The organism is Vibrio sp. 661, assembly GCF_033339315.1.
Taxonomy (GTDB): Bacteria; Pseudomonadota; Gammaproteobacteria; order Enterobacterales; family Vibrionaceae; genus Vibrio; species Vibrio alginolyticus.
On the sequence record NZ_JAWOUJ010000007.1, the window covers coordinates 1 to 57,671 of the forward strand.

General features: G+C 44.6%; 51 protein-coding genes and 1 other annotated feature (1 of these 52 running past the window's edge). Of the genes, 20 read left to right on the forward strand and 31 right to left on the reverse strand.

The window, feature by feature from the left end:
- Positions 1 to 565: 565 nt before the first annotated feature.
- The 3 genes from clpB to rluD form a co-directional block, all read right to left on the reverse strand.
- Positions 566 to 3,139 (reverse strand): ATP-dependent chaperone ClpB, encoded by a 2,574-nt coding sequence (gene clpB / locus R7P69_RS13855; RefSeq protein ID WP_005381873.1) that lies wholly within the window; start codon positions 3,137 to 3,139, stop codon positions 566 to 568.
- 144 nt (positions 3,140 to 3,283) lie between these two features.
- Positions 3,284 to 4,012 carry a peptidoglycan editing factor PgeF gene (gene pgeF / locus R7P69_RS13860; protein ID WP_005381874.1) on the reverse strand — a complete coding sequence of 243 codons (729 nt, stop codon included), beginning with the start codon at positions 4,010 to 4,012 and terminating at the stop codon, positions 3,284 to 3,286.
- A gap of 1 nt (position 4,013) precedes the next feature.
- Entirely contained in the window at positions 4,014 to 4,991 is a 978-nt protein-coding gene (rluD, locus tag R7P69_RS13865; RefSeq protein ID WP_005381875.1) for a 23S rRNA pseudouridine(1911/1915/1917) synthase RluD, read from the reverse strand.
- A 136-nt stretch (positions 4,992 to 5,127) separates the two neighbouring features.
- Between rluD and bamD the strand changes: the two genes are divergently transcribed.
- The 5 genes from bamD (at position 5,128) to yjjX (ending at position 10,117) form a co-directional block, all read left to right on the forward strand.
- Positions 5,128 to 5,856: an outer membrane protein assembly factor BamD gene (gene bamD, locus R7P69_RS13870; RefSeq protein WP_005381876.1), complete on the forward strand. Its 729-nt coding sequence runs from the start codon at positions 5,128 to 5,130 to the stop codon at positions 5,854 to 5,856.
- Positions 5,857 to 6,004: 148 nt separating this feature from the next.
- The gene (locus R7P69_RS13875) at positions 6,005 to 7,486 is read left to right on the forward strand and encodes a lytic transglycosylase F (protein ID WP_309474327.1); all 1,482 of its coding nucleotides are present in this window, start codon (positions 6,005 to 6,007) and stop codon (positions 7,484 to 7,486) included.
- A 325-nt stretch (positions 7,487 to 7,811) separates the two neighbouring features.
- Positions 7,812 to 8,138 carry a ribosome hibernation-promoting factor, HPF/YfiA family gene (gene hpf / locus R7P69_RS13880; protein WP_005381889.1) on the forward strand — a complete coding sequence of 109 codons (327 nt, stop codon included), beginning with the start codon at positions 7,812 to 7,814 and terminating at the stop codon, positions 8,136 to 8,138.
- A gap of 108 nt (positions 8,139 to 8,246) precedes the next feature.
- Positions 8,247 to 8,368 (forward strand) — a sequence feature (Phe leader region).
- Between the two features lie 12 nt (positions 8,369 to 8,380).
- Positions 8,381 to 9,559: a prephenate dehydratase gene (gene pheA / locus R7P69_RS13885; RefSeq protein ID WP_017636154.1), complete on the forward strand. Its 1,179-nt coding sequence runs from the start codon at positions 8,381 to 8,383 to the stop codon at positions 9,557 to 9,559.
- A 24-nt stretch (positions 9,560 to 9,583) separates the two neighbouring features.
- Positions 9,584 to 10,117, forward strand: a complete 534-nt coding sequence (yjjX, locus tag R7P69_RS13890; protein ID WP_025768441.1) for an inosine/xanthosine triphosphatase — start codon at positions 9,584 to 9,586, stop codon at positions 10,115 to 10,117.
- Between the two features lie 110 nt (positions 10,118 to 10,227).
- Here yjjX and trpR read toward each other — a convergent pair whose 3' ends face one another.
- Positions 10,228 to 10,536, reverse strand: coding sequence for a trp operon repressor (gene trpR, locus R7P69_RS13895; RefSeq protein WP_005381892.1), 309 nt, complete (start codon positions 10,534 to 10,536; stop codon positions 10,228 to 10,230).
- Positions 10,537 to 10,549: 13 nt separating this feature from the next.
- On the reverse strand, positions 10,550 to 12,496 hold the full coding sequence (sltY, locus tag R7P69_RS13900) for a murein transglycosylase (protein ID WP_044129577.1): 1,947 nt from the start codon (positions 12,494 to 12,496) through the stop codon (positions 10,550 to 10,552).
- Positions 12,497 to 12,860: 364 nt separating this feature from the next.
- Here sltY and ettA point away from each other — a divergent pair, with 364 nt between their 5' ends.
- From ettA to R7P69_RS13915, 3 genes are all read left to right on the forward strand, one after another.
- Positions 12,861 to 14,528 carry an energy-dependent translational throttle protein EttA gene (ettA, locus tag R7P69_RS13905; RefSeq protein ID WP_005381894.1) on the forward strand — a complete coding sequence of 556 codons (1,668 nt, stop codon included), beginning with the start codon at positions 12,861 to 12,863 and terminating at the stop codon, positions 14,526 to 14,528.
- Positions 14,529 to 14,758: 230 nt separating this feature from the next.
- On the forward strand, positions 14,759 to 15,118 hold the full coding sequence (locus R7P69_RS13910) for a PilZ domain-containing protein (RefSeq protein WP_065274196.1): 360 nt from the start codon (positions 14,759 to 14,761) through the stop codon (positions 15,116 to 15,118).
- Positions 15,119 to 15,157: 39 nt separating this feature from the next.
- Complete coding sequence (locus R7P69_RS13915; RefSeq protein ID WP_005381900.1) at positions 15,158 to 16,159, forward strand: M23 family metallopeptidase; 1,002 nt, start codon at positions 15,158 to 15,160, stop codon at positions 16,157 to 16,159.
- A gap of 77 nt (positions 16,160 to 16,236) precedes the next feature.
- Here R7P69_RS13915 and tyrA read toward each other — a convergent pair whose 3' ends face one another.
- From tyrA to nagZ, 3 genes are all read right to left on the reverse strand, one after another.
- Entirely contained in the window at positions 16,237 to 17,364 is a 1,128-nt protein-coding gene (gene tyrA, locus R7P69_RS13920; RefSeq protein ID WP_005385935.1) for a bifunctional chorismate mutase/prephenate dehydrogenase, read from the reverse strand.
- A gap of 21 nt (positions 17,365 to 17,385) precedes the next feature.
- Positions 17,386 to 18,462 carry a 3-deoxy-7-phosphoheptulonate synthase gene (locus tag R7P69_RS13925; protein ID WP_005381904.1) on the reverse strand — a complete coding sequence of 359 codons (1,077 nt, stop codon included), beginning with the start codon at positions 18,460 to 18,462 and terminating at the stop codon, positions 17,386 to 17,388.
- Between the two features lie 207 nt (positions 18,463 to 18,669).
- Positions 18,670 to 19,653, reverse strand: a complete 984-nt coding sequence (nagZ, locus tag R7P69_RS13930) for a beta-N-acetylhexosaminidase (RefSeq protein ID WP_005381905.1) — start codon at positions 19,651 to 19,653, stop codon at positions 18,670 to 18,672.
- Positions 19,654 to 19,752: 99 nt separating this feature from the next.
- Between nagZ and R7P69_RS13935 the strand changes: the two genes are divergently transcribed.
- Positions 19,753 to 20,865, forward strand: coding sequence for an anhydro-N-acetylmuramic acid kinase (locus tag R7P69_RS13935; protein ID WP_104975870.1), 1,113 nt, complete (start codon positions 19,753 to 19,755; stop codon positions 20,863 to 20,865).
- Between the two features lie 36 nt (positions 20,866 to 20,901).
- Positions 20,902 to 21,831, forward strand: a complete 930-nt coding sequence (gene murQ, locus R7P69_RS13940) for an N-acetylmuramic acid 6-phosphate etherase (RefSeq protein WP_238952213.1) — start codon at positions 20,902 to 20,904, stop codon at positions 21,829 to 21,831.
- 51 nt (positions 21,832 to 21,882) lie between these two features.
- Here the strand turns inward: murQ and R7P69_RS13945 are convergent, their stop codons facing one another.
- Together R7P69_RS13945 and R7P69_RS13950 are read right to left on the reverse strand one after the other, a co-directional pair.
- Positions 21,883 to 22,155, reverse strand: coding sequence for a hypothetical protein (locus R7P69_RS13945; protein WP_005381911.1), 273 nt, complete (start codon positions 22,153 to 22,155; stop codon positions 21,883 to 21,885).
- Positions 22,156 to 22,270: 115 nt separating this feature from the next.
- Positions 22,271 to 22,612: a DUF2799 domain-containing protein gene (locus R7P69_RS13950; protein ID WP_064368998.1), complete on the reverse strand. Its 342-nt coding sequence runs from the start codon at positions 22,610 to 22,612 to the stop codon at positions 22,271 to 22,273.
- 280 nt (positions 22,613 to 22,892) lie between these two features.
- Here R7P69_RS13950 and R7P69_RS13955 point away from each other — a divergent pair, with 280 nt between their 5' ends.
- The 4 genes from R7P69_RS13955 (at position 22,893) to R7P69_RS13970 (ending at position 27,541) form a co-directional block, all read left to right on the forward strand.
- Positions 22,893 to 24,377, forward strand: coding sequence for a carbon starvation protein A (locus tag R7P69_RS13955; protein ID WP_005381914.1), 1,485 nt, complete (start codon positions 22,893 to 22,895; stop codon positions 24,375 to 24,377).
- Between the two features lie 188 nt (positions 24,378 to 24,565).
- Positions 24,566 to 26,236: a sensor histidine kinase gene (locus tag R7P69_RS13960; RefSeq protein ID WP_005381915.1), complete on the forward strand. Its 1,671-nt coding sequence runs from the start codon at positions 24,566 to 24,568 to the stop codon at positions 26,234 to 26,236.
- Positions 26,237 to 26,267: 31 nt separating this feature from the next.
- Positions 26,268 to 26,996: a two-component system response regulator BtsR gene (btsR, locus tag R7P69_RS13965; RefSeq protein WP_005381917.1), complete on the forward strand. Its 729-nt coding sequence runs from the start codon at positions 26,268 to 26,270 to the stop codon at positions 26,994 to 26,996.
- Between the two features lie 74 nt (positions 26,997 to 27,070).
- On the forward strand, positions 27,071 to 27,541 hold the full coding sequence (locus tag R7P69_RS13970) for a low molecular weight phosphatase family protein (RefSeq protein WP_250155473.1): 471 nt from the start codon (positions 27,071 to 27,073) through the stop codon (positions 27,539 to 27,541).
- A 47-nt stretch (positions 27,542 to 27,588) separates the two neighbouring features.
- Here R7P69_RS13970 and ispH read toward each other — a convergent pair whose 3' ends face one another.
- The 6 genes from ispH to murJ all read right to left on the reverse strand — a co-directional run bounded on the left by ispH (position 27,589) and on the right by murJ (position 35,194).
- Entirely contained in the window at positions 27,589 to 28,554 is a 966-nt protein-coding gene (gene ispH, locus R7P69_RS13975) for a 4-hydroxy-3-methylbut-2-enyl diphosphate reductase (protein WP_017636164.1), read from the reverse strand.
- A 23-nt stretch (positions 28,555 to 28,577) separates the two neighbouring features.
- Positions 28,578 to 29,009, reverse strand: a complete 432-nt coding sequence (fkpB, locus tag R7P69_RS13980) for an FKBP-type peptidyl-prolyl cis-trans isomerase (RefSeq protein WP_005381922.1) — start codon at positions 29,007 to 29,009, stop codon at positions 28,578 to 28,580.
- A 144-nt stretch (positions 29,010 to 29,153) separates the two neighbouring features.
- The gene (lspA, locus tag R7P69_RS13985; RefSeq protein ID WP_005385948.1) at positions 29,154 to 29,660 is read right to left on the reverse strand and encodes a signal peptidase II; all 507 of its coding nucleotides are present in this window, start codon (positions 29,658 to 29,660) and stop codon (positions 29,154 to 29,156) included.
- Between the two features lie 73 nt (positions 29,661 to 29,733).
- Positions 29,734 to 32,562 (reverse strand): isoleucine--tRNA ligase, encoded by a 2,829-nt coding sequence (gene ileS, locus R7P69_RS13990; RefSeq protein ID WP_154204833.1) that lies wholly within the window; start codon positions 32,560 to 32,562, stop codon positions 29,734 to 29,736.
- A 64-nt stretch (positions 32,563 to 32,626) separates the two neighbouring features.
- Positions 32,627 to 33,562 carry a bifunctional riboflavin kinase/FAD synthetase gene (gene ribF / locus R7P69_RS13995; protein WP_005381933.1) on the reverse strand — a complete coding sequence of 312 codons (936 nt, stop codon included), beginning with the start codon at positions 33,560 to 33,562 and terminating at the stop codon, positions 32,627 to 32,629.
- A 69-nt stretch (positions 33,563 to 33,631) separates the two neighbouring features.
- The gene (gene murJ, locus R7P69_RS14000; RefSeq protein WP_005385957.1) at positions 33,632 to 35,194 is read right to left on the reverse strand and encodes a murein biosynthesis integral membrane protein MurJ; all 1,563 of its coding nucleotides are present in this window, start codon (positions 35,192 to 35,194) and stop codon (positions 33,632 to 33,634) included.
- 305 nt (positions 35,195 to 35,499) lie between these two features.
- Here murJ and rpsT point away from each other — a divergent pair, with 305 nt between their 5' ends.
- Positions 35,500 to 35,760, forward strand: a complete 261-nt coding sequence (gene rpsT / locus R7P69_RS14005) for a 30S ribosomal protein S20 (RefSeq protein WP_005381938.1) — start codon at positions 35,500 to 35,502, stop codon at positions 35,758 to 35,760.
- 304 nt (positions 35,761 to 36,064) lie between these two features.
- Here rpsT and R7P69_RS14010 read toward each other — a convergent pair whose 3' ends face one another.
- Both R7P69_RS14010 and nhaR read right to left on the reverse strand, forming a co-directional pair.
- Positions 36,065 to 36,373, reverse strand: a complete 309-nt coding sequence (locus R7P69_RS14010; protein WP_005381940.1) for an ArsR/SmtB family transcription factor — start codon at positions 36,371 to 36,373, stop codon at positions 36,065 to 36,067.
- Between the two features lie 288 nt (positions 36,374 to 36,661).
- Positions 36,662 to 37,552 (reverse strand): transcriptional activator NhaR, encoded by an 891-nt coding sequence (nhaR, locus tag R7P69_RS14015; RefSeq protein WP_005381942.1) that lies wholly within the window; start codon positions 37,550 to 37,552, stop codon positions 36,662 to 36,664.
- A 386-nt stretch (positions 37,553 to 37,938) separates the two neighbouring features.
- Here nhaR and R7P69_RS14020 point away from each other — a divergent pair, with 386 nt between their 5' ends.
- Positions 37,939 to 39,084 (forward strand): Na/Pi symporter, encoded by a 1,146-nt coding sequence (locus R7P69_RS14020; RefSeq protein WP_025768431.1) that lies wholly within the window; start codon positions 37,939 to 37,941, stop codon positions 39,082 to 39,084.
- Between the two features lie 147 nt (positions 39,085 to 39,231).
- Positions 39,232 to 40,374, forward strand: coding sequence for a flavohemoglobin expression-modulating QEGLA motif protein (locus R7P69_RS14025; RefSeq protein ID WP_025768430.1), 1,143 nt, complete (start codon positions 39,232 to 39,234; stop codon positions 40,372 to 40,374).
- A 70-nt stretch (positions 40,375 to 40,444) separates the two neighbouring features.
- Here R7P69_RS14025 and R7P69_RS14030 read toward each other — a convergent pair whose 3' ends face one another.
- The 5 genes from R7P69_RS14030 to rppH form a co-directional block, all read right to left on the reverse strand.
- Positions 40,445 to 41,296, reverse strand: a complete 852-nt coding sequence (locus R7P69_RS14030) for a thymidylate synthase (protein WP_005381947.1) — start codon at positions 41,294 to 41,296, stop codon at positions 40,445 to 40,447.
- 9 nt (positions 41,297 to 41,305) lie between these two features.
- The gene (lgt, locus tag R7P69_RS14035) at positions 41,306 to 42,127 is read right to left on the reverse strand and encodes a prolipoprotein diacylglyceryl transferase (protein ID WP_005381948.1); all 822 of its coding nucleotides are present in this window, start codon (positions 42,125 to 42,127) and stop codon (positions 41,306 to 41,308) included.
- An 87-nt stretch (positions 42,128 to 42,214) separates the two neighbouring features.
- Positions 42,215 to 43,006, reverse strand: a complete 792-nt coding sequence (locus R7P69_RS14040) for a sulfite exporter TauE/SafE family protein (protein ID WP_005381949.1) — start codon at positions 43,004 to 43,006, stop codon at positions 42,215 to 42,217.
- A 6-nt stretch (positions 43,007 to 43,012) separates the two neighbouring features.
- Positions 43,013 to 45,259 (reverse strand): phosphoenolpyruvate--protein phosphotransferase, encoded by a 2,247-nt coding sequence (gene ptsP, locus R7P69_RS14045; protein ID WP_104975865.1) that lies wholly within the window; start codon positions 45,257 to 45,259, stop codon positions 43,013 to 43,015.
- 2 nt (positions 45,260 to 45,261) lie between these two features.
- Positions 45,262 to 45,783 (reverse strand): RNA pyrophosphohydrolase, encoded by a 522-nt coding sequence (gene rppH / locus R7P69_RS14050; RefSeq protein WP_005381953.1) that lies wholly within the window; start codon positions 45,781 to 45,783, stop codon positions 45,262 to 45,264.
- 619 nt (positions 45,784 to 46,402) lie between these two features.
- Here rppH and mutH point away from each other — a divergent pair.
- Positions 46,403 to 47,083, forward strand: coding sequence for a DNA mismatch repair endonuclease MutH (gene mutH, locus R7P69_RS14055; protein WP_017821501.1), 681 nt, complete (start codon positions 46,403 to 46,405; stop codon positions 47,081 to 47,083).
- Between the two features lie 15 nt (positions 47,084 to 47,098).
- On the opposite strand, the gene R7P69_RS14060 is transcribed toward mutH, so the two are convergent.
- Entirely contained in the window at positions 47,099 to 47,410 is a 312-nt protein-coding gene (locus R7P69_RS14060) for a DUF6482 family protein (protein WP_005381772.1), read from the reverse strand.
- 154 nt (positions 47,411 to 47,564) lie between these two features.
- Between R7P69_RS14060 and R7P69_RS14065 the strand changes: the two genes are divergently transcribed.
- Complete coding sequence (locus R7P69_RS14065; RefSeq protein WP_213871852.1) at positions 47,565 to 48,599, forward strand: NADP(H)-dependent aldo-keto reductase; 1,035 nt, start codon at positions 47,565 to 47,567, stop codon at positions 48,597 to 48,599.
- A gap of 131 nt (positions 48,600 to 48,730) precedes the next feature.
- Here the strand turns inward: R7P69_RS14065 and R7P69_RS14070 are convergent, their stop codons facing one another.
- From R7P69_RS14070 to xerD, 7 genes are all read right to left on the reverse strand, one after another.
- A complete protein-coding gene (locus R7P69_RS14070) occupies positions 48,731 to 48,982 on the reverse strand; it encodes a DUF1127 domain-containing protein (RefSeq protein WP_238952211.1) in 252 nt (83 codons plus the stop codon).
- 528 nt (positions 48,983 to 49,510) lie between these two features.
- A complete protein-coding gene (vpsR, locus tag R7P69_RS14075; protein ID WP_017635067.1) occupies positions 49,511 to 50,845 on the reverse strand; it encodes a cyclic-di-GMP-binding transcriptional regulator VpsR in 1,335 nt (444 codons plus the stop codon).
- Between the two features lie 242 nt (positions 50,846 to 51,087).
- The gene (lysS, locus tag R7P69_RS14080) at positions 51,088 to 52,605 is read right to left on the reverse strand and encodes a lysine--tRNA ligase (protein ID WP_005382861.1); all 1,518 of its coding nucleotides are present in this window, start codon (positions 52,603 to 52,605) and stop codon (positions 51,088 to 51,090) included.
- A 34-nt stretch (positions 52,606 to 52,639) separates the two neighbouring features.
- Positions 52,640 to 53,738 (reverse strand): peptide chain release factor 2 gene (gene prfB / locus R7P69_RS14085; RefSeq protein WP_100068604.1). Its coding sequence is split into 2 segments (ribosomal slippage): positions 52,640 to 53,662 and positions 53,664 to 53,738, totalling 1,098 coding nucleotides; the frame shifts between segments, so codons are not numbered across the junction.
- Between the two features lie 173 nt (positions 53,739 to 53,911).
- Positions 53,912 to 55,651 carry a single-stranded-DNA-specific exonuclease RecJ gene (gene recJ / locus R7P69_RS14090; protein ID WP_017821504.1) on the reverse strand — a complete coding sequence of 580 codons (1,740 nt, stop codon included), beginning with the start codon at positions 55,649 to 55,651 and terminating at the stop codon, positions 53,912 to 53,914.
- Between the two features lie 43 nt (positions 55,652 to 55,694).
- Entirely contained in the window at positions 55,695 to 56,483 is a 789-nt protein-coding gene (dsbC, locus tag R7P69_RS14095; protein WP_005381786.1) for a bifunctional protein-disulfide isomerase/oxidoreductase DsbC, read from the reverse strand.
- A gap of 59 nt (positions 56,484 to 56,542) precedes the next feature.
- On the reverse strand, positions 56,543 to 57,460 hold the full coding sequence (xerD, locus tag R7P69_RS14100; RefSeq protein ID WP_005381788.1) for a site-specific tyrosine recombinase XerD: 918 nt from the start codon (positions 57,458 to 57,460) through the stop codon (positions 56,543 to 56,545).
- 157 nt (positions 57,461 to 57,617) lie between these two features.
- Here xerD and fldB point away from each other — a divergent pair, with 157 nt between their 5' ends.
- On the forward strand, positions 57,618 to 57,671 hold the start of the coding sequence (fldB, locus tag R7P69_RS14105) for a flavodoxin FldB (protein ID WP_005381790.1). The gene runs 465 nt beyond the window's last position; the window shows 54 of its 519 coding nt (coding positions 1-54); its start codon is at positions 57,618 to 57,620; its stop codon lies off the right edge, out of view.

Sequence of the window (57,671 nt, forward strand, 5' to 3'; positions counted from 1 at the left end):
GCCGCCAGCGTTCAATCTGAGCCATGATCAAACTCTTCAATTTAAGATTTTGTTCGGCTCAATGAATACTGAACATTCCTTTCGCTAATAAATAGCAGAAGTAATGTTTGAATTGACTGTGCTGAATCTTTCGATTCAATGGTCACTTCGTATCATTGAAACCTAATTTGAAGCCTAAGCTTCTAATTGGATTATCATCAACGAGTGCCCACACAGATTGATAGGTCTATATTTTTAAAGAGCACACTTCGAAGTTCTCTTCAAAGTGGACGGCTATTTTAGCTAGATAACTTATCGTGTCAAACACTTTTTTAAGTTATTTATCTGCGAGTTAATTTTAACTCACTAACCGTAGTTGTTTAGGTTCCGCTTCACTTGCTTTCCCGTGACAACGGAGGCGCATTATAGGGAGTTCATTAAAGAACACAAGTGCATTTTTTAAAAAAACTCACCTTTTTAGTTTATTCGTATAGAAAACAGACAAAAGACTCTAAAAAACTATAGAAAAGGGGCCAAACGGCCCCTTTAGTGTGATTTTTATCTCAATTTTACTGTATCCATACAATTATTGATGAGCACAAATTTGGTCATTAGTAACAATTAGCTGCACTGTCTTGTCTGGAACGATTTCACCAGAAAGAATTGATTTGGCTAACGGGTTCTCGACATTCTGCTGAATTGCACGTTTTAAAGGACGCGCACCATACACAGGATCGAAACCAACTTGAGCGATCAAGTCGAGTGCTTTGTCGGAAACTTCTAGTTGATAGCCTTTCTCCTCTAGTCGTTTCGCCAAACGTTCCAATTGAATAGAAGCAATGGACTTAATGTGCTCTTGACCAAGTGGATGGAACACCACGATTTCGTCAACACGGTTCAAGAACTCTGGGCGGAAGTGTTTGCTAACCACATCCATCACTTCACTCTTGATACCTTGATAGTCTAATGTTGCGAAATTCTCTTGGATACGAGATGAACCCAAGTTAGATGTCATGATCACAACCGTATTACGGAAGTCAACAGTACGACCTTGACCATCCGTTAAACGCCCATCATCGAGAACTTGCAGCAGAATGTTAAATACATCCGGATGCGCTTTCTCTACTTCGTCTAACAAAATTACCGAATACGGCTTGCGACGAACCGCTTCAGTTAAGTAACCACCCTCTTCATATCCGACATAGCCTGGAGGCGCACCCACCAATCTTGCCACTGAGTGTTTCTCCATGAACTCAGACATATCGATACGGACCATCGCATCTTCACTGTCGAACATAAAGCTCGCAAGTGTCTTACAAAGCTCTGTTTTACCCACACCAGTTGGACCTAAGAATAAGAAGGAGCCAATTGGTCGGTTTGGATCAGAAAGCCCAGCTCGACTACGACGAATGGCATTCGATACAACAGAGACCGCTTCGCTTTGCCCTACCACACGATTATGCAGCACGTCTTCCATACGAAGTAGTTTCTCTTTTTCCGCTTCTAGCATCTTGGATACCGGAATGCCGGTTTGCTTAGAAAGTACTTCTGCAATCTCGTTGTCGGTTACTTTATTACGCAATAGCGTCATTTCCTGCATTTCAGCTTGGGTTGCAAGATCTAACTGCTTCTCAAGTTCAGGAATACGACCATATTGAAGCTCCGACATACGGTTTAGATCGCCAGCACGGCGAGCAAACTCCATGTCCATACGAGCTTGTTCAAGCTCAGACTTAATATGTTGAGTGCCAGAAAGAGCTGCTTTTTCTGTATTCCAAACCTCTTCTAGTTCAGCGTACTCACGTTCTTTTTCATTGAGTTCTTCATTAAGCGCTTTCAAACGCTTTTCACTCGCTTCATCGTGCTCGTTACTTAGTGCTTGTTGCTCAATTTTGAGTTGGATGATTTTACGCTCAAGCTTATCCAAGGACTCTGGCTTAGAGTCAATTTGTAAACGAATGCTTGAAGCCGCTTCGTCAATCAAGTCAATCGCTTTATCCGGCAACTGACGGTCGGAGACATAGCGATGTGACAAACTCGCCGCAGCAACAATCGCTGGGTCGGTAATTTCGACGTGATGATGAAGCTCATAACGCTCCTTCAAGCCACGTAAAATCGCCACGGTATCCTCAACGGTCGGCTCATCCACCAGCACTTTTTGGAAACGACGTTCTAATGCTGCATCTTTTTCGATGTACTGACGATATTCATCCAATGTTGTTGCGCCAACACAGTGCAGCTCACCACGAGCTAATGCCGGTTTTAGCATGTTGCCCGCATCCATTGAGCCTTCACCTTTACCAGCACCGACCATAGTGTGTAGTTCATCAATGAAGAGGATGACGTTGCCTTCTTCTTTAGCAAGTTCATTCAATACTGATTTTAAACGCTCTTCAAATTCCCCACGGTATTTCGCGCCAGCAACCAGTGCGCCCATATCCAGTGATAGCACACGGCGACCACGCAGACCTTCAGGTACTTCATTGTTAACTATGCGCTGCGCTAAGCCTTCAACAATTGCTGTCTTACCTACGCCTGGTTCACCGATAATCACAGGGTTGTTTTTAGTACGACGCTGCAATACCTGGATAGTACGACGGATTTCATCATCACGGCCGATAACCGGATCCAATTTACCTTGCTCTGCACGTTCGGTAAGGTCTATGGTGAACTTTTCCAATGCTTGACGAAGCTCTTCTGCATTCGGATCATTGACCTTTTGACCACCTCTGATCTTTTCGATTGCCTGGCTGACTTTTTGCTCTGTTAAGCCGATCTCTTTGAGCAATTGCCCCAATGGTCCGCGATCTTCTAAAGCGGCAAGCAGGAAGACTTCAGACGAGATATAGGAGTCTTGACGCTTTTGCGCCACTTTGTCACACAGGTTAAACAATGTGCCCATCGAGCTAGAGAGCTGAACATCCCCACCGATGCCACTGACTTTTGGTAATCGATCTAACATTTCACTCAATTTAGAGCGTAAATGCGTTACGTCCACATCCAGCATAGTAAGCAATGGACGAATTGGACTGCCATTTTGATCAAGCAAAGCCACCATGAGGTGAACTGGCTCGATATATTGATGATCGCGCCCTAACGCTAGTGATTGAGCATCAGAGATAGCGATTTGAAACTTACTTGTGAATCGATCAAGACGCATATCTACCTTCCTAACCTCAACTAAAGGAAATTCTTTTGACAGTTAGAAAGATGGATACTCGGGTGGGGAATTTCAAGGGAGTGAATGAATAAAGATAGCTTTGCAAAAATAGTAGTATGCATCTTAGCACTTTGGTGCTTATAGCTAGTCTTCGATCCAAATAAAGGTTGCTTGTCGACCAGTCTTACCATCACGGCGATAAGAGTAAAAAGAGGCTTTATCTTGGTAAGTACAAAGTCCAGAATCAAACACTTGTGTCACACCAGCCCGGTTTAGACGTTGCGTTGCCAGCACCGACATGTCAGCAAACCATTTACCGTCGATATCGCGTGGAGCAAATGCTTGATTCGCCTGTGAATCAAAATCAACAAAAGCTTGCAGAACATCTTCACCCACTTCGAAGGCTTGAGGGCCAATGGCGGGGCCAAGCCACGCTATCACTTCACCAGAAAACAACGCTAACGCATTTTCGACAATGCCATTTGCTAAGCCGCGCCAACCTGCGTGAACAGCGGCTACTTGCGTACCTTGTGTATTAGTCAATAATACAGGTAAACAATCGGCGGTCATCGCTGAACAAACAACATGGCTTGAAGAAGTAAATACACCATCCGCATCAAGCACCTGTGTTGTTGGTTCATTTGCTTGAGCCACAACGGTTGAATGCGTTTGGTTTAACCAGATTGGCGCATTTGGCATGCTTGCCTGTTGCGCCAACCAAGCTCGGTTCTTCTCTACTAAAGACAAATCATCCCCAACGTGAGTACCTAAATTTAGCCCTTGGTAAGGGCCTGTCGAAAATCCGCCTATGCGTGTTGAGGCGAAAGCTTTGACATTTTTAGGCGCTGGCCAGTTCGGAATGATCGTCTTCATATTAGAATTCTTCCGGTAAGCCGTGCTCTTCTGTATCTTGACGAAGCGCTTCAGTCATCACAACCATGTCATCAGGCACTGGAGCATGAAACTCAAGAACTTCGCCCGTAATTGGGTGCTCAAAGCGCAGCATTACTGCGTGCAATGCTTGGCGATCGAAGCCCCGGATCATTGCCGTTAGCTCTTCAGACGCACCTGTCGGGATGCGAGCACGTCCACCATATGCAATATCACCGAGCAGCGGATGCTGAAGATAAGACATGTGCACACGAATCTGGTGCGTACGACCCGTTTCTAGACGCAAACGAATACGCGTGTGTTCGCGGAAGCGTTCAGCAACACGGTAGTGCGTTACTGCTGGTTTGCCCATTGGTGCCACCGCCATAAGCGTGCGCTTAGTAGAGTGACGACCAATAGGTTGATCCACTTTACCGCCCGCAGTCATACGACCAATAGCGATCGCTTCGTACTCACGAGTAATATTACGTTTTTGCAGTGCGCGAACCAGACGAGTTTGTGCAGGAACGGTTTTCGCCACCACCATCAAACCCGTTGTGTCTTTATCCAAACGGTGCACGATACCTGCACGAGGTACTTCTGCAATATCAGGGTAATGATGCAACAACGCATTAAGTACAGTGCCATCAGGCGTACCAGCGCCCGGATGAACCACAAAGTCACGAGGTTTGTTGATAACGATAATATCTTCATCTTCATAGACAATATCTAGCGGGATATCTTGCGCTTCCCAGCGTTCTTCATCTTCTAACTCGGCTTGCAATGTAATTTCCTCGCCACCCATTACTTTGGTACGAGGTTTAGTGACAACTTCACCATCAACTTGAACTTTCCCATCAAGCAGCCACTCTTTTAGGCGCGAGCGAGAGAAGTCCGCGAATAATTCGGCGATAGCTTGGTCTAAACGTTGACCTAACTGGCTATCTTTTACGGTATTTGTTAATACAATCTGCTGAGCCATATCGAACTTTTTTAAAAACTGTGAGACTAATGCTCACGACTGTGAAAAAATAGACTATTACGTCATTGTATCTGTTACTGGAAAGAAAGTAACGGCAGCTTAAGAAATATTTAGATTCAAGGAACAGACTCCTGATATGAAACGTCAGACTTTAACAGGCCTTTTAGCGGTATCCCTTCTGTTTGGATGTGCAAGCAAAGAAGAAATCGTTCCTGATGTGCCGCCTTCGGAACTGTATGCAGACGCACAGATTTCTCTTCAAAGTGGTAATTGGCTTTCTGCAATTGAGAAACTGGAAGCATTAGACTCACGTTACCCATTCGGTGCCTACTCTGAACAGGTGCAGCTTGACCTAATCTATGCGTACTACAAAAACGACGACCTTGCTTTGGGCTTGGCAACCATTTCTCGCTTTATGCGTTTAAACCCAACCCATGAAAAGATGGATTGGGTGCTGTACATGCGAGGTCTAAGCCACATGGCGCAAGATCGTAACTTTATGCATGATTTATTCAGCGTAGATCGAAGCGATCGCGATCCTGAACCGGTAAAAAAAGCGTTTGATGACTTCAAAAAACTACTTCAACGTTACCCGAATAGCCCATATGCAGAAGATTCACAAAAACGTATGGTCGCGCTGAAAAACCGTCTAGCGAACTATGATTTAGCGACTGCTGACTTCTACCTTCGCCGTGAAGCTTGGGTCGCTGCTATTAATCGCAGCCAAGAGCTACAAAAAGCGTATCCAGACACAGAAGCTGCACGTAAGTCACTGACTATCCAGCTAGAGGCCTACAAGCAACTTGGTTTGGAAGACGCCGTAGCAAGAACTGAAAAGCTTATAGAGCTCAACCCTGTGAAGTAATTGAACTTGCTTTAAACTGAACCGCCACCGTTTTTACCGTGGCGGTTTTTTACTACTCTCAATAGTGTATTCAGCCCTTTCTTGATGATCTTCCTAGCTCCACATATGCTTAAAGTTCTCCTCCCCCCTTTATAAAAAGGATGTGAACGTGACGATATCTAAGCTTTGCGCAGTTATGCTGCTCCTATTGTCTGCTTCCGTTTGCGCACTGCAAATCTCGCCGCTCAAACAGCCTCCTTATACCGGAGACCTCGATGTCATCAAGGAGAAGAATGTACTGCGCGTCTTAGTTTCTGCTGATTTAGGCTTTTACTACATTGAGGGCGGCACACCAAAAGGCATAGGCGCAGAATTGCTGGCGCATTTCGAAAAAGACCTTCGTAAACTCAAACCAAAGCTTAACGTACAAATTATTCCTGTTGCCCGCGACCAGCTACTGCCAGCCTTAGAAAACGGTTCAGGTGACTTAGTTGTCGCCAACCTGACTATTACCGACACGCGCAAACAGAAAGTGGAGTTCAGTTCACCCATCCTCACTGGTATTCAAGAGTGGGTAGTGACAAACAAAAGCACACCAACGATGACGAAAATCGAACAATTGAGCGGCAAAGAGATTTGGGTGCGCGCCAGTTCTAGCTACTTTGAAAGCATTCAGACACTAAATAAGAAACTAAACAAAAAAGGCTTACCGCCTGTTATCGTGCACTTTATTGAAGAAACACTTCAAGATTATGAGCTGGTCGGAATGCTCAACAATGGTTACGTCAAAGCCATTGTTCTCGATAGCCATAAAGCCAAGCTTTGGCTGAAAGTGATGGATGATATTCGGGTTCACAAAAAAATCCCTATCCGCAAAAATGGCAAAATTGCTTGGGCAATGCGAGAAAATAGTCCCAAATTAAAAGCCGTCGTGAATAAGTTCATCCAGAAGTCTCGCTCTGGGACACTACTCGGTAACGTTATTTACGGTAAATACATCGATTATACGGGATGGTTGAACAGAGCTCTTAACCCTAAGAAAATTGCTCAACTAGAAAAACTCGCGGCGCTATTTTCACGCTATGGTGAGAAATACGATATCGACTATTTACTGATCGCTGCAATCGCTTACAAGGAATCAGGATTTAATAACGACCTAGTTGGAAGTCGAGGTGCCGTTGGCATAATGCAAGTCCTACCTAGCACCGCTCAAGATCCGAATATCAATATCAAAAATGTTCGACAATTAGAAAACAACATTCATGCTGGAGTGAAATACTTAGCTTTTTTGCGTAAGCAGTACTTCAGTGACCCTGATATTACTGCACAAAATAAACTCTACTTTACATTGGCGGCTTACAATGCGGGCCCCGGCAATGTAGAGCGTATTCGTAAGCGTGCAGCCCAACAAGGTTACGATCCTAATGTTTGGTTTAATAACGTTGAAGTCGTTATGCGGAAAAGTTTAAGCTCAACGGTTGGGTACGTCACAAGCATTAATCGCTACTACATAATATACAAACAACTAGAAAGCTTGGACCAAGTCAAAAGTCTAGAAAGGGTTTCACTAGCCCCAAAAGACCCCATTTTCATGATACCGCTACGAAAAGTCAGCCAAATGCCAGACAGTAAAAAGCCGCTTGTACAGTAAGCGGCTTTTTAAATGGATTCATTGGAAAGACTCAGTGATCGTCATCACACCTTACGTGTAGTTAAATTTTAACCACCTCAAATATTAGGCCGTAAAACTTCCCTAAAAACGAGGCCGTTTTCAGCTGAGTACTCTATCCAATCTACGGATTTACTAACCGATAACAAGCAATTTCACGATAAATCTCAGAAGTTCTTGAGTGAGATCACATTCATTTTTCATCATAAAAAACCCGAGCAAAATAATGATCTGAATCACATTTTTTTATGCTTAAAGCGGTAATCTGAACTCAACCCATGAGGGATGCAACAGAGGAAAAACACTTATGACAATGAATATCACTGGCAAAAACATCGAAATCACCTCTGCAATCCGAGCTCATATTGAGAGCAAATTTAAAAAACTGGAGAAATGGCAAGTGGACCTAATTGGTTGCCAAGCAACTTTCAGTGAGGAACCAAACAAACAGAAGAAATTCGAAGCGGTTATCAAAGTTCCTAAAGGCCAGCTCATTGCCTCAGCAACTCACGAAGATCTTTACGCAGCTATCAACGAAGTGGAGCAAAAACTAGAACGACAATTGAACAAGCTGACCCACAAACCTGAAGCTCGACGTGCAAGTAAGCCTGAGCTAGTGGAAGAAGAAGAGTAAACTGAAAATATTGAGGAAATAGCGCCGAAAGGCGCTATTTTTTTGCTTGACGCTCTCCCCAGCCTTGCTTATTGTGTTTAAACACTCATAAATTAAGCACTATTTATGCATTTAACCTCACTGTTTATTTTTGACTTCTTTTTCCTCCCATAGTTGGAGGGGCGAACTCGTTTGTGAAAGAAAAGTCAAAAACAAACAGAAAGCCTCCCAAATCGGGAGGCTTTTTTATAAGGAAAGAATTGATGACTGACCAACCTATTTCCCTCGAAGAAATTCGTTTACGCTTGAATGAGTTGGATGACCAACTTCTCAGCTTATTGTCTGAGCGCCGTAAACTCAGCATTGAAGTAGCCAAAAGCAAAGTACAAACCTCAAAGCCTGTTCGCGACGCCGTCCGTGAACAGCAATTATTGGTCAAGCTGATTTCTAATGGCCAAGATAAATACGAACTTGACGCGCAGTACATCACCAAACTTTTCCATACCATCATTGAAGACTCAGTTCTGCTTCAACAAAGTTATCTGCAAAATCTCGTTAACCCACAGCAAAGCCGTAAGCCACTTGCTCGCGTCGCTTTTTTAGGAGCCAAAGGCTCTTATTCGCACTTGGCAAGTCGCGAATACTTCAGTCGTAAAAATACGGAGCTTATCGAGCTCAACTGCGAGCACTTTAAAGAAGTGACTCAAACGGTTGAATCTGGCCATGCTGATTATGGCGTTCTGCCAATCGAAAACACCAGCTCAGGCTCTATTAATGAAGTGTATGACTTACTACAACACACGACGCTTTACATCGTTGGAGAGCTAACTCAACCAATCGAACACTGCTTGGTTGCGAAAAAAGACATTCGTCTGGAAGATATTAAAACGCTGTATTCTCACCCTCAGCCACACCAACAGTGCAGTGAGTTTTTAAGCCGTATGAAAGGGGTAAAGCTGGAATCCTGCGCGAGCACAGCAGATGCAATGCAGAAAGTCCAAGAGATGGATCGTGATGATGTGGCTGCAATTGGTAATGCATCAAGCGGTAAGCTATATGGCTTGCAAGCAATTCAAGGCAACATCGCAAACCAAACCGAAAACCATACTCGCTTTATCGTGGTTGCTCGTAAACCGGTTGAAGTTTCTACTCAGATTCCAGCAAAAACCACATTGATCATGTCGACCTCCCAAGAGGCAGGCTCATTGGTTGAAACACTATTAGTGCTGCAACGTTACGGCATCAATATGACCAAGCTGGAATCACGCCCAATTATGGGGAACCCGTGGGAAGAGATGTTCTACGTAGACTTGACATCACATCTTGCTTCGACAGAAATGCAACAGGCACTTGAAGAGCTAACAAAAATCACTAAGCACTTGAAAGTATTAGGCTGTTACCCGAGTGAGAACGTAAAGCCTACGCAAGTAAAATTGAGTTAATAGACACCAGTGAGTAAAAAGATCATGGCAACCCAAAAAGTCGTAATCGCATCGCTAAACCCAGCCAAAATTAATGCAGTTCAAAGTGCATTTCGTAATGCATTTCCGCATCAAGAGTTCAACTTCGTTGGCATCAGTGTACCGAGTGAGGTCGCAGATCAGCCCATGACGAATGAAGAAACTCATCGTGGTGCGCTAAACCGCGTTAAAAACGCAAAAGTAGAGATGCCAAACGCGGATTACTATGTCGGTCTCGAAGCGGGAATTGAAGCAAACGTGACGTTTGCTTGGATGGTGGTTGAGTCAGAGACTCACCGCGGTGAATCTCGTTCTGCAAGCTTAATGTTGCCGCCAAAAGTCTTGGAAAAACTCAAGGATGCGAATGAGTTGGGAGATGTAATGGACAAAGTGTTTGGTACTGATAACATCAAACAGAAAGGTGGCGCTATTAGCCTACTAACCCAAAACCAGCTAACTCGAAGCTCGGTCTATCACCAAGCCTTGATTCTGGCTTTGATTCCATTCACAAACCCTGAGCACTTTCCTTCAAATTTATAACACTCAGCCTATTCTCTAGATACGCAAAAGGGCGGATATTTCCGCCCTTTGTAATACGTTATCTTAGTCAATTGTAACACCAAGGCCTAAAAGCAAATTGGATATACTGTCTACTTAGATACCGCAACTTGTTCTAACAAGACTTTCAACTTGTCTTTTTCTTCATCAGATTTCGACTTTAGTTCGTTAGAGCCACGAGTAATGGTGGCAATGCCCACACCAAGCATCTGACTGATCTGACGTTGAGATAATTCTCCTTTAAGAAGTTCGTTAATTATATTAACGCGTGATATTAATGACTCTCTCTCATCACGTGACATCAGCATTGTTAACAGCATGTCATCTTGCTGGGTGCCCATACTTGTTCGAATTAGCTCAATAATCTGTTGCCAGTCTTTGTACTCGGGTTCGTGCGACATCAAGTTACCTCACTCAATACTTGGTATTGATCTCATGTTGATTCAAGAACGCGCCATCGATACCCAAAAGATCACGATAGTATGTTTCAAACATCAAGATGTTTTGTACATAACCGCGCGTCTCTTTAAATGGAATTGCCTCAATAAAGGCATAAGCATCCACTTTTCCTTGGGTACGCTCTCGCCACGTTTTTACTCTGTTAGGACCTGCATTATAAGCAGCAAGAGCAAAAATACGATTATTATCGTAATCCTCTAATAAACCTTGCAAATAATGGCTACCAATTTCGATATTTTTTCCTACATTGTAGAGATCCTGCGTACCTTGATAACTCAACTTATATTTACGTGCCGTGTACTTCGCCGTCGCAGGCATGATCTGCATAAGACCACGAGCGCCAACTGGAGAGCGGGCTTCAACATCTAACGCACTTTCCTGTCGAGCGAGAGACATCATCGTGACGGGATCAATGTTGTGCTTTTTCGCATAAAAGTTAAACCACCAGCGGTGTGCTATTGGGAACCTAAGTTCGATATTATCCCACATCTGCGCTTGAATACTCGCGGTCACCGTTAGGTGATGCCAACGTTTAAATGATGCATAAGCCGCCAACATCGCCTTTTCATCTTTCCCTACGCGGCGCAGTAAGTGTGCCCATTCACTCTTCGCTGCTGCGATTTTATCCGTCGCGATCAACTCTTCGATACGAGCTAACGAGTCTTGATAGGGTTGAACAACTTTCTTATCCAACTTAACCGTATGCGTTGGGTATTTGATTGATTGCCCGATTGCATTGGCGGCAGCCACACTGTAGAAGTTTCGTTGCCCAAGCAGAGTTGCTAAACGCTGTTTCCCCGCGATGTCATCACCTAACGCTATTTCACTTCTTCCAAGCCAATATTGCCAGCGTAGCGTGGCTTGTTCTTCTTTATTTAGAACAGCAATCCACTCTTGTACGCCTTTCCAATCTGCATTTTGAATCGCTAAGCGGATGCGCGTTTCAATCAACGGTAAGTACTGACTGGTTTTCGTTTTATCATCGCGCCATTTAGCTAATGACTCAGACTCCGTACGAGTCAATCGAAATGCAATATAGTCGGCAAGTTCTTGCGCTTTTTCTGGAGAAAACTTCTGTCCTTTAATGACAGCATCGTACGCACCTTGTGCTTGGCTAGTGTTCATGCGAGCCAACTTTTCTAACGCATATTCACTTTGCGCTCGATTAAAATCATTCGCAGGTTTTTTCTTCGCGAATTCCGCAACACTTGAAGGATTATCAAACAACGCTTTCATTTCTTTGGCTTGTTGCTTTGCCTGCGCTGATTTAGGCAGTTTGAGCAAGTAACTCATCAAACCGCCATTACGAGCATCAAACGCCAGTAACATACGCTGTAGAATCAGTTCATCGGTACGCTCACCCGCCTTGTCCCATGCTGCAAATAATGGGTCACACTCATCAGCAATGCTGATGCCACGTAACCACATATGTTCAGCCCCTTTAAACGCCGCGACTTTCTTGCCTTGCTTTAATTGAGCGACGTAGAAAATACATTGGTAACGCTCACCACTAGGAATGACTTTTTGAAACTCAGTAATGGTTTTCCAATCTTTTTGCTTATAAAGATGATTGAGGTATGGAGCGCGAACTCGACGAGAAAATGGAAAAGACTCGTGCTCAGAAATAAACTCGTTCACCTGTTGTGGTGACTTTTCCGGTAACTGTCTAATAAAAGTGCGGTAATCCACATAAGGCGTTAGTGGATAGTCAGAAATTTTAGGACGAATCGAAAGGTATCTGTCGATGTCATTTTTATCTAATAAATCTTGAGCTTGCTCATATACTTCGCGCTGCTTTTCCAAACTCAGCGCGGCATTAGCACTCAAACTCATAGCACACAACGCGGCGGCGCAGCATACCTTTTTAGCCAATTCAGATACGTTGAATCTCATTTGTGTCATTTTCCCCAGACATATACTGCCCTAAAGCCTAGTTTTGTTAGAGTTCATGTGATGTTAAGGCAATTTTCACACATGCATCTATTTACACAGAATGCAGATGTCCATGTAAAGCAACTTTGTGTATTAAAAATTGTACTCGTCAAACTTTTAAGACGATGGAGACAAAGCGTTTCTAACTCGCATAGAACACACTTCGTCATTCTTAACGAATAACAAAAGTGTATACCCTAACCGTGTAAGTTTCCGGTCAGCTCAAAATAAGAAATCCATTCGTTAGGGAAATTCTTGCAATGCGGTAACAAAAACAAAGCACTTGGTATAAAATGATGGGTTTGAATGACAGTTAATTTAGGAACGATCGGCAATGGCTGAATACGTATATACCATGTCGCGGGTGAGCAAAATTGTGCCACCTAAGCGTCAAATTCTTAAAGACATCTCTCTGAGCTTCTTCCCTGGTGCGAAAATCGGTGTTTTAGGTCTGAACGGTGCAGGTAAATCCACACTGCTACGTATCATGGCAGGTATCGACACGGATATCGACGGTGAAGCGCGTCCACAACCTGGTCTAAACGTAGGTTACCTACCTCAGGAACCAGTATTAGACGAATCAAAAACCGTTCGTGAAGTTGTTGAAGAAGCGGTTGCTGACGTTGCTGACGCTCTGAAACGTTTGGACGCAGTCTACGCAGCATACGCTGAACCAGATGCAGACTTCGACGCACTTGCAAAAGAGCAAGGCGAGCTAGAAGCCCTTATCCAAGCGAAAGATGGCCACAACCTAGAAAATGCGCTTGAGCGTGCGGCAAACGCACTTCGTTTACCTGAATGGGACCAAAAAATTGCGCACCTATCAGGTGGTGAACGCCGCCGTGTGGCTATTTGTCGCTTGCTACTTTCTAAGCCAGACATGCTACTGCTTGATGAGCCTACCAACCACCTAGATGCAGAATCAGTGGCTTGGCTAGAGCGCTTCTTAGTGGATTACACAGGTACCGTAGTAGCCATCACCCACGACCGTTACTTCCTAGATAACGCTGCGGGCTGGATCTTAGAACTGGACCGTGGTGAAGGTATCCCATGGGAAGGCAACTACACCTCATGGCTGGAGCAAAAAGACGCTCGTCTACAACAAGAAGCCTCCCAAGAGAGTGCTCGCCAAAAGACTATCGAGAAAGAGCTTGAGTGGGTACGTAAAAACCCTAAAGGTCGTCAAGCGAAGTCAAAAGCACGTATGGCTCGCTTTGAAGAACTGCAAAGCTCTGATCACCAAAAACGTAATGAAACCAATGAACTATTTATCCCACCAGGTGAGCGTCTAGGTGATAAGGTTATTGAAGTGAAGAACCTGACCAAGTCATTTGACGGTCGAGTTCTGATTGATGACCTGTCATTCAGCATCCCTAAAGGTGCAATTGTTGGTATCATCGGTGCTAACGGCGCAGGTAAATCGACGCTATTCAAGATGTTAAGTGGTACTGAACAACCAGACTCGGGCACAATTGAGATGGGCGATACAGTAAAACTGGCATCGGTCGATCAGTTCCGTGACAGCATGGACGATTCTAAAACCGTATTCCAAGAGATCTCTGAAGGTGCTGATATCATTAAGATCAACAACTTCGAAATCCCAGCTCGTGCATACTGTTCACGCTTTAACTTTAAAGGCAGTGACCAACAAAAGATTATTGGTGAACTATCGGGTGGTGAGCGTAACCGTGTCCACCTTGCGAAGCTGCTTAAAGCGGGCGGTAACGTGTTGCTACTCGACGAACCAACCAATGACCTTGACGTTGAAACACTGCGTGCTCTAGAAGAAGCGTTACTAGAGTTCCCTGGTTGTGCAATGGTTATCTCGCACGACCGTTGGTTCCTTGACCGTATCGCTACCCACATCATTGACTACCGTGACGAAGGCCAAGTTAACTTCTACGAAGGTAACTACACAGAGTACATGGATTGGTTGAAGAAAACATTGGGTCCTGAAGCCGCAGAACCACACCGTATCAAATACAAGCGTATCGCGAAGTAATCGCAACCCACAAAGTTTGATTGTAATTTGTACAAAGGCCGCTATCATAGCGGCCTTTGTTTTCTTTGTTATAAAAAGAGCTCATTAGCCCGTCTCGTTCGTTAAGAACATGACATTGCACTTACGTCACTCTGTAGCGACTTCGACACTTTTCAAACAACAATCGAACATTTTTTGTTCGTATTGATATACTATTCAATTCTGTTTGACGACCTGACGAGAATATTCATATGACAGAGAGACGACGCTTTTCACGTATTCTCCATCAAGCTCCAGCTAAGATAGAACAACGTGACTTGGCAATTGAAGCTAGGATTCAAGATCTTTCCTTGCATGGTTTACTCATGAAAGTGGAAGAGACTGAGGCTTTGGATCCAACCCTTCCAGTCCATGTGACTTTTTCATTTGACCAATCCGAACAAGTGATTACGTTAAAAGCGCAAATTGTGAATGTCTCTAAGTGTGAGGTTAGGTTGAAGATCGCTAAGATAGACATCGAAAGCATTAGCCAACTAAAACGATTTATAGAATTGAATGTAGGCAATAACGACCTTCTGAATCGAGAGTTAGAGCACCTCTCTGGTTTTTAGGAGAAAAATAAATGAACGCCTATTTAAGTAACAATAACTATGTCTAAAAAAATCATCATGCAGATCCCGACGAAAGACGGCGATCAGCAGTTCTATTTGGGCCGCAGTTCGGTCCTAGCAGTATTTGCTTCAGTATTGGCATTACCCGCCGTCGTTGGTGGCGCGTGGTACCTTAATCAGCAGCAGATGCACAATAAAGACGAACTAACACAAATCATCGCCAAACTGGAAAGTGAAAAGGCCGAAGTGACGGCTCTTTACGAAGAGCAGCTTGATACCAATCATTCGCTTTCCCAATCTTTGACGGACAAAAACAATCAAATTCAGCTATTGGGCAAACGGGTATTCGACGTTGAATCGGTTTTAGGTCTCGCAGACGAAGAGTTGATGATCGATGAGAACAGCATGGGGTTAGAGGAGCGAATTGACGCAGCCGCTATCGATTCTGCTGTTCGCGCGACGATGTTCCGTTTGATACCAAATGACAGTCCAGTCACATACCAACGTATTTCTTCTTCTTACGGCAGTCGTATTAATCCGATTTCAGGTAAGAGGCATGTTCATACTGGTATCGATCTGACTTGTAAAAGAGGAGAAGAGATCCTGGCACCGGCTGACGGTGTGGTGGAAACCGTTCGCCCGAGCAATCGTGGTTATGGTAACTATGTCACCATTCGTCACTCATTTGGCTTTATGAGCTCCTTTGCTCATCTACAACGCTTCAAAGTGAAAAGCGGTCAGTTTGTTAGTAAAGGCGACATCATTGCTCAATGCGGTAACTCTGGCAACTCCACAGGGCCACACTTGCACTATGAAGTACGCTTCCTCGGACGAGCACTCAACCCTCAATACTTAATGGAGTGGACACCAGAAAACTTCAATGACGTCTTTGAAAAAGAGAAAAAAGTGAAATGGGGACCTTTGGTTCAATTGATTGATAACGTTGTACGCCTACAAGTCAATTTAACCAATTCACCCTATCGCGATACCAGTATCAACACAGTATCAAGTGAAGATACGAGTAATACTGCGACGAACTGATTTGTCCATCAACACGAAAAAGAGCAGCTTACGCTGCTCTTTTTGTTTCGGACTCTGCACGGCTAAATGACCCGTGATTAGCCGCGATGAATATTATCATTCGCCTGTTTGAGTAAGTTTTGGCTCTCATTCATAAATTGTTGAGAATAAGTACCAAACCAATCACTCACCTGCTTAAAGCTTTCGATGAATCGCGCTTTGTCTCTGCTATCCAGAATCGCTACCGCATCACCTAAACGCTGATGAAATCGCTTGATCATATCGATATTCTCTTGAGAAGAGAAAATGATATCACCGTACAAGTTCGGATCCTGACCAAACAGTCGTCCCACCATCGCCAATTCAAGGCGGTAGATTGGCGAGCTTAACTTCAACAACTGATCGATGTTCGGATTCTCTTTGCTAAGGTGCATACCGTAAGCAAACGACGTGAAGTGGCGCAGCGCCTGAATCAACGTCATGCCATGATCGTGCTCTTGTGCATCGATTTGGCACAAGCTTGCGCCCCAAATCCCAAACTGTTGCAATAGCCATTGGTAATGCTCGTGACCACGGCCATCACAGTACACAATAACCTGCTTGGCAAGGCTCGGAACATCTGGGCCAAACATTGGGTGCAAACCAACCACAGGACCTTGGTGCACATTCAACATTGCTTGCAGAGGCTTCGACTTGATAGAAGTCAGGTCACACAGAATGCAGTCTTGCGGCAAGTTCCCCAGTTTTTCGATCACCCCTTCCGTTAGATGAATCGGCACCGTGACCACGACTAAACCCGCGTTGTCTAGAATCTCATCCGCATGATCCCAGTCTTTACTGCCGAGAACTTTGACCCGGTAGCCCGACAATTTGAACATACGCCCAAACAGGCCACCCAATTGACCATTACCACCAATAATAACAACTGAGCGTAAATCAGGGTTCAAACACTTAAAACCGGAATCTTTCTCGCTGGCATAAGATTCACGCATTGTTCGACGCAGAATATCTTCAATAAGCTGTGGAGGAATTCCCATTTTTTCAGCTTCAGCGCGACGAGAAGCTAACATCGCCGCTTCGCGGTCTGGAGCATAAATTGGCAAACCATGTTCGCTTTTTACTTCCCCAACTTTCTCTACGAGCGCTAAACGCTGAGCCAATAGCTCCAACATTTGCTTGTCGACTGCATCAATCTGATCGCGTAATGCGTTAAGTTCAACTGCCATTGATGTTCCTTAAATCCTGTATTAATTAGCCTTTAGACGATTTTCTAAGAAAGGCACTAGCTCTTCATGTGCATGACGTAATAGTGCCTCAGTTGAATCCCAATTGATACATGCGTCAGTGATAGATACACCGTATTTCATCTCTTCAAGAGCTAAGTCAGAAGATTGATTTCCTTCATTGATATGGCTTTCAATCATAAGACCGATAATAGATTTATTGCCTTCACGGATTTGATGAATCACATCCTCCGCGACTAATGGCTGGCGACGGTAATCTTTACGTGAGTTGGCGTGACTGCAATCCACCATTAATGAAGCATCAAGACCAGATTTCGCCATCTCTTGCTCACACTCAGTGACTGATACCGAATCGTAGTTAGTTTGCTTGCCGCCACGTAAGATCACATGTCCATTAGCATTGCCCTGGGTGGTCAACAGTGCGACTTGTCCCTCACGGTTAATTCCCATAAAACGGTGGCTAGAGGACGCAGCTTGCATCGCGTTAATTGCGGTTGCCAAACTGCCATCGGTGCCATTCTTAAAACCGATTGGCATAGACAGGCCACTTGCCATTTCACGGTGAGTTTGTGACTCCGTCGTACGAGCACCGATGGCTGCCCAGCTAAAAGTATCCGCCAAGTATTGTGGGCTAATTGGGTCTAGAGCCTCAGTCGCGAGCGGGATTTCCATCTCTGCCAACTCCACCAGAAGTTCGCGTCCAACATGCAGACCGTGTTCAATATCGAAACTGCCGTCTAGGTGTGGGTCATTGATCAGGCCTTTCCAGCCGACCGTGGTGCGCGGCTTCTCAAAGTAAACACGCATAACAATATACAGTTGGTCACTTAGTTGTTCAGAGAGTGCTTTAAGTCGCTTTGCGTAATCCTTCGCCGCTTCTACGTCGTGGATAGAACATGGACCGCATACAACAAGCAGGCGGTGATCCTTCTTGTGAATAATATTAGCGATAGTTTGACGAGACTCTTGAATAAAGCGACGTGCTTTTTCACTCAAAGGAAGCTTGGTTTTTAGTTCCTCCGGAGTAATAAGAACCTGTTCTTCGATAATATTAATATTGCTCAACTCACTTTTCTGCATAACTCTAACCTGTATATTTATTTTTACACCCAACCAAACCTTTGGTGAGACAACTAAGCTTTAACGACAAGATAACAGGCTAAAAAAGAAAAACAAGCGTACAGAATAAAAAACATTTAGTGTAAACTTGGGTTTACAGTCAAATAAAAAGCCAAAGTATAATTAACTTTGGCTTCTCATCGCTGTTTTGAATCTTTTACAAGAGGTTTAGCTAGTCAAGCGTTTCATCGCTTCACTCGCCGCTTTCCACTCTTGAGATAGCTTAAGTTCGCTTGGAGAAAATGACTGTTTTTTCAGTAATCCATCCGCGAGTGGCACGGTTGAAACCGGTAAGTTGTCTAATACCTCAACGTGCGCTTCTCGTTTATTACACATTAACAACATATCGCAACCAGCTCTCAATGCTTGAGCACCTCGCTCGGCTGGGCTGCCCATAATCGCAGCGCCTTCCATGGTCAAGTCATCCGAAAAAACCAAACCTTTAAAACCCAATTGCTGACGCAGGACCTGTTTTAACCAGTATTCAGAACCGCTGGCTGGTTGAGCATCATAATGTGGGAAAATCACGTGAGCAGGCATCATGGCATCTAAAATACCGGCATCAATTTGCGCTTTGAAGATCGCCATATCTTGTTCAAAAATATCACTGCGCTCATCGTATGGTGTTTCTAGATGTGAGTCTGCAATCACGCCACCATGTCCAGGGAAGTGCTTGCCTGTCGTTGCCATGCCAACACTCTTCATTCCCTGCATATATGCAGTGCTATAGCGAAGAATGGTATCGGCATCTTCACCGAATGCGCGGTTACCGATCGCTTTACATTGATGGCCTTGGTCAAGTACCGGGGCAAAGCTTAAATCAATATCATGGGCAATCAGCTCTGCTGCCATTAACCAACCGCCCATACGAGCAAGCTCTTCACCATTTTGATGTTTAGCGTACTCATCAGCAGCAGGAATTAATGAGAAACCTTCACGAAAGCGCTGCACTCGGCCGCCTTCTTGATCCACACCGATCAAAAACGGGCGCTTAGCCGCCTTTCGGATGGATTGAGTAAGTGCTTGAAGCTGTTCGCTATCATGATAGTTGCGAGCAAATAGAATTAAGCCACCAACCGTAGGATGCTCCAAGATTTCTTTGTCTTCAGCGGTCAGTTCATACCCCGCAACGTCAACCCATAACGGTCCCATGTTTTCTCCTCAAAATCGGCTGAATATCTCGTATTCGATGAGGTTATTCGCTTCAGATTTGCTTTACAATAAGTGAATGAAGAATTGACGAGATCGGCTATGAAATTTAACGAACTGTACATTGGTGTGATGTCTGGAACGAGTATGGATGGCGTTGATACCGCTCTAGTTGAAATAAGCGATGAGCATGTTCGCCTGATTGCGCACGACGACTACCCAATGCCCGCAGCGCTAAAAGACATGCTGTTATCTGTTTGTACCGGTCAAGCAACAAATTTAAAAACCATAGGTGAACTTGACCACCAGCTCGGCCACCTATTTGCAGATGCCGTGTTACAGCTGCTCAATAAGTCTGGTTACGTCGCAGAGCAAATTCGTGCGATTGGTAATCACGGTCAAACAGTGTTCCATCAGCCTACCGGAAACTTGCCGTTTACCACTCAATTGGGCGATGCCAACATTATCGCGGTCAAGACAGGCATTGATACGGTAGCGGATTTTCGTCGTAAAGACATGGCGCTAGGTGGACAAGGTGCCCCACTCGTCCCTGCTTTCCATAAAAGCATTTTTGCGATGCAGGATTCCACAACTGTGGTGCTTAACATTGGAGGCATTGCCAATATCTCTGTACTGCATCCAGAACAACCAGTCATTGGCTATGACACAGGCCCGGGCAATATGTTGATGGACGCATGGTGTGCGCTGCATAAAGGGCAAAGCTTCGACGAAGATGCACAATTTGCACTTAAAGGAACGGTAAACGCTACTTTGTTGACTCAATTACTCAAAGAAGCTTACCTCGCCATGCCAGCCCCTAAAAGTACCGGACGAGAACTGTTCAATATTGACTGGCTGCATCAACAACTGGCCCATCACAATTTACCAATCGAAGACGTACAACGTACACTTTGCGAGTATTCTGCAATTACCATTGCCAACGAAGTCGACAAGTTTTCTCATGGCATCACACCTCAACTATTGGTCTGTGGCGGTGGAGCAAGAAACCCACTTTTGATGCAGCGACTAGCTAAGTTATTGCCACAATGGAGCGTTGCGACAACGGCAGAAAAAGGCGTTGATGGCGACTACATGGAAGCAATGGCGTTTGCTTGGCTTGCGCAGCGCCATATTCACGACCTCCCTAGCAACTTACCGGAAGTTACGGGGGCAAGTCGTCTCGCTTCACTGGGTGTACTCTATTCAAAAAATTAAGGGCAATAGATCCTAAACAAAAAGGCTTAATTCATTATGACGAACGATGCACTTATCGCAGCTTTATCCCATCTGGTATCTGAAGGGCGAAACCCAGACACCATGGACATCGACTTGCTGCCTTCTCTCGATATTGTTCAACGCATCAACCAACAGGACAAACTCGTTCCTCTTGCCGTTGAAAAAGTGTTGCCTGAGATCGCTGAAGCCGTTGATAAGATCACGGAAGCATTTAAGGTCGGAGGTCGGTTGTTTTACATCGGTGCGGGTACCAGTGGTCGACTTGGCGTTTTGGACGCTTCAGAATGCCCACCAACTTTTGGCACAGATCCAGAGATGGTCGTTGGTATTATTGCCGGTGGAAAAGAGGCAATGTTCCGTGCAAAAGAAGGGGCGGAGGACGACCCTACATTAGGCGAGCAAGATCTTAAAGAGAATATGCTAACACAACGCGATGTCGTCGTTGGTATTGCGGCAAGTGGACGAACACCTTACGTGATTGGTGGCTTAGAGTATGCGAACGAGCTTGGTGCCACCACTGTAGCACTATCTTGTAACCCTGACTCTCCGATTGCAGATATTGCTGATATTGCGATTAGCCCCGTTGTTGGACCTGAAGCGTTAACGGGATCCACTCGCTTAAAATCAGGGACGGCACAAAAACTCGTACTAAACATGCTCACTACCGCAAGCATGATTCGCCTGGGCAAAAGTTATCAGAACTTAATGGTAGATGTGAAAGCGACGAATGCAAAGCTAGTTGCAAGAGCGGCTCGTATTGTTATGCAAGCAACAGATTGTACTAACCAAGAGGCTAAAACGGCGCTCAAAGAAACGGACTACGACGCCAAGTTAGCGATTTTGATGATTTTAACCGGGCTAGATAGAGAAAGCGCGACTGAGCAACTGAACGCCAAGCAAGGATATTTAAGAAAAGTCGTGATCGCGCAAACTAATCAATCTTAATCAATAAAGCGCCTCACTTATTTAAAAGTCAGGCGCCTTTTATGGCTTAATTTAGTAGTTCAATCGTTCAATGTGAGTAATACCGACTTTACCTTCAAGGTCACTGAACATATGAACCATTGCTGGGTATGGTTGTGCTCCAGGGTAGACAACTTCTGCATTACAGAAAAACGCATAGTTTTGTCCGGCTACGACTTGAGTAGCCACAACCAAAGGGGAGTATTTGACACCGACAAACCCCTCGATACCTTTAGCAAATACTTCTTTATTCTCTGCTGTGAGTTCATGAAATGGACTCCAGCCACCAGCCATTTGCGTTGACATAATGTGATTCCTTTTTTTGCTGTGCTCACTATCAAGCAATATGAACATAGTTTAATAAGGAAGATTTTGCCACATTTATGTGATGCAGACAGTGTAACAACGGCTTTATTGACTATTAATTTGAGTATTCATTCCAACCACGTTGCCATTCCATGCGGAATTTTTGCGCTTGCTCAGTACCTTCACAAACCCCTTCGTAATACTGACCAGATAACCCCATTTGATACGCAAAAGCAGGATTACAGTACTCACGTAAACCTTCTAAATAACCTTGGTCGTAGTCATTTTGCTTAACACTACCCAACTCACGAAGCTCGCTCATCGTGCGCGATGTGTGTCCGGTTATGCCATCTTGATATCCGATCTGATGCCAATCTCCCGACTTGGCAAGATCTGCTGTCGTTGCTGTGCATCCTGCAAGTAAAGCCAGTGCCAGACCTACCGTTACCTTTTTCATGGTTCTTCCTTAAGTAATTGTTTTCAAAAATAAGCTTACCACTAATTATTGGCGCTTGCCGCTGAGCTTGCAGATTTAACCACTGATGACTCAAATCAGCCGCTCAAGACTGTCATCAACCTTTCGCCATTTTTAAAAACCGCTCAAGCAGCATATCGACCACTCAGTGCTCTATTCGACCACTCATCTACTAACCGAATGCATTTAACACAAGTGACGCATAACATGCATCCTGAGATTAAAAAATTACCCTACCCAACTAAGACCAAGGACAATTGCTATGATGTGGTTTCTAACCTGTGTCGCAGCCCTAATCGGCGGATACTTCATCTACGGCGCTTTCGTCGAGAAGATTTTCGGCATCAATGAAAAACGCCAAACGCCAGCTCACACCAAATCGGACGGTGTTGACTTCGTTCCAATGTCAACAAAGAAAGTTTACCTAGTTCAACTACTTAACATCGCAGGTGTTGGTCCAATTTTTGGCCCGATCATGGGGGCACTATACGGTCCTGCGGCGATGCTTTGGATTGTAGTCGGTTGTATTTTTGCTGGTGCAGTACACGATTACTTCTCAGGCATGCTTTCAGTGCGTAACGGCGGTGCATCTGTACCTACCATTACAGGTCGCTACCTAGGTAATGGCGCAAAACACTTTATGAATATTTTTGCCATTGTCCTATTACTTCTAGTTGGCGTAGTGTTCGTTTCAGCCCCTGCTGGCATGATTACTAACCTCATCAATGATCAAACAAGCTTGAGCGTAAGCATGACTACAATGGTTATTGCTATCTTTGCTTACTACATCATTGCGACGATTGTTCCCGTCGATAAAATCATTGGTCGTTTCTACCCACTGTTTGGCGCCCTACTTATCTTTATGTCTGTTGGCCTAATGACAGCCGTTGCTTTCTCTAGCGAACACACAGTAATGGGTGACTTCCAAGTTTCGGACATGTTCTCTAACCTCAACCCAAATGACATGCCGTTATGGCCTGCATTGTTCATCACTATCGCATGTGGCGCTATCTCTGGCTTCCACGCAACTCAGTCTCCACTGATGGCGCGTTGTATGGAAAATGAGAAAAACGGTCGCTTCGTATTCTACGGTGCAATGATTGGTGAAGGTGTTATCGCGCTAATTTGGTGTGCTATCGCTCTGTCTTTCTTCGGCTCTCTAGACGCTCTATCCGAAGCTGTGAAAAACGGTGGTCCTGGTAACGTGGTATACAGCGCATCATTTGGTCTGCTAGGTGTGTTCGGTGGTATCCTTGCGTTCCTGGGTGTGGTTATCCTACCAATTACGTCTGGCGATACAGCGTTCCGTTCAAGCCGCTTGATCCTTGCTGAATACTTCAACATGGAACAAAAAACGCTACGTAACCGTCTACTGATGGCACTTCCACTGTTCGTTATCGGCGGTATCTTAACTCAAGTAGACTTCGGCATTATCTGGCGCTACTTCGGTTTTGCAAACCAAACAACAGCGGTAATGATGCTTTGGACTGCGTCCGCTTACCTACTGCGTCACAACAAGCTGCACTGGATTACCACTATCCCAGCTATCTTCATGACCACGGTATGTGTCACGTTCATCTTAAACAACAGCTCGCTAGGTTTTGGTCTGCCAATGCAACTATCAACTATCGTAGGTATTGTGTTTGCCCTAGCTGTGACAGGTTACGTTATCAAAACCTCTAAGGGTAAAGGTGAAACTGAACTGGCTGACGAAGAGAAACCACAAGCCGTATCAGAAACAGCGTAATACTCGTCACATCTGAGTGACTAAGATAGGAGCCTGCCAATTGCAGGCTCTTTTTGTTTTATACCCAAGTCACTTTAAGACTCAGAAAGCACAGCATCATTTACTTAGCTGTTCTTATCTATCTGAGCCAAGCATCTTGAGGTTACTTAGGTATACAATAACAACATTGATTCTAGGTTAGGTTCACTATGGAACTGGTCATCTCCCTTTTACAACAGATGTGTGTGTACTTAGTTTTGGCTTACATGCTAAGTAAAACGCCAATCATCTTACCTTTGCTGAGTATTTCTTCGCGCTTAAGCCACCGCCTAATTTGTTACGTACTCTTCTCTGGCTTTTGTATTCTCGGCACCTATTTCGGTCTGCACATCAACGATGCTATTGCCAATACTCGTGCGATCGGCGCAGTTATGGGCGGGCTGTTTGGTGGACCTGTTGTAGGTTTCGCCGTCGGATTTACTGGTGGCATCCATCGATACTCTCTTGGTGGTTTTACCGACCTAGCCTGTGCAATTTCAACCACCGCCGAGGGCGTAATTGGTGGCTTGCTCCACGTTTACCTTATCAAGCGAAATAAAGGCGCATTGCTGTTTAATCCAAGCGTCGTATTCAGCGTTACGTTTGTTGCAGAAGTGGTGCAAATGATTTTGCTGCTCGCCGTCGCGAAACCTTTTGATCAAGCCTATGAACTGGTGTCCGCTATTGCAGCGCCTATGATCATCGCGAATTCATTTGGTGCGGCGTTGTTCATGAGTATCCTGCAAGACAGAAAAGCAATCTTTGAAAAGTTTTCTGCGACGTTTTCGCGTCGAGCGCTCACCATTGCAGATCGCTCAGTGGGAATTCTAAGCAACGGCTTCAACACCGAAAACGCAGAGAAAATCGCGCGTATTATTTACGAAGAAACCAAAGTGGGCGCTGTCGCGATTACTGACCAAGAAAAAATCTTAGCGTTTGTGGGCATTGGCGATGATCACCATAAACCAAACACGCCGATTTCATCGCAAAGCACATTAGACTCCATGGAGAAAAACGACATCATTTATCTTGATGGTGCGGAGCGTCCATACCAATGCTCCATTGCAAAAGATTGCAAGCTCGGATCTGCGCTGATCATCCCACTGCGTGCAGGGAAAGAGGTCATTGGTACCATAAAGCTGTATGAACCGAAGCGTAAATTGTTCTCGACGGCCAACATGTCGATGGCGGAAGGAATAGCCCAGCTTCTATCTAGCCAAATCCTTTATGGCGATTACCAACAACAACAAGCCTTACTCGCCCAAGCAGAAATAAAATTGCTTCACGCTCAGGTGAATCCACACTTTTTGTTTAATGCACTCAATACTATTAGTGCGATTACTCGTCGTGACCCTGACAAAGCGCGCGAGCTAATCCAAAATTTATCGCACTTCTTCCGCAGCAATTTAAAGCAGAACATTAATACCGTGACGCTAAAGGAAGAGCTTGCACATGTGAACTCGTACTTGAGCATCGAAAAAGCGCGTTTTACGGACCGCTTAGAGGTTGAAATCGATATTCAACCTGAATTGCTGGACATCAAATTACCAAGCTTTACACTCCAGCCTTTGGTTGAGAATGCCATTAAGCATGGCATTTCAAACATGCTTGAAGGTGGTAAAGTTCATATATACAGCGAAGCACACCCACAAGGTCACTTGATTACCGTCGAAGACAACGCAGGCAGTTTTGAACCGCCAAAAGAAAACCACTCAGGGCTAGGTTTAGAAATTGTCGACAAACGTCTCACTAATCAATTTGGACGTGATGCAGCGCTAAAAATTACGTGCGAGCCACATCAATTTACTAAAATGAGCTTTATCATTCCCCCAAAATCATAAAAGCACGCTGAAGCAATAAAGGTAATGTTGGATGTTAACCGCACTCGTCATTGATGATGAACAGTTTGCTCGTGAAGAGCTAGCAGAGTTACTGGATGAAACAGGCCAAGTTGAGGTCGTGGGCGATGCCTCAAACGCAATCCTTGGCCTAAAAAAAATCAATGAACTTAAGCCTGATGTGGTGTTTCTCGATATCCAAATGCCTCAAGTCACGGGGATTGAACTACTTGGGATGCTTGATCCAGAAACCATGCCTTATGTGGTTTTTGTCACGGCTTATGATCAGTATGCGATTCAAGCATTTGAAGACAATGCCTTTGATTACTTGCTCAAACCTGTCGACCCATGCCGGTTAACTAAAACGGTCAAACGGCTAAATAAAGTCATTAGCCAATCCGCCCTAACGCAACAACTGTCTGCTATTACACCTGACACGTTGGATCAGATACCGTGCATCGGACACAACCGCATCGTTATCATGGCCACCGACACGGTGGAATGTGCTTACAGTGATATCAGCGGCGTGCATGTACGCTCCACCAGCCAAACCGCGAGCACCCAACTGACATTAAAAACGTTGGAAGAGAAAACCCCTCTAGTCCGCTGCCATCGTCAATACTTAGTCAGTATTAAAGCGATTAGCGAAATCAAGTTACTGGAAAATGGGTTAGCGGAAATCATCACCAAAACAGGCTTTGAGATACCAGTAAGCCGCCGCTACTTAAAGGTGCTCAAAGAGATGCTCGGCATTAGCCACTAACACAAAAACTTCACACATCATCGCTGAGTTTCCGCTAGCGTATAAATAGGACGCTCTGAAAAGACGAGGCGATGATGTATAAAGTTTTATTCATATGTAAGCACAACGCTGGACGAAGCGTCCTCGCGGAGTCAATCGCAACCAATATCCTGTCAGCAGATTTTAGTGTCACCAGTGGAGGCTCACATCCCACAGGCAAGGTGCACCCAGTGGTGCAAAAATATTTAGATGACCACCAACTCCCCATTCCGCATATCCACACACATTCATGGGAGGAGCGAACTCAGTTTCTTCCCGACATCGTTATTATTCTCTGTGATTCTTTACATCAAGAAACCGCTCCTCAGTGGCTTGCAGGTGGTGTTCGAGTAAACTGGCAAGTTGATGCTTTTCCGACCGATGGTTCTGATGAAGACATGTACGCACATTGCGAAAAGGTTGCTCAATCGCTTGAGCGAAGAATCACGAAGATGTCTGATATGATTATCGATGGTTTAGGAAAAGACCAAATTCGTGATTACCTAAATGAGTTAAGAGAGATGTAAAAAAGGCGACCCACAAGGTCGCCTTTTGAATATTCGATAAATGGAGACTAATCCACTTGCTTGATTTGCAGTTCTTTAGGTACTTCAAAGAACATATTCTCTTCACGGCCAAGTACTTCATCAACCGCTTCGGCACCAACGAGTTCTTTGATTCGCTCTAGAATCTGATTAACGAGCTCTTCCGGAGCAGATGCTCCCGCAGTCACGCCGACCTTTGTTTTGCCTTCAAACCACTCAGGTTTGATATCTTCCGGACAGTCGGTTAAGTAGCCAGGTGTCCCTAGCTTTTCAGCTAGCTCTTTAAGACGTGTAGAGTTTGATGAGTTTTTAGAACCCACCACAACCATCACATCTACGTCACCAGCTAATTCACGTACGGCATCTTGGCGGTTTTGTGTCGCATAACAGATATCGTCTTTACGTGGACCTTGGATATCTGGGAACACGCGGCGTAGCTCTTCGATAACATCGGCAGTTTCATCGACAGAAAGCGTCGTTTGGCTTACGTAATGAAGATCGGATGGATCTTTCACAATCGCCTTCAGTTTCTCAACATCGGCTGGAGTTTCAACCAAGTACATACCACCGGTTTCACTGGCGTATTGCCCCATCGTACCTTCGACTTCAGGGTGACCTGCGTGACCAATCAGAACCACTTCCATATTACGACGGCTCGCACGCGCCACTTCCATATGCACCTTGGTTACTAAAGGACACGTTGCGTCAAATACGGTCAAATCACGCAGCTTGGCTTCCTGACGAACCGCCTGCGATACACCATGAGCAGAAAAAATCACAATGTTGTTGTCTGGCACTTCATGCAGCTCTTCAACGAAGATAGCACCACGTTGTTTTAGCCCTTCAACCACAAAACGGTTATGCACCACTTCATGACGCACATAAATCGGTGGCTGATACATCTCTAGCGCACGCTCTACGATGCTAATCGCACGGTCTACACCAGCACAAAAGCCGCGTGGGTTAGCTAATAGGATTTTCATTTCATTGCTCATGGAAATTATCTTTATTGGGTTCGCTATTCTACTGACAAAATTTCAACTTCGAAAGTCACGTCTTGTCCCGCTAGAGGATGGTTGAAGTCCACAGTGACTGAATCGCCTGCAATCTCTGTAATAATGCCCGGGATTTCCATGCCATCAGGGCCACTGAAGGCCATGATTGTACCAACTTCCACTTCTGCATCACCTACAAATTTAGTGCGATCCATATAGTGAATATGATCAGGGTTTGGCATACCAAACGCGTCTTCTGCCTTTAGCTCAATCGCTTTTTGTGCGCCTGTTTCGAGGCCTATCAAGCACTGCTCAAAGTTTTCACTCAAGCTGCCATCACCCATAACAAATTTCGCTGGTTTACCCATGTTATGAGTACTATCTGCAACCGATCCGTCTTTCATTTTAATCGTAAAGTGAAGGGTTACTACCGATTCATTGGTTATTGTTGTCACGTTAATGCTTCCTTGTTCTTGGGTTATTACGCTGTCAGCTTGGTCTTTTTATACATTGATATGCTGATTGGCGCTCCAACATAATAAAAAGCGTCGCTCGAATCAACGGACGACGCTTAGGGTTATTCGATATACCGCAAAAGATTACTTGTCAGCGTCTTTTTTACGGAAGCCATCCAGAATAATCATTGCCGCACCAATACAGATCGCCATGTCAGCAAGGTTGAATGCTGGCCAGTGGTAGTTACCCCAGAAGAAGTCTAGGTAATCAACAACAAAGCCATGAACGACGCGGTCAAACACGTTGCCCACTGCACCACCAATAATCAGTGCATAAGCAATGTTGTTCCATTTTTCTTTTGCTGGAAGCTTACTCATCCAGTAGGTCAAAAGACCCGTAACAACAAACGCGATACCTGTAAATAACCAGCGCTGCCAACCAGCTTGATCGCTCAAGAAGCTGAAAGCGGCACCGTAGTTATGAACGTAAAGTAGGTTGAAGAATGGCAACACCTCAATTCGGTTTGCCCATCCGTAGCCCATGTTGTCCATCACCACCAATTTGATGCCAATATCTGCAATAAATACCAGAATTGCTAACCACAGCCAGCGAACTCCAGATTGCTTTAACGTCAGTGCTTTTTCACTCATTACTTTACCTACAAACAGCCCCAGTAAATACTGGGGCTGTTAATTTTAAAAAAAGTTCAGTCGTTCTAGGCAATTACGCGAATTTACGTACTTCACCTTCGCCGTCTACGTTAGACACACAACGACCACAGATCTTCTCGTGACCTTCAATTGTGCCTACGTCTGGCGTGTGGTGCCAACAACGGTCACACTTCTCGCCTTCAGCTGCTGCTACTTCTACAAACAAGCCTTCGATATCCGTCGCTTGTGCTGCATCCGTCTTCTCACCTAGAGGCTTAACTTTCGCAGCAGATGTTAGTAGAACAAAGCGCAATTCATCTTCAAGTTTGTTGATCTTCGCCGCTAGTGCGTCATCAGCAAATAGAGTCACTTCAGCTTGTAGTGCACCACCAATGGTTTTCTCTTTACGCGCATCTTCTAGAAGTTTGTTAACCGCACCACGAACCGCTTGGATCTCAGTCCAGAATTCGTTGTTCAGCTCTTCACCTTCAGCAAGACCGAATAGGCCGTCGAACCACTCACCAGTGAATACGAACTTGTCGCGTTGACCTGGCATTTCGTTCCAGATTTCATCTGCAGTGAACGACATGATTGGCGCCATCCAACGAACTAGCGCTTCTACGATGTAGTAAAGTGCTGTCTGACAGCTACGTTGAGCGTTGCCGCCACGTTTTGCTGTGTACTGACGGTCTTTAATTACGTCTAGGTAGAAAGAGCCCATCTCGATTGAACAGAATTGCATTAGACGCTGAGTCACACCGTGTGTGTTGTACTCTTCGTATGCTTTAACAATCTCTTCTTGTGCTGCTAGTGCACGACCAACCGCCCAGCGATCTAGCGCAACCATCTCTTCAACAGGAACGATGTCTGTTTCAGGGTTGAAGCCGCTCAAGTTAGCTAGGAAGAAACGCGCTGTGTTACGGATACGACGGTACGCATCTGCGCTGCGTTTTAGGATTTCATCAGAAACCGCAACTTCACCAGTGTAGTCTGTAGAAGCAACCCATAGACGAAGAATGTCAGCACCTAGCTTGTTGGTTACGTCTTTTGGCGCAACCACGTTACCGATAGATTTAGACATCTTACGACCCTGACCGTCAACCACGAAACCGTGTGTCAGTACTTGTTTGTAAGGTGCTTCGTCTTTCATCGCAATAGATGAAATTAAAGAAGATTGGAACCAACCGCGGTGTTGGTCAGAACCTTCTAGGTATAGGTCTGCACTGTTGCCGTTGTACTCTTCACGAGCATCAACAACAGAGAAGTGAGTGACACCTGAATCGAACCATACGTCTAGCGTATCTAGCACTTTTTCGTATTGGTCAGCGTCAGCACCTAGTAGTTCAGCGGCATCTACATCCCACCATGCTTGGATGCCTTTCTCTTCAACCAGCTTAGCGACTTTCTCGATCAGCTCTAGCGTGTTTGGATGAAGTTCTGCTGTTTCTTTATGAACAAACAGAGCAATTGGCACACCCCAAGTACGTTGACGAGAGATACACCACTCAGGGCGACCTTCGATCATACCTTCGATGCGGCTTTGACCCCACTCAGGCATCCACTCTACATTCTTGATTGACTCTAATGCTTTAGCACGTAGGCCAGCTTGGTCCATAGAAACGAACCATTGAGGTGTAGCACGGAAGATGATTGGGGTCTTATGACGCCAACAGTGTGGGTAGCTGTGCTCGTAAGCGTGGTGGTGTAGTAGTGCACCTTTTTCTTTTAGTACTTCTACTACTGCATCGTTCGCTTTAAAAACGTGCTGACCAGCAAATAGCTCTGTATCTGGTAGGTAAACGCCGTTTGAGCCAACTGGGTTTGCTACTTCTAGGTTGTACTTGTTACCAACCGCGAAGTCTTCTTGACCGTGACCAGGAGCAGTGTGAACAACACCAGTACCTGAATCAGTCGTAACGTGATCACCAAGGATCGCCGGTACAGTGAAATCGTAGAATGGGTGTTGGAATTGAGAAAGCTCTAGGTCCGCACCTTTAGCAAAGCCAAGGTTGTGGAAGTGCTCGATACCCGCACGGTCCATTACGTCTTTCGCTAGCTCAGCAGCAACGATGATACGCTCAGCGTTGTCGCCTTCTGTTTGGATAAGCACGTACTCTAGATCATCACGTAGACATACTGCGCGGTTTGCAGGCAGTGTCCAAGGTGTTGTTGTCCAGATAACGATAGATACGTCACCGTGACCTTCATGACCTTCTGTCAGTTCAAATTTAGATAGCAGTGCCGCTTCGTCAGCCGCTTTAAAACGAACGTCGATAGATGGCGATACTTTATCTTTGTATTCTACTTCCGCTTCAGCAAGAGCAGAACCACAGTCTGTACACCAGTGAACAGGTTTGAAACCTTTTAGCAGGTGACCATTGCTTGCGATCTTACCAAGAGCACGAATAATGTTCGCTTCAGTTGCGAAATCCATAGTGCGGTATGGCTTGTCCCACTCACCCATGATACCAAGGCGTTTGAAGCTCTCTTTCTGACCTTCAACCTGACCTGCTGCGTATTCACGACATTTCTCGCGGAATTCCGCTGCTGTCACTTTTTGGCCTGGCTTACCTACTTTCTTCTCTACCATTAATTCGATTGGTAGACCGTGGCAGTCCCAGCCTGGGATGTAAGGTGCGTCAAAACCTGAAAGTGTTTTGGATTTAATAATAATGTCTTTAAGAATCTTGTTTAGTGCGTGACCAATATGAATGTCACCATTTGCGTAAGGAGGGCCATCGTGCAATACGAATGACTTTTTGCCTTTCTTAGCTTTACGGATTTCACCGTAAAGATCTTCTTTGTACCAACGCTTAAGCATTTCTGGCTCACGATTGGCCAGGTTGCCGCGCATTGGAAACCCTGTTTCAGGTAAGTTCAGGGTATCTTTATACTCACTCATCGATTCTTAATTCCGTTATATTGGGCGAAAATTAGACATTATGTTGAACGGTGGAATAAACCGCTCAACGCTTAAGCTGACGCAGCCACACCCTTGCTGCTTCAGCATCCAATTCGATTTGTTGTTTAAGTGCTTCAAACGACTCAAACTTTTGCTCATCTCGAAGTTTATGCAAAAGTTCCACTTCTAGTTGCTTGCCATATAAATTGGCATGAAAGTCGAATAAGTGCACTTCTAACTGTTGGCGAACACCATTGACGGTTGGTCTTTGACCAATATTAGCAACACCACCAACTGGCTTATTTCCTAAGCCAAGCGCTTGAACAACATAGACTCCGGAAACCGGAGAAACACAGCGTTTCAAAGGAATATTTGCAGTAGGGAACCCAATGGTTCGACCTAGCTTTCTTCCGTGAGAAACACGACCGCTGATGCTGTAGTTTCTTCCCAGCATCTGTTGCGCGGAATGCAAATCGTCACGCGCCAGCGCTTGACGGATAGCCGTACTGCTGACACGTAATTGTTGTAAACAAAAGCTCTGGGTACTTACGACATCAAAGCCGTATTTTTCCCCTGCTTCCTGCAGCATTGCAAAGTTACCTGTACGGCCTTTGCCAAAGCAGAAATCATCACCAACGACAAGAAACTTAACACCCAAACGCTCGACCAACAAGTCACGGATAAACTCTTCCGCGGTTAAACTTGCAAAATGGCGATTGAAATTGACACACAGTAAGCGGTCAATATCGAGCTTACTCAATTGCACGAACTTATCGCGTAATCGCGTCAACCTTGCAGGTGCCTTGTCTTTGGCAAACAGCTCCATCGGCTGAGGTTCAAAGGTCATCACAACAGAAGGCAAGGATAGCCTGTCCGCTTGCTCAGACACTTGCTGCAATACTTGTTGATGGCCTTTATGGACACCATCGAAATTGCCAATAGTCAGCACACAACCATGATGTCGCGGGTTGATATTGTGAATGCCTCTAATCAGTTCCATTGGATACTGCTTTCTGCCTCTGTTTTACTTTACACTGTGTGAAACTGACGGATTATATACTAATCACCCTCAGTCTGTCCCAGCTTTTAGGTCTTTTAAACGCGCACCAGTTAAAAATAGAACCACTAGGTAAACTACGGCTCCTAAACCGATCAACATCCCTAGCACCGCGCTTCGGTGAGCAAAGCTCCAGCCCAGCCATACTGACATATCTTCCAGTTGCCATAAGATTGCCGCCACCATCGCCGCGCCAGCAATAGCTAAACGTATAATAAAGAAGACGGTTCGCTTAGTGATTTGGTATACCTCTGCGATGTGCAGGCCACGATACAGCAGTGCCATATTCACAAATGCCGATAGTGCCGTCGCGATAGCCAAGCCAACGTAGCCATAGAAGTACGCAAAAATTGCATTAAATACCATGTTGGTCACCATCGCAATGATGCCGTATTTCACTGGCGTTTTAGTGTCTTGACGCGAGTAATAACCCGGAGCGAGCACTTTAATCAGCATAAAGTTCAACAAGCCTGAAGCGTAAGCAAAGAGTGACAATGATGCTTGATGTACGTCTTGTGGCGAAAACTCACCTCGCATGAATAACACCATCAACATAGGTTTTGCCAGTACCATCAAACCAAGCATTGCAGGAAGGCCAAGTAAGATCACCATGCGCACCCCCCAGTCCATGGTTTGTGCGAATCCTTCATTTTGTGCGTCAACATGTTTGCGTGATAATGCTGGTAAAATCACCGTTGCAATAGCAATACCAAACAGACCTAACGGGAATTCCAACAAGCGATCTGAATAGTACAACCAACTGATCGAACCGGTTTGCAGAAAGCTGGCAATAAAAGTATCAAACAACAAGTTGATTTGGCTTACCGACACACCGAACAAAGCAGGAATCATTAAGGTTCGGATCTTCACCACGCCCGGATCGCGCCAGCCCCATTTCGGCTTAACCATAACCCCCGCTTTAATAAGGAAAGGGATTTGAAATAAGAACTGAACCAAACCACCAAGGAAAACACCGATGGCAAGACCAATCTCTGGCTGTGGCATCTGCGGCGAGATAAACCATGCTGCCAAAATGATCATCACATTGAGGAAGACAGGAGTAAACGAAGAAACCGCAAACTTACCTAGTGTATTGAGAATGGCTCCCGATAGGGCAACAAAAGTGATGAACCATAAATAAGGAAAGGTAATCTTGAGCATCACGCTAGCAAGTTCGAACTTCTCAGCCGCGGGACCACCATGCATCCAGTCTAGGAACCAACCAAAACCAAACAGTGCAGTCACCACTCCGGAACCTAGAACACCTAAGATGGTAACAATTGAGACTATCACCCCTAATGTACCCGCCGCACGAGCAATGAGCTCCCGAGTTTTATCCATGTCGCCTTGAGCATGGCTTTCCGTTAAAACAGGTACAAACGCTTGGGAAAAAGCACCTTCAGCAAACAAACGTCGTAAAAAATTAGGAATTTTATTGGCGAAGAAAAAGACGTCTGCGCTTGCTCCTGCCCCCATTAAATTTGCCACTACAACATCACGAACTAGGCCAAGAACGCGGGAAATAAATGTCATAGCACTGACGATCATGCCAGACTTGAGTAGTCGTTTACTCACTGTAACCTCGGAATATCACCATAAGACAGCTAACCCTATACTGTTTCTCTGACAGGTGCTGTAAATAGACGTCAAAAATCTATCCGCGGGTTGTAAGGAATAAGTGTGCCTTTCGCGGATAATTATTAGCATTGGTATAAAAATGCTGTTAGAATCCCCGCCATCTTAACCGCGATAACCTCTCTTACCAAAATTTGTTTTGGCTTAGATCGGTTTTTGCACAAATCATTTGACATTTAAGCGCAAATGAGGGATATTCCTCGCCCTTAAATTGTCACAGAACTAAGTTTTTGGGAGTTAGACCCTTGGCAAATAGTAAATCTGCTAAGAAGCGCGCTATCCAAGCTGAGAAACGTCGTCAGCACAATGCTAGCCGTCGCTCAATGATGCGTACTTACATGAAGAAAACTGTTGCTGCTATCGAAGCAGGCGACAAAGAAGCTGCAACTGCTGCATTCGCTGTAGTTACACCTATCCTAGACCGCATGGCAACTAAAGGCCTTATTCACAAGAATAAAGCAGCTCGCCATAAGTCTCGTTTCGCTGCACAAATCAAAGCTCTTTAATAGAGTCCTGATTTTACAGTGAAGAAAAAACCGACCTTGTGTCGGTTTTTTTATATCTACAAAGTTTTCTTAATAAAAAAAGCTGGCAATGCCAGCTTTTCTTTTTCTGAATGTCCCATTTAAAGACATCAGCTTATTCATTACCCATATAACGCTCAAACTAGAAAGCACTAATAAAACACTTGAGAACAAAGCAAATTGGTCGATGAGTAGTACCCTATCATCAAAAGTTTAACGCCACTCTCAAATATTCCAACAAGTTAGATTCACACTCTAAGATGAGCAGTATATTAGGACTATTTAATTAATGTTGAGCACTCTCAGCACAATAAAGACTATGCAGTGTTTTTATTAACGCTTTCACTTCATCACTCTTTAATGTGTAGTACACCGTCTGTGCTTCTTTCCTTGTCGTGACTAACTCATCACGGCGAAGCCAAGCAAGATGCTGAGATAATGCCGACTGGCTTAGCTCTAACTTTGCACACAGCTCTCCCACGGACAGCTCTTGGTTATGCAGCATACAAAGGATTTGTAGGCGTCTCTCGTTTGCCATCGCTTTGAGCAACACGACGGCTTTTGCGGAGTTCTGCTCCATTTCTTGTAGATTCATGTGTTGGACCTCTAGCTACAACTTACTTATTCCAACCCTGGCCAGCTTGTTGTGTTGCACTGATTTATATATCTAAGAAAATCAAGATACACTCCCAGAGTCTTCATTATTAGAACCTCTAATTTAGTTGTTAGTGATACACCAATATTATCCACCAAGGATTTTAATTGGTGCGCCATCAATAATTAATAGTTTTGCTCACTAAAACAAGTATCTTGCTTACTTAGATATTATTTAGAATTATATTTTTATTGATAGTAATCTATTTATTTACGCAACGATACGGGTTTACTCAAACATTTGACTGAAATCAGCATCACAAACATTTTTTACCGCGGGGTGTTGGATCATTCGTTCCGCAAAAATCACGTAGTACTCTTCTTTTAGCCCATCGACATGGCCAATTAGCTGTAAATTTCGGTCGTCTTCAATCTCCGACATGTATACGGTCGGTGCCAAGAAAATCACATCATCGTGGTACCGAGCAAAAGCTTTCATCAACGCAACATCATCAAACTCCCCCAGCACATTGGGTTGAAGGCCTTGACGATCAAACCATTGAATAACTTTACGCCCCATAGCCGTTCGGCTCGCGGGAATCAGAAGTTTTTTTTGTTCCAAGATCTCAGGGAATCGCACATTTTCAATTTCAGAAGAAGCAAAAAAGCTCATGCTACTTTCACCTAACTTTTTGCTATAAAGGCCAGGACTTTGAGTAGAATCAACGGGACAATCCGAAAGGATCATATCTAGCTTGTGCTGAGAAAGGCGTTCAAGTAGCAGTTCGTGGGTCGATTCATAACAGCGTAAATGAATACTGTTATCTTCCGGGACGGTCGTCATCAGTACTTTACTGACCAAGCGTTTAGATAATGCATCGGCTACACCAACTTCAAATAGAATGTTCGAGTGCTGGCTGTAATTGACGATATCTAACATCTCATAACTCAAACCGAACATCCGGTCGGCGTACTTAAACACAAGCTGACCTAACTCAGTGGGCTCAACTGTACGACCATTGCGCTTGGTTAACTTTCCTTTCATGCGCTCTTCAAGCGCTTTAATCTGTCCTGTCACGGTTTGCGGTGTCAGGAAGAGCGCGTCAGCCGCCTTAGTTACAGAGCCCTGTTTGCACACCATCCAGAAATAATAGAGATGGTTGTAGTTTAGATGTGACATGATCGAGTCCCGAAAAGAAAGTGATACTTTTTATACCAAATGTGACAGAGACAAACAATAAACTCGACAAAACCATACAATACCTTACAAAAGCATAAGTTTTACCGAAAGTATAAAGTCAACACTGTCATAAAAGTTGAACTGAGGCGCATTTTCTCTACAAAAAAAACGCAAAAACCAAACAAAACGAAATCAAAATTTAACCATTAAAATCAACAAGTTAAAAATTAACTTTCTTCCTCTTTTACGCCATTATCAAAAAGAACAATAAAAATCTCTCACAGCAAGAAATCTGTAATATTACTGAAATATTTGTTCTCTAACATCGCCCGCAGATTCAACTACAGACCGAAAAATGAACTGAAAGGTCAACGGAGAAAATTATGATGAACCAAGCTACTTCAACAGTGGCACCAATTTCGAGCACAGCTCGTTGGTTACGCTGGGCTAACTTGGCATTCATGTTATATCTGCTTCTTCTAGCAGTATCTATGGTTGGTAGTGGCTTTAAATGGGCAACTGGCGATCAAGCTAAGGTGCTATTTGAATTTGCCGCACACCCAGTTGCAGGTCTAATGATCGGCTTGGTGGCAACAGCCTTAATTCAGTCTTCAAGTACTGTAACGTCTATTATTGTAGGCTTGGTTGCAGGTGGCTTACCTGTAGAAACCGCTATCCCTATGGTGATGGGTGCTAACATTGGTACCACAGTGACCAATACGCTTGTGTCTCTTGGCCACGTGCGCTGTAAAGAAGAGTTCAAACGTGCATTTGCAAGTGCAACCATTCATGACTTCTTCAACTTGCTTGCTGTCGCTATTTTCCTTCCGTTGGAAATGATGTTCGGCATTTTAGAGAAAGTTTCTCACTGGCTTGTTTCTCCACTGCTTGCTACTGGTGATATGAGCATTAAAGGCTTCAACTTTATTAAACCAATTACAAAGCCAGTCGTAGGCGCAATTAAAGAGCCACTTTCTACCTTCGGTGATACTGTTGGCGGCGTCATGCTTATTGCTTTGGGTATTGCGACTATCTTCGTTGCAATCACAGTGATGGGTAAATTGATGAAGAGCCTAATGGTTGGTCGCGCACGTGAAATTTTGAAAAACGCCATCGGTCGTGGTCCTATTCACGGCATCGTATCAGGCTCAATCGTGACCGTTCTAGTACAATCTTCCTCAACCACGACAAGTTTAATGGTTCCGTTGGTTGGTACTGGCGTGTTGAAAGTACGAGATATCTACCCTTTCACTCTGGGTGCTAACATTGGTACTTGTATTACGGCACTACTAGCAGCGACAGCGGTATCTGGAGAGTTCGCAGTATTCGCACTACAAATCGCTCTAGTCCACTTAGTATTTAACATCATGGCGACGCTGTTTATCTTTGGAATTCCATTCCTACGTGAGATTCCGGTTAAAGGCGCTGAGATGATTTCTGAAATGGCTATTAAGAATAAAGCAGTTGTTGGTGGTTACCTAATGTCAGTATTCGTTATTCTACCAGGTGCAATTCTAGCCCTAACAACGTAACAACAACGACATACCATCGCTTATTGTTTAGGCTCCACATCGTGGAGCCTTTTTTATGATAATTAAACTGTTCAAATCGATTGTCCGGTGATAATTTGAGCCACATCAGCATGCTTATGCTGAGCTATCTCATTTGGAGTCGACAACATGACGCAGCTTAATGACGCTATTTCTGATCAGCTACTCGCAATAGACGAAAACCTAACCCAACTGGTTGCTGATATTGATATCCTCAGTAGCGTGAATCCTCTTAATTATGCTCAAGAAAGAGAACGTTTCATTAAAAACAAATATTCTCAAGAGCCTAATTTTCAATATTCAATTACTAACGTAGATACCCACAGCGCAAAGCGACGTCTATATGAGCTACCTCTAGAAAACATTCAAGACACCCAACTGCAGAGGCTGTACGCGGATGTAATTCAGTCTTATGCAGATAAACTGGATCAAGTGAATACCATAGGTACGCAAGAGTTTCTTTATAACTCCTTACGCTATTATGGGGAACCGAGCGCCAAAGATATTGCCAACGCCCATTTCATATTGCACCTTCCTACAGAAGAAGAAAAAGAACCTCAGCACGATAGCCGTGCAATAGCACGTTTCATGCAAAATTTTGCTCAACGCAATGGGTATGAATGTGAAATACAGGTGTTGGACGGGATGTTAGCAAACGCACTAGTTTCAGGATCTAGAGTCAAAATTAACCACGCGGCGTACATCACCACTGATGAGCTGGAGGCTCTTGCACATCATGAAATGGGAGTACATCTCCTAACTACGCTTAACGGTCGTCAACAACCGCTAAAAGTCCTGAGCTTAGGTTGTCCTGCCAATACCAACACTCAAGAAGGGCTGGCTATATTATGTGAGTATCTGTCAGGACATTTCAGTATCAAGCGCCTAAGAACCTTAGCCTTACGAGTTCTGGCAGTAGAGTCGATGATCAAGGATCGCGATTTCCGCCATACGTTCATGCTATTAAAAGAACAGTATAAAGCTTCTGATCTTCAAGCATTTACAACGACTGCCCGAGTCTATCGAGGTGGAGGTTTAACGAAGGATTACTTGTATCTTAGAGGATTCCGAGAGGTGCTCAATGCCTATGATAGATTGGGCGATGACTTTTCACTATTGTTGTGCGGGAAAACAGAGCTGAAGTACTTTGAGCTTATCCGTTCATTAGTGAGTAAAGAAATATTCACTCAACCTAAGTTTATTAGCCCGGCACTGTCCACACCGATGCAGACCAACCCAATTCACCGTTATATTGTCAGTGCACTAAAATAATACCTTCTAAGTACAAAAAAGAAAAAAGCTCCATTCGGAGCTTTTTCTATATCTTGAAGAACGATACTCGTTACACTGAGAATGGGTAACGAATAGGATCGTGATGCTCGTACCCTTCAACCCAAAAGTCATCCAGTGTGACCCAAGTTTCCAAATCTTCTAGAGATTTAATCTCTGGGTTGATATGGAACGTCGGCGCTTTTAATGGCTCACGCTTCAACTGAACATCGCGCATCAGTTCAAGCTGGTCTTCATAAATGTGAGCATTCACAATCTTATGAAATGCCTGACCAGGTTTCTTGCCCGTAATTTGCGCCATAATCGCCAAGAATACGTAAACTTGAACCATATTGAAGTTTAAGCCAAGCGGTACATCACACGAACGCTGAGTACTATTCAGGTAAAGCGTATCATCCAGCAATGAAAAATGGTGACTGTACATACAAGGACGCAAGCACCCCATGTGGAACTCACCCGGGTTGTAGAAGTTCAAGATTTCACCGCGATCATCAACACCACGCGTTAAGTCATCCACTATCTTACGTAGTTGGTCAACATGACCACCATCAGGTTTCGCCCAGGCGCGCCCTTGAACCCCATAGACACGGCCCATGTCGTCTTCGCCTTTACGGTATGGGTTATTCAACCAGGCATCATTTAGGTTGGCATTGGCATCCCAGGTTTTCGTGCCCAGCTTACGAAAATCTTCCGCATTATCGTAACCACGAATGTACCCTAGTAGCTCTGCAACGGCTGCTTTCCAAAAACTTTTACGTGTGGTGACCAACGGAAATTGATTGTTCGCAACATCGTAGGTTAAATCCGCGTTGATTACGGTCAGGCAGCGCTTGCCTGTACGCTCATTTTCAACCCAAACACCTTGGTCAACGATGCGTTGACACAAATCTAAATACTGTTTCACACCAATACCTTACTTCGTCTTTTGTGGTAACTCGTCTTTGTAATGACCACGTTTGTATGCCCAAACCATCATGAGGACACCGATAACCACCATTGGCAGGGATAAAATCTGTCCCATGGAAATAAAGCCACCGAATAAACCCAAATGAGCGTCTGGTTCGCGCACGTACTCAACTAAGAAGCGGAATGTACCATATCCAGCTAAAAATAGCCCTGAAACAGAACCTAGAGGACGAGGTTTCTTGATGAACCAATTCAAGATGAAGAAAAGTACGATACCTTCAAGCGCCATTTCATAAAGCTGCGATGGATGACGTGGCAGTGGACCGCCATTTGGGAAAACGATCGCCCAAGGCACATCCGTTACTCGGCCCCACAACTCGCTGTTCATGAAGTTACCTAAACGTCCCATACCCAAACCAAATGGCACAAGCGGCGCGATAAAGTCAGCAACACCGAAGAAAGTTCGCCCGTTTTTGTGTGCATACCAGAACATCGCAGTAATCACACCCAGTAAGCCGCCGTGGAAAGACATACCACCGGTCCACACTTTAAATAGATACAAAGGGTCAGCCAGGAAGAGCTCAAAATTGTAGAAAAGCACGTAGCCTACACGGCCACCAATCACCACGCCAAGGAAGCCTGCGAACAACAAATCAGAAACCTGCTCTCGTGTCCAACCACTTCCAGGCTTATCTGCACGTCGGTTCGCTAACCATAGAGCAAACATAAAGCCCACAAGGTACATCAAACCGTACCAACGAACCGAAACAGGACCAATAGAGATTAAAACCGGATCAATATTGGGAAATTCAATATATCCCTGAGACATAAATCATTCTCTTCTTATCACAACAAAATAAATATACCCAAGTAACCTCTAGATGCTTGGTTCAGCGAGAATGACTTGGGTACAAACTTAGAGCAGCATGGTCGCTGCAACAAACATTAAGAACACCGCGAATATCTTTTTTAATACCGCAGTTGGAAGGCTAGTTGCGAGCTTCGCACCCACTTTTGTTGTGAGCATCGAGGCCATAGCAATCGCTAATAAAGCGGGAAGATAAACATAGCCAATACTGTATGAAGGTAAGCCTTCCACTTTATAGCCATGTAAGATGAAGCCGATCATACCAGAAATAGCAATCACGCAACCACAAACGGAGGATGAGCCCACCGCTTTACGCATCTCTATCCCATGTTTATTTAAAAATGGTACCGACAGTGAGCCACCACCAATACCAGCAAGGCTTGATACGACACCAATTCCCGTGCCGTAAACTACAGTCACAGGGCTGCTCGGCATAGGTTTACTGCTCGTAACTTTAATGGAACGAAACATTTGTACTGACAGGCAAAGAACAATGACACCAAACACTTTCGGCAAATAGTGTGTAGGGATCCACTCAGCAATATTGGCACCAACAAAGCCACCAATGACCACACCAGGCATCAACCATTTTACGACAAACATATCGACATTGCCGAGCTTAAGGTGATTCATCGCCGATGAGCCAGACGTGACAATAATACTCGCTAACGAAGTGGCTAAGGCCATGTGCATACTCATTTCTGGAGAGATCCCAGCAAGAGGAAGCAAATACAACAAGGCAGGAACAACAATCAAACCACCACCGATACCGAGTAACCCCGCCATCACACCCACAAAAGCGCCTAGCGCCAACAATAACAAAAATAAAGAGACGGTCACGATTTCCTACTTTTTACCTGCACGGATAAAGCCCGCAAAGCCCTGTTGAATGAAGAAGTCATGCATCATTTGATGAATGTCCTCCCCATAGGACTTTGTCATTGCTTGCTCCGCTAATTTTTCTAATTCTTCTTGTTGACTATGACGAATCAAATATTTCACCTTAGCCACGTTGGAGGTGTTCATACTCAAACTGGTATACCCTAACCCAAGTAAGAGAAGAGCGCCAAATGGATCACCCGCTAGCTCACCACAAATACACACGGGCACCTGATATTTATCACACACCTCATGGATTTGCTTAAGCGCTAACAGTACCGCAGGATGCATAGATTCATAGACATCCGCTACGCGCGAATTGTTCCTATCTACCGCTAATAAATACTGAGTTAAATCGTTTGTCCCGACAGAAACAAAATCAACACGGTGAGCAATCGTTGGCAACAGATACACCATCGATGGTACTTCAATCATGACCCCAATTTGTGGGAATTGAATTCTATCATCAAGCAAAACGGCTTCGCTGTGAGCTTGATTAATCAAGCTAATGGCATCGTCTAGCTCTTTTACCCCTGACACCATTGGCAATAAGATACTTAAGTTTCCGCTTTCTGCACTCGCTCTTAACATTGCACGCAGCTGGATCAAGAAAATGTCTGGATGATCCAATGTAAAACGAATGCCACGCCAGCCTAGAAACGGATTATCTTCTTCGATGGGCAAATACGGCAAAGGTTTGTCACCACCAATATCCAAAGTACGCATCACTACTCGTTGATTCGGATAGCTGTTAAGTATTGCTTGGTATTGATGATACTGCTCATCTTCCGAAGGAAAGTGATGCTGAAGTAAAAATGCAATCTCAGTTCGGTACAACCCAACACCATCAACACCTGTGTTGATGGCAATATTACTGTCTGCACTGAGTCCCGCATTCAGCATAATTTCGATATGGTGATTATCTTGCGTAACCGCAGGGAGTGCGAGGTCCTTGTTTACCATGGCAAACAATTCAGACTCTTCGCTTACTAAGCTGCGATACTCTCGCAACAACTGGCGGTTTGGCTCTAAGAAGATCTCACCCGTATAGCCGTCGACTATCCCGAGTTTGCCATTCACCACATCCGGATTAATGTTGGCGCCCATGACTGCAGGGACCCCAAGAGCTCGAGATAAAATGGCAGCGTGAGAGTTTGCGCCTCCCTCTAATGATACGACGGCTAACAAGAACTCTTTAGGTACAGAAGCGAGCAAGGTGGCAGTGAGTTCATTCGCCACCAAAATAATGGGACGATCAATTGCAGAATTTTCTTGCTCGCTGTTGTGCAGAAAATAGAGCAGCCTTTGCCCTAACTCTCGGATATCTTGCGCTCTTTCACGCATGTATACATCCGACATTCTGGCAAATCGATTCGAGTATGACTCTACAACTTGGCGTAACGCCCAGTCTGCCCTGTCTCCTTTTTCAATCTGCTTCTTCAAATCACCGCGAAGCATCGGATCATTCAGTAAGTGAGTAAACAGATCGAAGATCGCCAGAGCATCTTTGTTGATTTCACTGTCCAGTTTTTTCCGCATACGGCGAAAGTCATTTAACGCTCGCTCTATGGCCACCAGTAGTGTCTCGTGCTCGCGTTCCTTATCTAACGTGGACGAAGGGAAAATATCCGATAAACTCGGCTGGGTATTGTCGAACCAAAACTCTCCAATCGCGACACCAGTAGACGCAGGCAAACCTTTTAATACCGTGGGTTTAGATGCTAACTGCCAATGCCCAAGATTCTGCGCATGTGCAATGAGCACCGCTAACTGAGCGGATAAAGTAACAAGAAACGATTCTTCCATTTCACTAAACAAGCGCGGCGTTTTTTGTTGGATCACCAACACACCTAAAACTTGTTTACGATGAATGATTGGAGTAGCTAAAAAAGAGTGGTAAATCTGTTCGCCGAGTTGAGGAAAGAATTTGAACTCGGGGTGTTTTGAGGCTTCGGCAAGGTTAAGGGGTTCAGCGCTTCGTTTTACCAACCCAACCAAGCCTTCATTGAAGTTGATATGAATACTATCACCTTCAAAAATAAGGCCTTGAGTTGCCATTAACTCAAGGCGCTGCATTTCTTCATTAGCAAGATAGATAGTACAGCACTCAGTACTAAGGGCAGCACAAGTCTCTTTCACCAATATATCGAGTGCCAGATGCACATCATCGACCCTGGAGACTTTCTCAACTATTTCCCTTAGCTGACTGAGCATGATTATCCTCTACGTTGCTTTTTTCTTTTCCCTTTCGCTTTTCTCTCTCGAAAAGGCATGGCTAAGGATGCAAATTCTTTCATCGCTCGTCGATAAACATCTCGCTTGAAAGAAACAACTTGCCTAACTGGATACCAGTAACTTACCCAGCGCCAACCATCAAATTCAGGGGATTTTCCGCGTTGCATATTAATGCGAGACTCATCGCATTCTAATCTCAGCAGAAACCATTTCTGTTTTTGGCCGATACAAACAGGCTTGGAGTCCCAACGCACCAATCGCTTTGGTAGCTTATATCTTAACCAATGACGACTTGTTGCAATGATCTTAACGTCTTTTTTCGTTAAACCGACTTCTTCGTATAACTCCCTGAACATGGCTTGTTCAGGGGTTTCACCTTCGTCAATCCCACCTTGTGGAAATTGCCATGAGTGTTGCCCGTATCGTTTAGCCCAGAAGACCTGACCATGGTTATTACATATCACAATACCAACATTAAGTCGGTAACCATCGCCATCTATCACTGGCTAACCTCTATGAATAAATTTTTTATTACCGTGATTTTTCCACATATCCCCATTACTAGCAAACTTACTGATGTGATATGAGCAAGATTTATTACCTTTTCAGCATTTTTGGATATCTTTTAATCAAACCATACCTTATCAACACAAGAGTGAGACATTGCCCACATTTATTCACCTTTTCTGTGAATAACTTTGTGAAGAATTCAATTCAAATGAGTAATTCAGTTCAATCCCATCAAATGAAAAACAAATGAATAAACAAAAAAACAAACATAACATATTGATAAAAAAGTATTTATTTTTAAAAATAACGATAGTTCGATCTTCAATTTCTTGATGATCTTTTCACCAAACTCAGATCGGTCAAAGATCCACCAACAGGCTATTTATCCACACTTACCTGCTATTCGTTTAGATGATTACAACAAAATCAACCCCAAAAATGCATTTTAACCCCTGTTTATTCATACAGACCTCGTCAGGATCTTATCAATACCTCCTCCACCTGTGGATAAGTTATGAATTGATCGTTCTTACACCGCCTCGGTGAAATCTTAAACAGTAGATTTGGTCGGAGTTTGATAAACTATATTTTTTGTAATACCACCTTGTAACTATGAAACCAGAACCACAAACAGAAGCAGAGCTATTGGAACGAGCGCATGATATGGCAGGACTCAGTTTTGCTGAGTTGGCCGCCGAGGCGAATATGATTGTTCCTGAAAACTTAAAACGTGATAAAGGTTGGGTGGGTCAATTACTCGAATGGCACTTGGGCGCTCCAGCTGGCAGTAAACCTCAACAAGATTTCGCAAAACTAGGGATCGAGTTGAAAAGTATTCCGATCAGTTACTCTGGCAAACCTTTAGAAACAACCTTTGTTTCTGTGGCCCCCCTCACTGGTGTTCATGGTCTTACATGGGAAACAAGTCATGTTCGAAACAAGCTATCTCGTGTGCTTTGGGTACCCGTAGAAGGAGAACGAGAAATCCCACTCGCTGAAAGACGTGTGGGCAGTCCACTCATTTGGTCACCAGATGAAGAAGAAGAACGGATTTTGCGAAATGACTGGGAAGAGTTAATGGAGATGATCGTCTTGGGAAGATTTGATCAAATTTCCGCCAGACACGGAGAAGCGCTGCATCTTCGCCCTAAAGCCGCAAATGCAAAAGCGCTCACCGAAGCATATAACTCAAATGGTAAGCCGATGAAAACTCTGCCCCGAGGCTTTTACCTTAGAACACAGTTTACTGAACAGATCTTACTCAAGCACTACATTAACACTCAACCAGAATAAAACTATATCAGCTATTTAGTGCGTCACGAGCGATAACTCAATATCGCAGTATGAGGCTGCCTCTTCAGTGCCACATTCGTCATACGCATTGCGCAGCCTTAAATACGCTTTATCGACCCCTAGCCTCAATAGTTCTTCTTTTACTAAGTCTAGAGAGCCAAAATGTATCGGGTCTTCACCGTCTTTAATCGGCTCAAGTTGATGCTTGTACTCCACAGCTAAAAGATAGTCAGAGACATCAGAACACCCAATCACAAATACTTTGGGAGTTTTATAAGTATCTTTATGTGGACCATGTAGCCACATGTCCAATTGATGCTTCTGCATAACATACCTCCTTCACACGATCATTTAAGTGTAGTTAGGCTAACTGTAGCTTTCGAGTTTGCTCTTCCTTTATACGTAAATCATTTGCGATTGCGGCTACAAATCCCCTATATTGGAGTCACTTATTTAGTCGGTAACTCTTCAAGGACGTGATATGCAATACACAAAACTACCGCACTCATCACTTGAGCTCAGTAAAATCTGCCTCGGCACTATGACGTTTGGCGAGCAAAACACAGAAAAGGACGCCTTTGAACAGCTCGACTTTGCCCTCGATCATGGTGTGAACTTCATCGATACCGCAGAGATGTACCCTGTACCGCCAAACTCGGAAACACAAGGGCTCACCGAGCAATACATCGGTAATTGGTTGGCAAAAAGCGGCAAAAGAGAAAAAGTAGTACTGGCAACAAAAGTGGCAGGCCCTCGCAATGTTCCTCACATTAGAGACAACATGAGCCTTAATCGTCGCCACATCCATACAGCAATTGATGACAGCCTTAATCGTCTACAAACCGATTATGTCGATTTGTACCAACTACATTGGCCGCAGCGTCAAACCAACTGCTTTGGTCAACTCAACTACCCATACCCTGACAAACAAGAAGAAGTCACGTTAATTGAAACGTTGGAAGCGCTTACTGAATTAGTGAATGCAGGTAAAGTGCGCTATATCGGCGTATCCAACGAGACGCCGTGGGGGGTGATGTCGCTACTGCGTTTGGCAGAAAAACACGATTTGCCAAGAATTGTCTCCATTCAAAACCCATATAACTTATTGAACCGCAGCTTCGAAGTTGGCTTGTCTGAAATCAGCCATTACGAAGGCGTTCAGTTACTTGCCTACTCTCCTTTGGCATTTGGCTGCCTGAGTGGTAAATACCTAAACGGGGCAAAACCTGAAGGCGCTCGATGCACTAAGTGGGAGCGTTTTGCGCGCTACTTCACTCCACAAGGTGTTAAAGCGACCGAAGCTTACGTCAATTTAGCTCAAGAGCATGGTCTAAACCCTGCACAAATGGCGCTCGCGTTTGTCAATCAGCGTCCATTTGTTGCTTCTAACATTATAGGAGCAACAAACCTAGACCAATTAAAAGCCAATATCGACAGTATTGATTTGCAACTTAGCGACGAACTACTTACTGAAATTCAAGCAATAGGTACAACTTACTCGAATCCTTGCCCTTAACAGTACCACCTTCAAACGAAAACAGCTGATCTTCAAGATCAGCTGTTTATCCAATGAAGTCATACTTCATATAAAAAGTTAAGCGTGTTGAATGACTCGTTAGCAACTCAGTCAGCCCAACACGCTAACGATTACGTCATTATTCGCGACGTTAAGACTCGACGAAGGTGACGAACTCGACGTTCAACTTTTACTGCATCCGGAACATTGGTACGTGTAGAACGCCCATCGCGATCTAAACCAATATCTCTCAATAGATGAACATTCGTCCATGGAATATCATGAGCAGTTCGGCGTATGGTGCGCTGCCATTGCTTTTCTTCGCGTTTAAGGTCTGCTTTCAATAGCAAAGTGGCCAATTGTAGGTAAATAGAGTGACGCATAATATTTTCTCCGATTATCGATGTATTCGACTGGGAAAAATAGTGCGTAAAATGAACAGAAATATTCTGTTGATACTAAGCCGCTACTTTTCCGCAGCCTAGTAATAAATATGATAGGTTACGGATTAATTTTTATCTTGTGAGCCAGTGGTATTGGTATCATCCGATTTAAGGGTTATCGGAGCGATAGGCATACGATCAGCGCAAGCAGTGGTGTTAACAACGTAATGTTTCATCTTGCGCCTCCTAGCTAAAAATTAATCCGTTTATGAAAGGTATAACTCATTGAGTTACGGTTAAATTGTAAGCTTTGATGGATATATATCAAACATTTTTTGCCTTTTTGATTAAAAACAAATCAATACACCGCAATTTAGTTTCATATACTTTTACGTATAACATATTCACCTGAGGAATATATAAATTTGCGGATTTTATAAATCAAACCAAACAAAAATAAAAAGAGCGGCTCTGTGGCCACTCTCTTTTATTGTATTTATTCGCCTATTTAACACAGGGAAAGGCCAACTACATGGCTTGTTCGGAAATCAAGTTATGTTTATTAAGTAGTCGATACATGGTTGCACGCGAAACTCCGAGCTCTTTCGCCGCATTTGAAACTTGACCAGAATGAGATTCCAAAACAACCAGCAACGCATCACGTTCACTCTTCTCTCGGATTGATTTCAAGCTGCGCTTTGAGTCATTACGTTGAGGTAAATCTAAGTGATGCTCTTCAATCATTACGCTGTCGGACATTAATACCGCTCGCTTCACTTGGTTCATCAGCTCACGCACATTTCCAGGCCAGAAATAACGTGTCAGTGCCTTGAATGCATCCTCAGAAAAGCTTTTTGCTTGCGAGTTGTACTCTTTTGAGAACTCTTGTAAGTAGAAACGAGCCAGCAATGCGATGTCACTCGCACGTTCTTTCAAGCTAGGGACATTGATGCGCAAAACGTTGATGTAATGGTAAAGCTCTTCATTGAAGTCACCGTCAATCAAAGCTTTTTCAACATCTGACGAGTTAGCAGCAAGAATACGCACGTTAACCGCTTTTACGCCATCTTTGGTATCAATGGTGCCTTCTTGCAAGAATCTCAGCAGATTCATTTGCTGCTCTTTTGAAATGGTAAGAATGTCGTTAAACAACACGGTGCCGCCATCTGCTTGTTCAAGCAGGCATGCTTCCATATCTTCATCGGCGTTAATACCAAATACTTCAGCTTGGAAACGTTGTTCATTGAGTGCGCGACAGTTAATTGCCATAAACGGTTTATGAGAGCGTGAAGAGACTTTATGGATGGCCCTAGCAACCGCCTCTTTACCAGTCCCACTTTCCCCAGAAATCAGAATACTGACGTCCGTTGGACCAATGCGCTTCACTTGATCGCGTAAACGTTTCATCGGGATAGATTCACCGATCAAACCCATATCTAAACTGCTACCAAAACTAGGCCAAACTTTTTTCTCCAACTTAAGCATGCCAAGCTGGTGACCTATTGTGCTTAATAACTGTGCATCTGGGATCGGCGCTGTGAAAAAATCGATACAAAAGTTAACAATGAACTGGCATATGGTGTCAGTGCCAAGCTGAGATTCACGAATAAACGCTAACCAACGTACGTGTTTGTGAGAGCTGACTAAGTTCGCCAAACCATTCAAGCTGAACTCGTCATGGCTGAGATCAACAATACCGATACATGGACCAATATCTTCTAACAGCGTATTAGCTTTGCGTAAGTCACCTACTTGGTGACACTTCCAGCCCACTTGCTCCAGTACCGATAACCAAGGCTCATAAGTACCGCCAACTACCACAAGCGATCCCGGGATGGAATCCATCTTAAACTGCCCAGCCATTCTCTAACCCTTTTTCATTGTTAATAGAAATTTTGTGCCACAAACTTATCTTTGCGAGCGGGTAACATTATCGAGACTCCGCCCCCTCACGTCTGTCTCAGTATTAAGACTATGCAATAGATTGAGATTTGGCGAATGTTTATTTGCATATCCCATTAAAAAGCAAATGCAACAACTTGAATTAACTTAACTAAAAGGCAAAAAAAACCACCCGAAGGTGGTTTTTTACTCATCCTATCGAATTACGCTTGCGGGCGCATTGCAGGGAATAGGATCACGTCACGGATAGTGTGCGTGTTAGTCAGTAGCATAACCAAACGGTCGATACCGATACCTTGGCCTGCTGTTGGCGGTAGGCCGTGCTCTAGAGCAGTGATGTAGTCTGCATCGTAGAACATTGCTTCGTCGTCACCAGACTCTTTCGCTTCAACCTGTGCTTTAAAGCGTGCATCTTGGTCTTCAGCATCGTTAAGCTCTGAGAAACCGTTCGCTACTTCACGGCCACCGATAAAGAACTCAAAGCGGTCTGTAAAGAACGGGTTATCGTCGCTACGACGAGCTAGTGGAGAAATATCTGCTGGGTAACCAGTGATGAACGTAGGCTGCATTAGCTTAGGTTCTGCTGTTTCACCAAAGATCTCTTCAAGAAGCTGACCACATGTCCAGAAAGGTTCTACTTCAACGTGAACAGATTTCGCGATAGAAACCATTAGATCACGGTTTTGTAGGTCTTCTTCTGTTAGCGCTTGGATTTGCGCGTGGTCTGGGTTGTAGTGCTTGATTGCTTCGAACATGCTCATACGAGTGTAAGTACCACCAAACTCAACCGTTTCATCACCGTAAGGCATTGACGTTGAACCTAGAACTTCTTGCGCCACTGAGCTTAGTAGTTCTTCAGTTAGGTCCATCAGATCTTTGTAGTCTGCGTACGCCATGTAGAATTCCATCATTGTGAATTCTGGGTTGTGGCGTGGAGAAAGGCCTTCGTTACGGAAGTTACGGTTGATTTCGAATACGCGATCAAAACCACCAACAACTAGACGCTTCAGGTATAGCTCTGGCGCGATACGTAGGTACATTGGCATGTCTAGTGCGTTGTGGTGCGTGATAAATGGACGCGCACTCGCACCGCCAGGGATAACGTGCATCATTGGCGTTTCAACTTCCATGAACTGCTTAGAGATCATGAAGTTGCGGATTGCAGACATTACTTTAGAACGTACTACAAACGCTTGACGAGAGTCTTCGTTAACGATCAGGTCAACGTAACGTTGGCGATAACGCATCTCTTGGTCAGTTAGACCGTGGAACTTCTCTGGAAGTGGACGTAGTGCTTTGGTTAGCAACTCGTACTCTTCCATGTTCACGTATAGGTCACCTTTACCAGACTTATGAAGTGCACCTTTAACACCGATGATGTCACCGATATCTAGACCTTGGTATTTTTCTTTAAGTACTTTTTGAACCGCTTTGTCAGCATAAGCTTGGATACGGCCAGAAGTTTCTTGAATTACCAAGAATGGACCACGTTTAGCCATGATACGGCCTGCGATTGCTACTACGTGGTTAAGCTCTTCTAGCTCTTCCTTCGTCTTTTCACCGAACTCTTTCTGAAGGTCGCCCGCTAGTGCGTCACGACGGAAGTCGTTTGGATGGCCGTTCGCTTTGCAGCTCTTTCGGATTGCATCCAGTTTAGCGCGGCGTTCAGCAATCAGCTTATTTTCTTCTAGTACAGTTTCGTTTTGAACAGCATCAGTCATTTTCGATGTATCCTGTTTTTGTCGGTGAAAAGCTTTATAGACCTGATTTCAGGCTAGCTTCAATAAATTTGTCCAGATCGCCATCAAGAACCGCTTGAGTATTACGGTTTTCAATGCCCGTACGGAGGTCCTTAATACGTGAGTCATCCAATACGTAAGAACGGATCTGGCTACCCCAGCCAATGTCAGACTTAGCGTCTTCATTAGCTTGTTTTTCCGCATTTTGCTTTTGCAATTCAAGCTCAAATAGCTTCGCTCGAAGCTGTTTCATTGCCTGATCTTTGTTCTTATGTTGAGAACGGTCATTCTGACACTGAACCACTGTGTTCGTAGGTACGTGCGTAATACGTACCGCAGATTCTGTGGTGTTTACGTGCTGACCACCTGCGCCTGACGCACGGTAAACGTCAATGCGTAGGTCGGAAGGATTAATGTCGATGTCGATGTTTTCATCAATCTCTGGATAGATGAACGCAGAAGCAAATGACGTATGGCGACGACCGCCTGAATCGAACGGAGATTTACGAACAAGACGATGAACGCCCGTTTCAGTGCGTAACCAACCGTACGCATACTCACCAGAGATGCGAACTGTTGCCGACTTAAGACCCGCGACTTCACCTTCAGAGACTTCAATCACTTCAGCTTTGAAGCCCTTCGCTTCTGCCCAACGTAGGTACATACGCAGCAGCATGTTAGTCCAGTCTTGTGCTTCTGTACCACCAGAGCCAGCTTGCAAATCGATGTAACAATCAGAGCTATCGTGGTCGCCAGAGAACATACGACGGAATTCAAGCTTTTCTAGCTTCTCTTCCAACTCAGCAAGTTCTGGTTCAATTTCGTCAAATGTTTCTTGATCTTCTTCTTCTACAGCCAGCTCAAGAAGACCTTCTACATCTTCCACACCTTGCTCTAGTTGATCAATGGTTTCAACAACCGCTTCTAGTGATGCACGCTCTTTACCCAGTGCTTGCGCACGCTCAGGTTCGTTCCATACATCTGGTTGTTCAAGTTCTGCGTTGACTTCTTCTAGACGCTCTTTCTTCGCGTCATAGTCAAAGATACCCCCTCAGGACATTTGTGCGCTGAGACACGTCCTGCAGACGGTTTTTAATTGGATTGATTTCAAACATGTTTACTCAACATTTTAGAATAGAATTTAACCGAGAAATTCTACTGAAAAATGTGACCGAGATACAGGAAAATTTCGGATGAGAAATCAGATTGCGGTGAGAGAGAGCACGGTCATAAAATTTTACGCCCACTTAGGGGCAACCGTACTCTATAAGAAAGGTTAATCTAGGTATTACTTAGCTTCGATATGGTCGATCATCAATTGCAATGATTGATTACCACGAAATTCATTCACATCCAGCTTATACGCGAGACGTACTGTTTTAACCGATGCATCTGGCCATCGGCGTAGATCAACATTGAATGCAATGCCGTCGATCATCACATTGGTAGGGTGACCTTTATAAAGCGGCTCTAACATCAATTTAAGATGCTTCTCACCCACCAGCTTTTGATGCAGTACTTTAAACTCACCATCAAAGATTGGTTCAGGGAAGGCTTGTCCAAAAGGGCCACCCGATCGCAGCTGTTCAGCAACATGCATAGAGAACTCTTCCGGCTTAAGTTCACCATCTGACATGATCACGCCTTTTAGCGCCGCTTCATCGAGTTCCTTTTTTACCACTTCATCAAACAAACGACTGAAACGCTCAAAATCCTGCTCTTTAATCGTTAAGCCTGCTGCCATGGCGTGTCCACCAAACTTGATGATCAAACCCGGGTTTTGTGTGTCGATGAAATCCAACGCATCGCGCATGTGTAGCCCCGGAATAGAACGACACGAGCCTTTAATCGTCCCTTCTCCGCCATCAGCAAATGCAATGACTGGACGGTGAAACTTCTCTTTAATGCGCGAAGCCAAAATACCAATCACACCTTGGTGCCAATCACGCTGGAATAAGGCTAAGCCATAAGGAAGCTCATTGCCTTCACCAAACTGAAGGCGCTCACAGAAAGCCATCGCTTCTTGCTTCATGCCTTCTTCAATCTCTTTACGAGTTTGGTTCAAGCCATCCAATTCACTTGCCATGCGACGAGCAGCGTGGATGTTGTTACACATCAATAGTTCAACACCGAAAGACATGTCATCAAGACGACCTGCAGCGTTAATACGTGGACCTAAAGCAAAGCCAAAGTCAGACGCAACTAAACGACGCGCATCGCGCTTCGCGACCTCAATTAATGCTTGGATGCCGGGACGCGCTTTGCCAGCACGAATACGTTGCAAGCCTTGGTGTACAAGAATGCGGTTGTTTTCATCCAATGGAACGACGTCGGCGACGGTACCCAGTGCAACAAGGTCAATCAGTTCCATCAATTTGGGCTCTTGCATCCCCTGTTCTGCAAACCAATTGTGTTTTCGCATATGAACGCATAGTGCCATCATGAGATAAAACGCGACCCCTACACCCGCAAGCGCTTTAGATGGAAAGCTACAGCTCTCAAGGTTTGGGTTCACCATTGCATCCACATCAGGCAACACTTGTCCTGGCAAGTGGTGATCGGTAACAAGCACAGTAATGCCATTTTCTTTTGCGTAACGCACGCCTTCGATTGATGAGACGCCGTTATCCACCGTCATGATCATCTCAGCGCCAAGCTCTAAGGCTTGGTCAACGACTTCTGGGCTTAACCCATAACCGTCTTCAAAACGATTTGGCACTAGGTAATCCACATTGTGACTACCAAGCATACGTAGCGCGAGCACTGATAATGCTGAGCTTGTCGCGCCATCAGCGTCAAAATCACCGACAACGATGATGCGTTTTTGTTCTTTTATCGCCTGAAACAAAAGATCGACAGCTTGCTCAATCCCCCCGAGTTTTTGATATGAATGCAACCCACGGGCCGACGTTTCTAATTGTGAAAGATCCGTTATCCCACGGTTGATGTAGATACGTTTAAGAATCGGAGGAATGGAATCAGGAAGAAGGGAAAGATCAGGTTCAGGACGTCGTTGAATTTCTATCATGCTTAAAAGAGCCGACAACTTTGCCGGCTCTGCTCCTAATGGATTATAGTTGCTTTAAACGTTTCAATAGCTCTGCAGGTGGTAGGTAGCCACCAACCATTTCGCCATTCGGTAAGAAGATTGCTGGCGTACCAGAAATACCCAATTGGCGACCTAGATTGTAATGCGCCTGGATGGTTTCTTTACACTGTTTCAAGTCTTTCGCAGGGTTATCAAATGTACGATTCACTTTCGCGTTGTGCATTGCCGACGCCGGATCTTCAGCACACCAAATCGTTGCCATTTGCTCCGCTACAGGGCCAGTTGCACCTTGGCGAGGGTAAGCCATGTAACGCACTGTAATACCTAGATCATTATAGCCTTGCATTTGGCTATGCAGACGCACACAGTAACCACAGGTGATATCGGTGAATACGGTCACAACGTACTTTTCATCGTCGGCTTTGTATTCGATCATGCTATCGGAGAACTGCGCAATTTTCTCGGCGTTAAGCGGCGCTTGACGCTCTGCTATGACATCTTTGTAACTGCCATCATCATTAATGGCATAAAGCGTACCGGCGATAAAATGGCTACCATCATTTGAAGCAAACAGGATCCCGCCATTGGTTTGAATTTCCAATAAGCCAGCGACGTCTGATGGTTGAATATCAACGATAGATAAACCAAGCTTTGAGAACTTAGTTTTTAATGCTGCTTCATCAAAGCCGCTTTGTGCAGCTGGCGCCACTTGTTGCGCAGGAGTCTCCGTTTGAGCCTGACTTTCTTCTGCACCACAAGCGGTAACAAAAAATGGTAAAGTCAGCAGAGTTAGTCGGCGTAATACGCTCATGAAATTCACCTTAATGTAAAATCGTTTTTCCAAGAAGACATGGATGAATCTAACCATTGTTATGCTCTTGGGTGGTGTTGACTGTGGATCTGCTTCAATCGTTCAGTCGCCACGTGAGTATAAATTTGCGTGGTCGATAAGTCACTATGTCCTAAAAGCATCTGTACGACCCTGAGATCTGCGCCATAGTTCAATAAATGCGTGGCAAAGGCATGACGCAGTACGTGCGGCGACAGCTGATCCGTGTCAATCCCTGCTATCAAAGCATAGTACTTAATACGGTGCCAAAACGTCTGACGAGTCATTTGTCTTGCGCGTTTACTAGGAAAAACAATATCAGATGATGTATCACCAAGTAACGCAGGGCGCCCTTGTTGAATGAACGTCTCGATCCAATCGACCGCGTTTTCCCCCATAGGAACCAGGCGTTCTTTACCACCTTTACCAGTCACGCGCACCACCCCTTGGCGCAAGCTAACATTTTCCATGGTCAAACTGACGAGCTCTGTCACACGCAACCCTGTCGCGTAGAGTAGCTCTAGCATCGCTTTATCGCGCAATTCTATAGGGTCATTCGGGTCTGGCGCTTCGAGCAACGCGTCCACTTGCTCTTCACTAATATCTTTGGGTAAACGTTGTGGCAGTTTAGGGCTAACCAAGAGCGCACTCGGGTCATCAGCACGCACCTTCTCACGATGCAGGTATTGAAATAAACGACGAATAGCCGACAACATACGCGCACGGGACGTCTGTTTGTAATCTAAGTCTACAAGGTGGCTTTGATATTCTTGCAAGCCAGACAAACTGATAAAATCAAGACGGTATCGATGTTTTTCCATCCACACGAGCAGCTTCATTAAATCGTTTCGGTAGGAAGCCAACGTGTTCTCTGATAGACCACGCTCCATCCACATCGCATCTAAGAATTGCTCAACAAGCGAAAAATCTTGTTGATTGACAGGCTGTTGTGCCGTCATGAATGCTTCCTTATCTGTTTATATTTACAGTATTTAGATTAAAGCACCTGCCAATCCAATACCATAAAAAATCATCCCACATAGGATATTCGCTGCAATCTTCCTCAATTTATGGTTAGAATCTTCCACAACAGCAACACAAATAACGACGAATATAATGAAAATCGGACTCTTTTACGGCTCAACGACCTGCTACACAGAAATGGCAGCA

Coding starts and splice junctions, on each gene's coding strand:
- R7P69_RS13950 (WP_064368998.1), bottom strand. CDS start 22,612: ATGAAAAAGGTAACGGTAGGTCTGGCACTGGCTTTACTTGCAGGATGC.
- trpR (WP_005381892.1), bottom strand. CDS start 10,536: ATGTCGCACGAACCCGAGTACAAAGACTGGCAACAGATTATTGAGCTA.
- ribF (WP_005381933.1), bottom strand. CDS start 33,562: ATGGAACTGATTAGAGGCATTCACAATATCAACCCGCGACATCATGGT.
- lspA (WP_005385948.1), bottom strand. CDS start 29,660: ATGAGTGAAAAAGCACTGACGTTAAAGCAATCTGGAGTTCGCTGGCTG.
- sltY (WP_044129577.1), bottom strand. CDS start 12,496: ATGACACAAATGAGATTCAACGTATCTGAATTGGCTAAAAAGGTATGC.
- R7P69_RS13960 (WP_005381915.1), top strand. CDS start 24,566: ATGGAACTGGTCATCTCCCTTTTACAACAGATGTGTGTGTACTTAGTT.
- yjjX (WP_025768441.1), top strand. CDS start 9,584: ATGGCAACCCAAAAAGTCGTAATCGCATCGCTAAACCCAGCCAAAATT.
- lgt (WP_005381948.1), bottom strand. CDS start 42,127: ATGTCTCAGGGATATATTGAATTTCCCAATATTGATCCGGTTTTAATC.
- R7P69_RS13910 (WP_065274196.1), top strand. CDS start 14,759: ATGACAGAGAGACGACGCTTTTCACGTATTCTCCATCAAGCTCCAGCT.
- clpB (WP_005381873.1), bottom strand. CDS start 3,139: ATGCGTCTTGATCGATTCACAAGTAAGTTTCAAATCGCTATCTCTGAT.
- vpsR (WP_017635067.1), bottom strand. CDS start 50,845: ATGGCTGGGCAGTTTAAGATGGATTCCATCCCGGGATCGCTTGTGGTA.
- hpf (WP_005381889.1), top strand. CDS start 7,812: ATGACAATGAATATCACTGGCAAAAACATCGAAATCACCTCTGCAATC.
- R7P69_RS14065 (WP_213871852.1), top strand. CDS start 47,565: ATGCAATACACAAAACTACCGCACTCATCACTTGAGCTCAGTAAAATC.
- R7P69_RS14060 (WP_005381772.1), bottom strand. CDS start 47,410: ATGCAGAAGCATCAATTGGACATGTGGCTACATGGTCCACATAAAGAT.
- R7P69_RS14070 (WP_238952211.1), bottom strand. CDS start 48,982: ATGCGTCACTCTATTTACCTACAATTGGCCACTTTGCTATTGAAAGCA.
- R7P69_RS13915 (WP_005381900.1), top strand. CDS start 15,158: ATGTCTAAAAAAATCATCATGCAGATCCCGACGAAAGACGGCGATCAG.
- rluD (WP_005381875.1), bottom strand. CDS start 4,991: ATGGCTCAGCAGATTGTATTAACAAATACCGTAAAAGATAGCCAGTTA.
- ettA (WP_005381894.1), top strand. CDS start 12,861: ATGGCTGAATACGTATATACCATGTCGCGGGTGAGCAAAATTGTGCCA.
- R7P69_RS13945 (WP_005381911.1), bottom strand. CDS start 22,155: ATGTCAACGCAAATGGCTGGTGGCTGGAGTCCATTTCATGAACTCACA.
- nhaR (WP_005381942.1), bottom strand. CDS start 37,552: ATGTCACATCTAAACTACAACCATCTCTATTATTTCTGGATGGTGTGC.
- pgeF (WP_005381874.1), bottom strand. CDS start 4,012: ATGAAGACGATCATTCCGAACTGGCCAGCGCCTAAAAATGTCAAAGCT.
- ispH (WP_017636164.1), bottom strand. CDS start 28,554: ATGAGCAATGAAATGAAAATCCTATTAGCTAACCCACGCGGCTTTTGT.
- R7P69_RS13925 (WP_005381904.1), bottom strand. CDS start 18,462: ATGCAGAAAAGTGAGTTGAGCAATATTAATATTATCGAAGAACAGGTT.
- R7P69_RS14020 (WP_025768431.1), top strand. CDS start 37,939: ATGAACCAAGCTACTTCAACAGTGGCACCAATTTCGAGCACAGCTCGT.
- R7P69_RS14025 (WP_025768430.1), top strand. CDS start 39,232: ATGACGCAGCTTAATGACGCTATTTCTGATCAGCTACTCGCAATAGAC.
- lysS (WP_005382861.1), bottom strand. CDS start 52,605: ATGACTGATGCTGTTCAAAACGAAACTGTACTAGAAGAAAATAAGCTG.
- bamD (WP_005381876.1), top strand. CDS start 5,128: ATGAAACGTCAGACTTTAACAGGCCTTTTAGCGGTATCCCTTCTGTTT.
- tyrA (WP_005385935.1), bottom strand. CDS start 17,364: ATGGCAGTTGAACTTAACGCATTACGCGATCAGATTGATGCAGTCGAC.
- recJ (WP_017821504.1), bottom strand. CDS start 55,651: ATGATAGAAATTCAACGACGTCCTGAACCTGATCTTTCCCTTCTTCCT.
- xerD (WP_005381788.1), bottom strand. CDS start 57,460: ATGACGGCACAACAGCCTGTCAATCAACAAGATTTTTCGCTTGTTGAG.
- pheA (WP_017636154.1), top strand. CDS start 8,381: ATGACTGACCAACCTATTTCCCTCGAAGAAATTCGTTTACGCTTGAAT.
- R7P69_RS14010 (WP_005381940.1), bottom strand. CDS start 36,373: ATGAATCTACAAGAAATGGAGCAGAACTCCGCAAAAGCCGTCGTGTTG.
- R7P69_RS13935 (WP_104975870.1), top strand. CDS start 19,753: ATGAAATTTAACGAACTGTACATTGGTGTGATGTCTGGAACGAGTATG.
- murQ (WP_238952213.1), top strand. CDS start 20,902: ATGACGAACGATGCACTTATCGCAGCTTTATCCCATCTGGTATCTGAA.
- nagZ (WP_005381905.1), bottom strand. CDS start 19,653: ATGGGACCGTTATGGGTTGACGTTGCGGGGTATGAACTGACCGCTGAA.
- mutH (WP_017821501.1), top strand. CDS start 46,403: ATGAAACCAGAACCACAAACAGAAGCAGAGCTATTGGAACGAGCGCAT.
- ileS (WP_154204833.1), bottom strand. CDS start 32,562: ATGAGTGAGTATAAAGATACCCTGAACTTACCTGAAACAGGGTTTCCA.
- R7P69_RS13970 (WP_250155473.1), top strand. CDS start 27,071: ATGTATAAAGTTTTATTCATATGTAAGCACAACGCTGGACGAAGCGTC.
- ptsP (WP_104975865.1), bottom strand. CDS start 45,259: ATGCTCAGTCAGCTAAGGGAAATAGTTGAGAAAGTCTCCAGGGTCGAT.
- R7P69_RS13955 (WP_005381914.1), top strand. CDS start 22,893: ATGATGTGGTTTCTAACCTGTGTCGCAGCCCTAATCGGCGGATACTTC.
- btsR (WP_005381917.1), top strand. CDS start 26,268: ATGTTAACCGCACTCGTCATTGATGATGAACAGTTTGCTCGTGAAGAG.
- dsbC (WP_005381786.1), bottom strand. CDS start 56,483: ATGAGCGTATTACGCCGACTAACTCTGCTGACTTTACCATTTTTTGTT.